This is a genomic window from Paenibacillus sp. Soil766 (assembly GCF_001428105.1).
GTDB lineage: Bacteria > Bacillota > Bacilli > Paenibacillales > NBRC-103111 > Paenibacillus_E.
Map to the genome: position 1 here is coordinate 57,672 of NZ_LMSJ01000024.1, position 57,671 is coordinate 115,342.

Consider the following 57,671-nt stretch of genomic DNA (forward strand, 5'->3'; position numbering starts at 1 on the left):
AACATGCTGACGTAAGCCATCAGATGGTGCGCGAACAAGATCGGCTGCGCACGCTGCAGATGCGTATACCCAGGGATAATCGTATCAAGATTAGCCTTCGCTTTCTCAAGTAGAGCTTCCTGCAGCTTGATCAGCAAGCCCACGAACTCAACCACGCGCTTGCGCAGGTAGAGATGCATGTCTGTTGCCACCTGATCGTTGCGGCTGCGGCCCGTGTGCAGCTTGCCGCCGACAGGACCGATCAGGTCGATCAAGGTTTTCTCGATATTCATATGAATATCTTCATTCTGAATCGTGTATTCTAGCTCGCCGCGGCGAATCATAGCCTGCACTTGCAGCAAGCCGTCTTTGATTTTCTCTACATCTTCAGCAGGGAGAATCCCGCATTTGCCCAGCATCGTCACATGCGCCAGACTGCCTTCGATATCTTCCTCAGCCAGCTCTTTGTCGAATGTAATGGAAGCCGTATATTCCTCAACCAATTGGTCGGTTTGTTTCGTGAAACGTCCACCCCAAAGCTTAGACACCGTGTATGACTCCTCTCAACTTTCCAAATTTCTTACGGCAAGGCACACATCCGCGCCGCTCTGAATAGCCCAAAGGCTTTCCTCGAGGGAAAGCCAGTAGTTAAGCTCTTATTTCTTCGCGTTTTGTTCCACGCCGGAACCAACTTTCAAGCGCAGTGCATTCAAGCGGATAAAGCCTGTTGCATCGCCTTGATCGTAAGCTTTCGTAGGATCCGCTTCCATCGTAGCGATATCCGGATTATATAGGGAAACTGGGCTTTTCACGCCAGCGCCGATTACGTTACCTTTGTATAGTTTCAAGCGAACTGTACCGGATACGTTCTTTTGGCTCTCGGACACAAGCGCTTGAATCGCCAAACGCTCAGGTGCGAACCAGAAGCCGTTATAGACAAGAGATGCATATTTCGAAATTAAGGAATCACGAAGGTGCATAACGTCGCGGTCCATCGTCAAGGATTCCATTTTGCGGTGAGCGGTGAAAAGAATCGTACCCCCCGGTGTCTCGTACACGCCGCGGCTCTTCATACCGACGAAACGGTTCTCAACCATGTCCACACGGCCAATACCGTGTTTGCCGCCAAGTTCGTTCAACGTTTCCATCACTTCAAGCGGGGAAAGCTGAGTGCCATTAATCGCTACGCAATCACCAGCTGCGAACTCAAGCTCGATGTACTCTGCTTGGTCTGGCGCATCCTCTGGGTCTACGCTGAGCACGAACATGTCTTTGTTGGACGTTGCAGACGGATCAAACCATGGATCTTCCAACATGCCGCTCTCGAAGGAGATGTGCAGCAAGTTGCGGTCTGTCGAATAAGGCTTCGCAGCGGATGCCGTTACTGGAATGTTATGCTTCTCTGCGTAAGCTATCATTTCTGCGCGACCCGGGAACTGCTCGCGGAACTCTTCCAAACGCCAAGGCGCGATCACGGAAATCTCAGGCGCAAGCGCCGCTGCCGTTAGCTCGAATCGCACTTGGTCGTTACCTTTACCGGTTGCGCCGTGAGCAATCGCTGTTGCGCCTTCAGCGCGAGCGATTTCAACCATGCGCTTCGCGATCAAAGGACGCGCGATGCTCGTGCCAAGCAGGTATTGCCCTTCATATAGAGCAGCCGCTTGGAACATCGGGTTGATGAAATCTTTCGCGAACTCAGCGCGAAGATCGTCGATGTAGATTTTGGATGCGCCGGTTGCCAATGCTTTTTCTTCCAAACCGTCAAGCTCATCCTTTTGCCCAATATCCGCTGTGAATGCAATGATTTCTGCGTCGTACGTTTCTTTTAACCATTTGAGGATAACTGATGTATCCAACCCGCCTGAATAGGCGAGTACGATTTTTTCCTTAGCCATGTCTACGCTTCGCTCCGTTTCTACACTCTCATTTATAATCTATATCATTGTCGCGGCCATAATGGCCTTTTGCGCATGAAGACGATTCTCTGCTTGGTCAAAAATAATGGAATGCGCGCCGTCGATAACACCCTCGCTCACTTCTTCCCCGCGATGTGCAGGCAAGCAGTGCATGAACAAGTAATCCTGCTTCGCATATTTCACGAGAGCTTCGTTAACTTGGAAGTTTTTGAACGCGATTTCCCGCTCCTGCTGCTCCGCTTCTTGACCCATGCTCGCCCATACATCCGTGTAGATGATGTCTGCATTCTCAATCGCTTCGCGCGGATCGTTCGTCACGAGCAAGCTTCCGCCGGATTGTGCCGCATTTTCCTTGGATTGACGGATCACTTCTTTATCGGACTCATAGCCCTCTGGGGAAGCCACCGCGAAATCCATCCCTAGCTTACTAGCGCCCATCATCAAGGAGTGCACCATGTTGTTGCCATCGCCGATATAGGCGACTTTGATGCCTTTCAAGCGGCCTTTTTTCTCCAAAACGGTCTGATAATCCGCCATAACTTGGCAAGGGTGCGCATGGTCAGTTAATCCGTTAATAACGGGCACTGTCGCCCCGCGCGCCAAATCGATCACCTTGCGGTGCTCGTACGTACGAATCATGATTCCGTCCAAATAACGGGACAAGGTTTGAGCGGTATCCCATACCGTCTCTCCGCGGCCCAGCTGCAAATCATTTTTGCTCAAGAAAAGCGCTTGACCGCCAAGTTGGTACATCCCTACTTCGAAGGAAACACGCGTACGCGTGGAGGATTTCTCAAAAATCATGCCCAGCGTTTTACCAGCTAGTACCGCATGAGGCTCTCCCACCTTCTGCTTGCGTTTCAACTCAATCGCGTATTGAATCAGATACTCCAATTCTTCCGCTGTATAATCAATCAAAGCAAGAAAATCCTTGCCCTTCAACTGGGCAGCCAGTTCCTCTTGGACCGTGCTATTCATGTCATCCAACCTCTCTACAATTAACTTCGGTTAGACACCGCTGATCGTGGATGCCTTCTGGGAGAGGACACCGCACACCACATCTAACGCTTGATCTAAATCTTCTTGCGGTATTGTTAACGCTGGCACCAAACGAATCACGTTAGGTCCTGCTGGGATAACCAACACACCTTGCTTATGAATTTCGCTAATGATTTCGGCACTCGGCTGTGTACATTCAATTCCAATAAGAAGGCCGATACCACGAATGCTTTTCACTAACGGATTGCCCGCCAGCTTGCTCTCTAGCTTCTTCACTGTATACGCGCCTAACTCTGCTGCACGCTCTGGCAATTGATTATCGAGAATGGTACTTAATGTAGCATGAGCCGCTGCCGTTGCAATTGGTGTACCACCGAACGTGGAACCGTGACTGCCTGCGCTGAACGCATCTGCCAAGTACCCTTTAGCCAGCATCGCCCCGATTGGGAAGCCACCGCCAAGACCTTTAGCTAATGAGAAAATGTCCGGCTCTACGCCATAATGCTCATAGGCAAAAAGCTTACCCGTACGCCCTACGCCCGTCTGGATTTCATCTGCGATCAGGAGTAGATTGTGCTCTTTGCATAGTGCAGCCAATTGTTTCACAAACTCTGGATCCGCCGGCAATACGCCGCCTTCCCCTTGCACGAACTCGAGCATAACCGCACAAGTACGGTCGTTCACGAGTCTGCGAACAGACTCAATGTCGTTAAAATCGGCATAGACGAAACCTTCTGGAAGTGGAAGGAAGCCTTCCTTTACTTTGTCCTGGCCTGTCGCTGTTAATGTAGCAATCGTACGCCCATGGAAGGACATGTTGAACGTGATAATCTCGTAGCGACCGTTGTTCAGCACTTTTTGCGAGTAGCGACGTGCGATTTTGATCGCAGCCTCGTTCGCTTCCGCTCCTGTGGAACAGAAAAACACAGCATCCGCACAGCTATTGTCCGTCAATAAGCCAGCCAATTTTTCCTGATTCGGAATATGAAATAGATTACCCACATGCCATAGCTGATCCAGCTGTTCGATCAATTTCTCTTTTACCCCTTGAGGCGCATGCCCGAGAGCCGCAACTGCGATCCCGCTCATCACATCGATGTATTCCTTGCCCGTGTCATCCCACAGTCGGCTGCCTTCACCTTTCACTAGCGTAATTGGATATCTGGCGTAGGTTGGAAATAACGAGCTTTTCCCTTGTTCTGTCATGTACATTCCCTCCTTATAGGGTTAATTAAATTACCGTACAATGCGCGTGCCGATGCCTTCGCCTTTCAGCACTTTACTTAACACGTTCGGTTCGGAACCGTTCACGATAACCACTTCCTGCACTTGCCCTTGTATACAAGCAATCGCTGCACGAACCTTCGGGATCATGCCGCCATAGATGTCGCCACTTGTAATCATTTCTTCAATTTGCGCTACGCTGACGACAGGGAGCACTTGCTTCTCGCCATCCACAACTTTCATGATGCCAGGAACATCGGTCACAACAACCATCTGCTCCACGCCAAGATGAGAAGCCACAGCACCAGCCGCTGTATCAGCGTTAATGTTGTAGCGTTGTCCGCCATCTGCGCCTAGTCCTACCGGTGCGATTACCGGAATGTAACCCATTCCGACGATGCCTTGAATCAGCTCCGCATTCACCTTCGTCACATCGCCTACAAGACCAACTTCATGGCTGTTCGCTACCGGCTTCGCTTCGATTAAATGTCCATCCACACCGGACAATCCAAGCGCCTTCGCGCCTGTTAATTGAATACGGCGTACGATTTCTTTGTTAATCTGACCGGATAGCACCATTTCAACTACATCGAGCACCGCTTCAGAAGTTACCCGCAGCCCGTTTACGAAGCCAGACTCAATGCCTAGCTTTCCTAACGTATCCGAAATCGCAGGACCGCCGCCGTGAACGATGACTGTTACGATACCCTCAGCTTGAAGCCGCTGCATGTCTTCAAAAAAACTTGTTGGCAACGCTGCAAGCGTGCTGCCTCCGCATTTCATCACAAAGCAATTGTTCCCCACTGCTCTTCCCCCTTACGTCCGATATGCCGCATTAATGCGGACATAATCATAGGTCAAATCGCAGCCCCAACCCGTTGCTTTGCCTTCGCCCATATGTAAATTCACATGAATTTGAATCGTATCTGTTTTCAAATAAACCAACGCCGCCTCCTCGTCAAACTTCACCGGACGCGACTGCTCCAGCACTGCGATATCGCCGAGGCGAATATCGACTGTGTTCACGTTCACTGGCTGCCCGGAGTAACCGACGGCCGCAATGATCCGGCCCCAGTTCGCGTCAGCGCCGTATACGGCGGACTTCACGAGGCTCGATCCGATGATCGACTTCACGATCTTACGCGCTGCATCGTCGCTCTCCGCGCCGATAACCGTCGTCTCGATCAGCTTCGTCGCGCCCTCGCCGTCACGTGCAATCGCTTTGGCGAGATATTCGCCAACGTATTGGAACCCTGCCGCGAAAGCTTCCCAATCCGGGTGCCCCGGATGCAGGGAGTCGCCGCCGGCCAAACCGCTTGCCATCACCACGACCATGTCGTTGGTGCTAGTGTCTCCGTCAACGGTAATCATGTTGAACGTGTTATCTGTAATCCTGCTTAGCAACAGCTGCAGGTATTCGCTCTCAATCGCCACGTCGGTTGTCATGAAACCGAGCATTGTCGCCATGTTCGGGTGAATCATCCCCGAACCCTTAGCCGCTCCGGCAATGTGAACCTCTTTGCCGCCAACGACAAGACGGACGCACGTCATCTTCTGCACGAGATCCGTCGTCAGGATCGACTGGCAGAAGTCTTCGCCGCCGTCCAGCTTGATCTTCGCAGGCAATTGCTCGATGCCGCTCAGCACTTTGCCCATCGGCAGAAGCTCGCCGATGACGCCCGTGCTCGTTACGCCAACGTGGTGCTCTGCCACGCCAAGTGCCTTCGCACTTGCCGCGCGCATCGCGCGAGCGTCGTCTTCGCCTTGCTGGCCGGTACACGCGTTCGCGTTGCCGCTGTTCACGATCATCGCCTGCAGCTTGCCGCTGTGAGCGATGCTTTCTTGCGTCACGCGCAGCGGTGCCGCTTGGAACGCGTTCAGCGTGTAAACGCCAGCCGCTGAAGCCGGTACATCACAGAGGATTGCGCCAAGATCATAGCGCTCCGTCTTCTTGAGTCCGCAGTGCAATCCGCCTGCGCGAAAGCCCTTCGGTGTTGTTACAGTGCCCTCTGGCACGACAGTGAAGCTAACTTGGTCCGACATGGTCGTCTACTCACCTATCCTCATCTTCTAGTTATGGATATACCGGTGCGAACAACAACCCTGTCGTTTCGTCCCAGCCTTGCATCATATTTAAGTTCTGAATCGCTTGACCTGCAGCGCCCTTAACAACATTATCGATAACCGATACGATCGTAACACGCCCTGTACGCTCATCCACCGCGAAGCCGATATCACAGTAGTTCGAGCCCATAACTTCCTTCGTTGAAGGATATTTCCCAAGCGGGCGAATCCTTACGAATTTACGGCCTTCATAGTACTGACGATACTTTTCGATAAACTCTTCAGCTGTATGTTCACCTGTGAGTGTCGCATACATCGTCGCCATAATCCCGCGTGTCATTGGCACAAGGTGCGTCGTGAACGTCGTTACAACCGGTTTCCCTGCAATGCGACTCAGCGCTTGCTCAATTTCCGGGATGTGTTGGTGCTTATTTATTTTGTAAGCCGATAAATTCTCATTAACTTCAGAGTAATGTGCGCCTAAGCTCAAACCTCGACCCGCACCGGATACGCCAGATTTCGCATCGATGATTATCGTGGACGGATCAATCCATCCCGCTTCAACCGCAGGAATAAGTCCTAACAGCGTCGCTGTTGGGTAACAGCCTGGGTTAGCAATCAGATCGCTGCCCTTCACTTCGTCCCCGAACACTTCAGATAGACCGTAGATCGAGCGTGCCAAAGCTTCTTCGGAAGCTGCCGGCTTTTTGTACCATTTTTCATAATCGCTAGCGGACTTCAGTCTCAAATCCCCCGAAATATCAATCACCTTCAGGCCCGCTTCGACCAGTTTAGGCGAAAGCCCCGCGCTCACACCTGCCGGCGTAGCTAGAAACACAACGTCTGCTTTGCCAGCAATCAACTCAACATCAAGGACATCGAGGATATCCACGACCACTTCCTGCAAATGTGGAAAATGCTCCGCAAGCGGCGCTCCTGCATTCGAAGTTGAAATAACGGATGTAATCTGTACAAGTGGATGCGCCTGCAAAAGACGAATCAATTCCGCACCACCGTACCCTGTTGCTCCAATAATAGCCGCTCTAATGCTCTGACTCATTCCCATGACCTCCCGATGTTCCGAAAATATATGTATTATTATACATTCGTATACATAATAATTCAATGAATTTTTTTACGCTCTGGCTTTAGCCAAAAATGCTGTTCAGTAAGGATTTTCAAGGCTTTTATTCGGTAAAATCGAATTTATTTTAGTTAACTGAATAGTCTGACTATATCGAGTTATATACACATTATGCATCAATTTTCGCAAGTCGTGCATAAAACAAATCGCACTCACCGCCATGATTTCTTCCGTTGCCTTTCGCCTAACCTTACTCATTATCCCAAAGACTATAGTCAGAAGGCAAATTATGTTAGTTAACTTAGAGTTATACACATTTGTACACAGGCGTTGTGTATAAGTTCGGGGATTACGCACAAATTGCCAACAAGTTATCCACAAAAAAAGACTATCAGGTTTTCAATCTCCTGACAGTCCTCCTGCGTAGATGAAGCAACTTCCGTTGTCTTATTCGTATTCTCTACGCGTGGCGCTTAAACCCTTCCCCCAACACTTCATTCGTTTCACTCAAAATTACAAAAGCTTGAGGATCCACGGATTGCACCAGTGTTTTTAACCGACTGACTTCATTCTGTTTCACGACCACCATCATGACCGTCCGCGATTCACCCGTAAATCCGCCTGATCCGCTGAGTTCGGTTAGCCCGCGATCCAAATCATACAAAATCGCCTTCCGAATAGCATCCGTATGATCTGAAATAATAAAGGCCACTTTGGCATAGTTGAATCCGAGCTGCACGATATCAATCGTTTTGGTCGTCACAAATAAGCCAATCATCCCGTACAACGCATTCTCAGGGGTAAACACCAGCGCTGAGCTGATAATCACTAGACCATCGAATATGGCAACAGAGAAACCGAGGCTTAAGCCGGAGTATTTATGCAGAATTTGAGCAGCCAAGCCAAGTCCACCTGTAGAGCCACGCCCTTTAAATACGATACCCAGACCAAGTCCCACACCGATCCCCCCATACACAGCGGCTAGGAGAGGATTATGTGTAGGTACACCTAAGTGACTCGTTATGAGTACACAGAATGGGAAAATAATCGATCCGACGATCGCCTTAACGCCAAATTTCTTACCAATCAGCCATATCGCTAACACTAAAATGGGAATATTCAGCGCCCACTGCGTGTACGCGGGGTTGATGTTGGTCACTTTCTGCAAAATGGTAGAAATCCCCGAGACGCCGCCTGTTGCGATTTGGTTCGGGTTGAGGAAGCTGTTAAAGCTTGCTGCCATGATCAGTGATCCGAATATGAGTAGTATGTATTCAAAAGCGGTATGGCTCGGACTTCCGATCTGTATGCGTGGTTCTCTTCTGGCCACAAACGCGCCCTCCTTTTATACATGAAAAATCCTACACCCATTAGGTGTAGGATCAACGTTTATGACACAATGCATGCACAGGCACTCCAAATTAGCTGCCGAGGCATGCAAAGAATCCTGTTTAACTGTGATACAACGTTACTCTGGCTTGCGAATTTGATGGCGTAGATACGCATCAATGAAAGTATCGAGATCGCCGTCCATCACGGCACCAACGTTCCCTGTTTCCGCTGAAGTCCGGTGATCCTTCACCATACTGTACGGATGGAAAACATAGGAGCGAATCTGGCTGCCCCACGCAATATCCGACTGCTCGCCGCGAATCTCGGCTAGGTGCTTCAATTGCTCTTCGATCTTCCGCTCATAGAGCTTGGAGCGAAGCATCTTCATCGCTTTCTCGCGGTTCTTGATCTGCGAGCGCTCTTGCTGACAGCTCACCACAACGCCGGTCGGAATGTGCGTAATCCGCACAGCCGAATCCGTGGTGTTGATGTGCTGACCGCCGGCGCCGCTTGCGCGGTACGTATCGATCTTGAGATCCTCGGAGCGGATCTCACCTACGTCGGTGTCGTCTTCGATCTCTGGCATCACGTCACACGATGCGAACGAGGTATGACGACGGCCAGAGGCGTCGAACGGCGAGATGCGGACGAGCCGATGCACGCCCTTCTCTGCCTTCAAGTAGCCGTAGGCGTTGAAGCCTGTAATCTGCAGCGTGACACTCTTCACACCGGCTTCGTCGCCGGGCAAATAGTCGAGCACCTCGACTTTGTAGCCCCGCTTCTCCGCCCAGCGGCGGTACATCCGCAGCAGCATCTCTGCCCAATCCTGCGACTCGGTACCGCCGGCGCCTGGATGCAGCTCTAGGATCGCATTCAGCCGGTCGTACGGCTGATTGAGGAGCAAACCAAGCTCGAAGGACTCGAGCTTCTTGACGAGCGCCGCGATGCCGACTTCGATGTCTTTGACGAGATCAGCATCGCTCTCTTCTTCTTCGAGTTCGACCATGACCTGAATATCCTCGAACGAGTTCGTGAAGCCTTGAAACTCCTCCACGACACTCTTGATCACGTTGAGTTCAGCGATCGTCTTCTGAGCACGTTCATTATCGTCCCAGAAGTCTGGCGCACCCATTTTTTCCTCAAAATCCCCGATGGCTTCTAGCTTATGATCTAAGTCAAAGAGACCCCCGTAATTCGGTTAGTCGCTTCGCTGTTTCTCTTAAGTCTTGTTTCACTTCTGGTTCTAGCATGTTGTACACCTCGTTTATTCTGCTTGCATGTACCTAGACAAGTTGTTTAGTCGCTTACATACCTTGCCCGTGGCACTGCTTGAACTTCTTGCCGCTGCCGCAAGGGCAAGGGTCGTTGCGCCCAATACGCTGCTCTTCATCGCGTACGAGCGGTTTTTTGCCGCCAGCTTCATTCTTCGTGTCAACAGCCTGACCCTCTGCTACTGCTTGGCGCTCCAGGTTGCTCTGTACGTGTGCTTTCATAATGTACATCGCGACTTCTTCGCGAATGTTATCGATCATCTCTTGGAACATTTCGAAGCCTTCGAATTGGTACTCACGAAGTGGATCTGTACCGCCGTATGCACGTAAGTGAATACCTTGACGCAGCTGATCCATCGCATCGATGTGATCCATCCATTTGCTATCTACCGCACGGAGCGCGACTACTTTCTCAAATTCACGCATAAATTCAGCGCCAATTTCCGTTTCACGCTCATCATACCGTTTGCTCACAAGCTCTTTGATCAGCTCAATGATCTCATCTTGCTCTTTACCCCAAATGGTTTGATCAGTAATTTGTGCATCGTCGTGCAGCAAATTGTTATTCACAAAGTTCGCAACTTCTTGCAGTTCCCACTCTTCTGGGATTTGCTCCTCAGGACAGTGTGCTTTCACGATGCGCTCGATGACGGCGCCGATCATACCCTCGATGACTTCGCGGATATTCTCGGACTCCAGCAGCTCGCGGCGCTGTTTATATATAATCTCACGTTGTTGATTCATGACATCGTCATATTGAAGGACGACTTTACGCACGTCGAAGTTGTTACCCTCAACGCGTTTTTGAGCGGATTCCACGGCACGGGAGATCAATTTGCTTTCAATTGGTTGATCTTCTTCCATTCCGAGACGATCCATCATTGCCATAATATTCTCAGCGCCGAATCGTTTCATCAACTCATCTTCAAGAGAAAGGTAGAATTGTGAGGAACCAGGGTCACCTTGACGTCCTGCGCGTCCACGCAGCTGATTATCAATCCGTCTGCTCTCATGACGTTCAGTACCTATGATATGCAAGCCGCCAGCATCATGTACGCCTTCTCCAAGCACAATGTCCGTACCACGGCCTGCCATGTTCGTTGCAATCGTGACGGAACCTGGTTGACCTGCACGTGAAACGATTTCCGCTTCTTCAGCATGGTACTTGGCATTCAATACTTTATGTTGAACACCTTTCTTCTTGAGCATTTCGGAAAGTCTCTCCGAGTTCTCGATCGATACCGTACCGACTAGCACTGGCTGATTCAGCTTATGTCGTTCTAGGATTTGCTCAACGACAGCTCTGAACTTACCGTTCTCTGACTTATACACCACGTCCGGTAAATCCTTACGAATCATTGGACGGTTGGTCGGAACGATAATAACTTCAAGGCCGTAAATTTTCTTCAACTCTTCTTCTTCCGTCTTCGCCGTTCCCGTCATTCCCGCTAGCTTGCGGTACATACGGAAATAGTTCTGGAACGTAATCGTAGCGAGTGTCATGCTCTCATTCTGAACTTTCAGTTGCTCTTTCGCCTCAATGGCTTGGTGCAACCCATCACTATAACGACGACCTGTCATGATACGGCCCGTAAATTCATCAACGATCATAACTTCTTCTTCTTGAACAACATAGTCCACGTCACGTTTCATAATGAAACGAGCTTTGAGCGCTTGCGTGATGTGGTGGTTGATGTTTACATTTTGATGATCAAATAAGTTCTCAATACCAAAAGCTCGCTCACCTTTCGCCACGCCCTCTTCCGTTAACGCGACAGCACGCACTTTGATATCGATTGTGTAGTCTTCTTCTTCTTTCAGCGTCGAAACAAAACGATCCGCCGTAAAGTACATATCTGTCGATTTCGCAGCTTGTCCCGAAATAATCAATGGCGTTCTCGCTTCATCGACTAGAATGGAATCCACCTCATCGATAACCGCATAGTACAGCGGACGTTGAACCATCTGCTCTTTGTACAACACCATGTTGTCACGCAGGTAGTCAAACCCGTATTCGTTATTCGTGCCATACGTAATATCACAAGCATAAGCAGCTTGCTTCTCTTCATGAGACAAATCATGCAAGTTAACCCCAACGGTTAAACCGAGGAACTCGTAAATTTGACCCATTTCGCCGCTATCCCGCTGTGCCAAGTAGTCATTGACGGTAACAACATGTACGCCTTTACCAAGCAAAGCATTCAAATAAACAGGAAGTGTTCCAACTAGCGTTTTCCCTTCCCCAGTTCTCATCTCTGCGATACGGCCTTCGTGCAACACCATACCCCCGATAAGTTGAACGTCATAATGACGTTTCCCTAATACACGGATACCAGCTTCTCTGACTACTGCAAAAGCCTCAGGCAATAGATCATCGAGTTCTTCGCCTTTTTCAAGACGTTCTCTGAATTCGATTGTTTTCCCTCTTAACTCTTCATCAGTCAGCGGTTTAATACTGGCTTCAAGCTCGTTGATGTAGTCAACGGCCTTGAGCATCCGTTTAATCTCCCGATCATTGGAATCACCAAAAATTTTCTTCACTAGTCCTAGCATCGGTGAACCCCTTTCCCTTACATTCGTATCCTTAAATTGTACCACTTATGACAGTCTTGTCGCAACAAACGAGCCTTCTCTTCCTTCTAAAACCTATAGAAATAGGACTTAAAAACCATGCTCTTCGTATTTCTTAGTATGAAATGGAGACGCCGCTAACATGCATAGCCAGGTTTATGACTTTATGCGCCAAAATAAACGGCTACGCCGTCCTTCGAGGACGGGAGCGTTTTATGGAGAAATATAGCCAAATTATTAGGTGAAACTTATAAATTCATATATTTTAAAGGAAAGAGCTTAATCCGATGATATCGAATTAAGCTCACTTGATCATTTTGTATAGGAATGTCGATTAATGTATTAGGCAATTTGTTTATGCATTACATCGCTGGTTCGATTAAACCGTACTTACCGTCGTCCCGTTTGTAGACCACATTGACTGTGTCTGTCTCCATGTTCGAGAATACAAAGAAGTTATGACCCACCATGTTCATCTGGAGAATCGCTTCTTCCACGTCCATCGGCTTCAAAGTGAAGCGTTTGTTACGCACGAGTTCGAAGTCCTCTTCTTCTTCCATATAGGAAGCTGCCGCGACTTCTGCCTTGAACAAATCACGTTTGCCGCCATCTTGGCGAATTTTACGATTCGTCTTGGTCTTATGCTTACGAATTTGACGCTCTAGTTTGTCCACAACCAGATCAATGGATGCGTACATGTCGGTGTTGCGTTCTTCTGCTCTCAGTAGCACGCCGCCTGTTAATGGGATGCTTACCTCGATGGCTTGAAGACCTTTAACCACGCTTAGCTTTACTTGTACATCAGATGTAAGGGGAGCTTCAAAATACCTCTCTAGTCTATTCAACTTCTTGTCAACATAGTCTCCGAGGGCTTCAGTAACTTCAAGGTGTTCTCCGCGAATGCTAATTTCCATAGTTAAACATCTCCCTTCCTTCTCACATTATACTACATTCCACTCCAACTTCATAATTCCTTTAAATTCCGAGCTAATCTTCTAGATAAAATATAAAAAACACCCCAGAGTATATTTCTCCAGGGTGATCTTGTTCATCGTTGTATGCGATGGCACAATATGTGCCAAAAAATTATAATCTGCTTACGTTGGCAGCTTGTGGTCCGCGTGCACCTTCTACGATGTCAAACTCAACAGCTTGACCTTCGTCTAGCGTTTTGAACCCTTCGGACTGAATCGCTGAGAAATGCACGAATACATCCCCACCATCTTCGCGCTCGATGAACCCATAACCTTTTTCTGCGTTAAACCATTTTACTTTACCTTGCATATCGTACACAATCCTTTCGTTTTAAAAAATGTAAATGATAAGAGCAAAAAATGAAAACCCTTACATTTTGACTATACCACCTACCCGCTTGACCTGTCAATTTCTAACTTTTAATAAAAATAAATATTCAGAAAATTCAAGTATTTACATGCCGTGGATAACTGCGTTATTTGTAGAATCCTGTCGTGACGGGCTTTTTTACATTTTATTAACAAAGTTATTCACAGGTTTATGCACATTATCCACAGACCGAATAAAGGGCATTATGGATAACTCGAAGTTCTGGGGGCATTTATTCACATGTTGGGGTCAGAACAGATTGTTTATCCACGGACTGCTGTAGGCGGTTGAGGAAAACAGGGGATAAAAGAAAAAAAACCTTTGCCGCGGCAAAAGGTTTCTGTGGATAGTACTACTTTTTCTTGTCGAAGAAGTAACTTTCCTGGGTATACATATCCGAAGGGTTCGATTCATAAGCATTTCTTTGTGTCGTCGCTTGTTGAAAACTCTTTATTTTGAGAGAGGCTTCGTTTCGCAAAAAGGTTATTTTCCTGACTATTGCAGGATCATGCTGCAATAATCGGTTGACAACAACCTTATGCTTCTCAAGCAGGGGTGTAGTCCGCTCAGCGTCCTTTATTTTAGCGATGATCTCGTCCCTTTGTTCTACGAACTGTTCAACAACTAAGTAATCAGCTTCTTCCATTTCGCTCAAAAAATGTTGCGTACATTCTTCAAGCTGCCTGATCAACTCATCCATGCATAGTTCCCGTTGCTTTCGCACTTACAGCAATTTTATTTGCTTCCATCCATGTGCTCTTGAGCTCTTGCAAATAGCCAAGTACTTCTTCAGCCGACGTCATTGATTTGTGCATGTTAGCTTCAAGCAAACGGAACTCGATATAATCATACATAACAAGAAGGTCCTGGGAGATCGGTGCATTTAGATCAAGAGTAATGATAAACTCCTTAATAATATCTTGCACTTTAATCACATTACGATTGGCTTCCTCATAGTTATTGACCTTCAACGCCTCAATAAATTGTTTGCAAAATCGAATCGCTCCATCGCAAAGAAGAATCAAGAGCTGTGCAGGTGTAGCTGATTGGATGGTGGTTTCGAGATACTTATTCTGCTGAGGCTGAATCATCAAAGATCCTCCTTTAGGTTCATTTTAACTCCCAGCAAACTGCGCTAAAGAAGCGCTCTGAGAATTGTACTTGTTCATCGCAGTTTCCATTGCAGTGAATTGTTTGTAGTACTGATTTTCAATGTCAGTTAGCCGGCTTTGCCAAGTACTGATCTCCTTGTCAAGACGTGTCATTTGCTTACCAATATCATAATTGGATAACAAGCTAGAAGAAGTACCTGCCTTTGTCTTCAACTTACTAAGTACGCGGTCTGCGGCATCTGAAATTCGAACAGCAACGCCATCTCCCCCAGTGCTGCTTGCATTTCCGTCATTACTAGTAAATAAGCGCATCACAGCCTCAGGGTCCTTCGCCAACGCTTCCTTCAGTTTGGACTCATTGATATAGAGTTTCCCTTTCTCTGAATAATCTAGCGTAGTTATCCCTACATCGCTTAACTGCCGATAATCACCACTAGATACCCCTGTAACTGATTGATACCAATCTGATCGGAATTCAGATACAGCGTTGGACAAGATAGAATCGTTGCGCAACATCCCGCTCTTCGCTTTGTTCTCCCAGAGTGTTATCTGAGATTCCTCCATTGCTTCCTTCTGTTCATCCGTCAATGGGGAATAGGCCCTATAGCGCTCTTCGGATATTTCGGCATTCACAGCGCCCAACACTTCATTATACTTATCAACGAAGGATTTAATTGAATTGTAAACCGTGTCAACATCTTGGTAAACCGTTAGGTTGACATCCGTATTCGTGGCCTTCTTCGCCGTAATGTTGATTCCGTTGATCGTGAACGTATTGGATGCAAACTCTACATCCACTTCATTATATTTGAGCATAACGTTTTTACCCTTAGCGCTGACTTGAGTATAATTCAGACGAGTAGGATCTGCTTCACTATCCACAGTATTGGGAAGATCATCAGGGTCGTTAATACCTGCAATCAAACCCAAAGAAGTAAGAATGTTTGTCGAATCACTGGTTTGGTCGGAGAAGCTAAAATGCTTACCTTCATCAATGGCTGGTGTCAAAACGTCGTCGCCTTTTGGCGATGTTAAAATTAATTTACCAGTAGCACTATCCAATTGAGCGTTAACACCACCGATTGTCCCTAAATCCGAAGCGTTGATCTTATTAATTAACGAGCTAATGGTTGTTGTGCTGGAAATTGTAAAATCATAGTTTTTAGATCCATTTCCGTCTACATCGTATGCAATACGAAACGTTTGATCTGCCTTAAGACTACTGTTGATAACTTTATTCGTATCCGTAGCCATTGTCAAAAAGAGAGCGCCTTTGACAGAGGTACCAGTGGGGGTTTTCGTCGGCAATCCAAGTGCACTCACAAGGTCTTTAGAATCGCTTGTTAGATCACTGAAAGTGATTGGTTTGTTACTATCAGGCTTATTAAAAGTGAGGGCTCCTGTTGTACTGTCAAGCCCTGCAACAATACCCGTAGCTTTCAACTCAGTATTCAAATCATCGATTAGGCCGCCTATCGTAGTGTTCTTATCCACACTGAATTCATAGTTAGATCCGTCATACCCAATACGGAGTTTCTGAACTGTCGCTCCCAATGTGGCATCAATCTTTTTAGTGAGATCAGGCACCGGAGATTTGAACTCTGCGGTTCCAGTTACTTGCTCCCCAATTTTAGGGCTCGATCCACTCAGCTTTAACACATTGTTAACAAAATTCGCATTCTCTGAATTCAATTCCACCTTAGAATTCACACCCGTGTTGCTGGATACAAAAAAGAAGCGCTTCATTGTATCATCAAAACTGACTTTTACCCCTGTAAGTGTGGACTTGCTATTCACACTGGATACAAAAGTTCCTATCGTAGCCTCATTGTCAATTTCAATTGTAGCTGTTCCCTTCTCGCCAGCAATCGTAAACTTGAAATCAGCTCCTATACTTGCATCCACAGAATTAATTTTGGAAGCAGCGGTTACAGATGCTCCCACAGAACTTGTTGAAGTAATTGATGCAGACTCGGCTAATTGGGATATGTTAAGCTTATAGATCCCATCTGTCGCGTTGGATGTACCTGTTGCAGTCACAGTCGTTTCGTCACCAGTACTAACCTTTTTCGTCAAATAACTTCCCTGAAGCTTCATGTTGAACGCATTGTTTTTCAAATCCAATATCTTACTATTCATTTCCCTATAGCTGTCCTGTTGCCATTGAAATGTTTGCCTCTTCTGCATAATCTTATCAAGTGGAATTCGGCGAGCTGCCATCAATTGTTTTACCGTTGCATCAATATCCATTCCTGACGAGAATCCATTAATCCTCGTAACCATCTCATATCACCATCTTTCGCAATTCAAATTACTTAACGTCTTTCATCTACAATGATACCTGCTTTTTCCCACAGCTTAGCAACCATATCTAACACTTTTTCCGGTGGAATCTCCCTTACAATCTCGCCAGTATCCTTATCCAAAACCTTAACCATAATTTGCTTCGTAGCTTCATGAATTTTAAATTCAAATGTTGTTGTAATTCCTTGCGCCGCCTTATTTGCTCTTTCAATCGCTTTAATCAATAATTCATCCCCTAAAGCAACTTTCTGTCCTTGAAGCTCGGCGGTCCTAACTTCTTTCGTAGAAGTCATACCCGCAACAGCCGTTGTAGAGGAAGAATCCGGAGAAACTGTCGGTGTTTCTGCCACCCGCTGTGTAGTATTATTTGCATAAGAAAGCTCAGTTGCCGCCGACCTTCCTAAACCACCTAATGACATATCCGAACTCATGACAATCTCCCCCGCTACCAAATTATTCATATAATAATTATATCGGAGTTGAAATACACTTTTGTTAGAACAAAACTGCCCGTAAACAGAATTATTTTTAACGATAAGCTCTCAAGACTTTGTATACAGCATTCACTACGTCCTTAGCATCCTGTTCAGTCATCTTAGGGAACAAAGGGAGTGTAATAAAGCATTCATAGAGCTGCTCAGCAAGTGGGAGTGAACCCTTCTCATACCCAAGCCGCTGATAATACGGTAACAGATGAACAGGAATATAATGTACATTAACACCAATATTCTCTGCTCTTAACGCTTCAAATATTTCTTTGCGTCCAGCTGTTAAATGGTCAAGCTGTAAATGAAGAATATACAAGTGCCATCCAGATATCGCTTCTGCATGAACAAGCGGTCTACGAATAAGTCCCTCATTCTCTAAATCTTCAAAAAGGTTACTGTAGGTTTGCGCAATATTGTTCCGCAGCTGTACAAATTCACCAAGTCTGCCCATCTGACTTAATCCTAGAGCGGCTTGTAGATCGGTTAGACGATAGTTGTATCCTAACTCTTGCATCTCGTAATACCAAGGACCTTCACTTTCGTTAGTGTATGCTTGGTGATCTCGCGTAATCCCATGCGAGCGGAATAGAAGAAGTCTACGATAGTAATCTGGATTATTGGTTACAATAACGCCGCCCTCACCAGTTGTAACAGGTTTCACAGGGTGAAAACTGAACATTGTCATGTCTGCAACCGCTCCGACCGGTTCACCGGCAAACGAGGCGCCTAACGAATGTGCTGCATCTTGAATCATTACTAAACCATTTTTCTCAGCAAAAGCTTTAAACTTACGCATATCTATAGGCTGTCCAGTGAAATCCACAGGAATGATCGCCTTCGTTTTGGAAGTTAGCTTTTTCTTAACTTCGTTTAAATCGAGCAAAAACGTGGTTGGGTCAACATCCGCAAATACCGGAGTTCCTCCCACATAGAGCACACAGTTTGAGCTCGCCGCGAAAGTCAAGGGAGTTGTTATTACTTCGTCTCCCTCTGTAATACCTGCTGCGTAACAAGCACCATGTAGGGCAGCCGTCCCGTTGCAGAAAGCGACCGCATATTCGACTCCTGCAACTGCCGCAACGCTTCGCTCAAATTCAGCAATAGTCGGTCCCTGAGTCAAATAATCACTTTTTAGCACAAGCACTACTTCTTCGATGTCTGCATCCGAGATCCATTGGCTTCCGTAAGCAAGCAACTTCTCTCTAGCAGGTTTGCCTCCGTTTATAGCTAACTGTTCCATCTTAAGCGTCCCCCTATGCTCTTCCTTCATTAATGAGTATGAGCTAAGCCCTCTTGAATCCATGCTTCTGTTCTACGAATGCCTTCCTCTAAGCTTACAAGCGGTTCCCATCCAAGCAGTTCTTTTGCTTTCCCATAGTTACATAGAAGCTTCTGAATCTCGCTTTGCGGGTGAATATGTTCTACGTGCTTAATTCGGGAAGAATCACCTATAATGAGCAGCGCTAAGTCATTCACAGAGATGTCGCGTCCTAATCCTGCATTAACAATTTGACCGTCCACTTTATCGGAGAAACCTGCATCAACTACGAATCTCGCACAATCCTCTACGAACAACAAATCACGAGTTTGCGTACCTTCACCGTATATACTTACATCTTTGCCAGCCAGCTTATTATTGATAAAAATAGCTACTACGCCGCCTTCACCACCTGTTTTCTGAAAAGGGCCATATGTATTGAAAGGACGAATGACGACCGTAGGCAAACCGTAAGCGTAGTAATAGGAGAGAACCATGTTTTCCGCCGCAATTTTTGCCCCAGCATATGGTGAAGCAGGTTTCGTTGGATGCAATTCAGTAATACCTGCTTCATCCGTACATCGGTCATATACCATACAAGTACTCATAAACACGACTTTAACCCAATGCTTGCGGCATTGTTCCATGACAAAAAATGTCCCTACCGTATCGTTATTGAACGTAGTACGAGGATCATCAATCGAATCTTGAACGTTTATGGATGCACCTAGATGGTAGCAAATATCGAACTTAACTTCGTTAAAAAGGTTCTCGAGAAGCGCTTCATCTTTGATATCCCCGTGAATAAAGTCCTTCAAACCTGGGTGTTGCCTAAATTCATTTAAATTACTTTCTTGTCCATTAGAAAGATCGTCGACAATCCAAACTTGATGACCTTCGTTAAGTAAACGTAATGCCACCCATCTGCCGATAAAACCTGCTCCGCCTGTTAATAGAATGTTCATTGATAAAACCTCCGTTTTTACACTTAGAAAATTAAAATAGTAAATCCCAAGTAACAGCTGTACCTTTTTTGACATCCATTTTTACCGGCTTGCCAAGCAACTCTTCAAAATGTTTAGGAGGCAACCCAAATCCAGGACGTATTGCTCTAAGGCTTTCTGAGGTAAACACATCACCTTGCTTCATATCTTGAGCAACGTATAATGAGCGTCTATGCTTTAACGACGCTTGTTCTTTACCTATAGGTCCATACGATATTTGCCCTAGACCTTGCCATCCTCGCTCCGTTTCAATAACGAGTGCTTCCATTTCCTCAGGTTCCAAAGAGAAGGTAGAGTCTACCCCGCCATCAGCGCGACGAAGTGTGAAATGCTTTTCTATAACTGTCGCACCAAGAGCGACGCTCGCCACACTTACACCTACACCCATCGTATGGTCCGATAAGCCTACATGACAGTTAAATAGCTGTTGTAGGTGTGGAATTGTTCTGATGTTACTATATTGTGGTGTTGACGGATAACTGCTAGTACATTTCAACAAAACAATATCCTTGCAACCTGCCTCCCTTGCTGCACGAACGGTTTCATCTAATTCTGCTATCGAGGCCATCCCAGTAGATATGATCATTGGCTTCCCTGTCGAAGCTACTTTACGAATTAATGGTAAGTCTGTATTTTCAAATGATGCTATTTTATACAAAGGAACATCTAAGGTTTCAAGAAAATCTACGGCTGAAGCATCAAACGGAGTACTAAAACCTACGATTCCTAGATCCCGGCAACGATCAAATATTGGTTTATGCCATTCCCATGGTGTGTATGCTTCTTGATATAATTTATAAAGTGAGCTTCCCTTCCATAAATTATTGGGGTCATCGATAAAAAAATCGCCATCATTTATATCAAGTGTCATCGTTTCCGCAGTATAAGTTTGCAGCTTAAGTGCCTGAACCCCAGCTTTAGCCGCAGCGTCTACAATAGTTAATGCTCTCTCCAAAGATTGATTATGATTCCCAGACATTTCAGCGATGATAAATGGCCTTGCCGAATGTCCGATCGTATAGTTACCTACTGTAAACTCCCTCACAGCACTTCAACACCTTTCTATTCCATTAGTGATCGTATTAATAAAAGAATCTGTAAGTTCATCTAAAGACTGAATTTGATAATCAGCCTCATATTCATCACTTTTAACAAGATGCTTATAGTTCCCCTTCATGATTCGAACAGTTATAAAACCCAGTGGCTTAATTCCGACAAAATCTTTAGTAGGGTTATCACCTATATAAATCACTTGACTTGTAGCTACCATTTCCTTCTCACAAATCTTGTTGAAAACGTAAGGAGATGGCTTGGAATTTTTAAGTCCATAACGATAAGTAATATAACAAAATTTAACCCTTTTTTTTAAACCCAGAGCCGTTAATTTTTTATTCTGAACATGCTTATTCCCGTCAGTGACTATATAAATCGGGTAACTACTCTTTTCCGTAAGACATGTATGAGCATCGGGACTAAGTTCAATTTGAGGGTCATGGGCCCGATAGACACTAATACACTTTTTCACATTTGTTTTTGTATAAAAACCAAAGTGCTCTAGAGTACTATTGAATACTTGCCCTCTGCCAGATTTCGTAAGTTCATTGCGCATAAATGCATAGGAAGCTTCAACTGGAATTCCCAAAGATACATTCATGAATTGGGAAACGGCCATAAATCCGCTATGAACGTATGTGATTTCATCGTACAACGTATCATCAAGATCGAATACAAGAACAGCCAAAGAACTTACCTCCACCACTATTTTGCAAACAGTTTCACTTATTCAATTATTATATATGAACATAACGGAGCCAATGGAGTCCTTCTGATCCTGTATTTATCGAGTCCAAATACCTCTTTCAGGGCCAATGTCTCACCAGGAAATAAGTCATAATTTAATTCATCGAAAGCCACAATACTACCTTTAGTCAATCTATCTTTTATCGCTTCAAGACATTTTTTCGTAGGGGTATATATATCAAAATCAAAATATGCCAAGGCTACTATTGTCTCAGGATGCTGCTCCAAATAAGTGTCAATTGTTACAGATGCATCTCCTTTAACAAGCTCAAACTTTTTAATATGTGACAGTGGACTTTCGGCTTCATGATAAGTGAGAACACTATTTAAGTATTCCTCATAATTATCCGTGACTCTATAGTCCCCCTCTTTGACCCTGTTTCCGTCTTTTTCGTGCACATTTGGAAAGCCATCGAATGTATCGAATCCAATAATCTTCCTGTTATAATTATATGGCTCATATATTCCTCTAAAAGATGAAAACAGTGACAGATTTTGTCCCCATCGCACACCGAATTCCATAACAACTCCATGTACGTTTATAATTTGTTGATATATTTCATGCATAAACAACGTTCTCGACAACGCTTGTCTTTTAATATATAAACCCAAATTATCCAATATTTCATTATCTGGAATAGGGGAATTCTTTAACTTTTCGAGAAAAACTGCTCTGCGATTTATTTCTTCCTGTGACGAAAGCAAGTTCACTTTAATATCACCCAAAATTATTACCTCCTTGTAAAAACCAATAATTTGCCTACCAAAATTTAAATCTATCACATTGTCTTTACAACTTCAGACTTTGCATTATCAATTGATTATCCAAAACTTTTATTGATACAGTGCTAAAAATACACATCTGCAGAGTATCTCACTAATTTCTTTTCTACATCTAGTCGTAGGAACGGATAGTCCTTCAAATCATACCCGCTTGACTCTAATATCAACCAGTAAAAACTATCTAGCCCTACTTCTAAGCTTAAGCTCGAAGCTCCACCGAACCGACTATTACATTCGATGATATGGAAAAATCCCTTTGAATCAATTATTACTTGCATAACAACATGCCCGTACAATTGTAATCGCTCTGCTAAATTGCTGCACAGCTCCTCTAACGCTTGGTTTCGGATCGTTTCCGTAATTTGAGACTCTCCATCAACAACATAAGTCCTTTCCCGAGCCACACACCCTTTGACCATTCCAAGCTTATCAATATATAAATCTACGCTTATTTCTCTCCCTTGAACAAATGGCTGAAAAATCGGGCTGGATAACGACTTCGCATGCTTCGTAGCCGATTCACCGTCCAATTGGATTCCAATGGATTTCGATCCTGCTCCGAATCTCTCCTTTACCACATACGAAACAGCATTAATCGAACTTATATCATCAACGGTAGGGATTACTGGAAAGCCCTGTTTGGATAATTCATTGTAAAATTTAAGCTTGTCCAAACAAGCTTCTACAGAGCTTGGTGACGATACCATAACATAGATCTCATTCTCTAACAATAATTGTTGATGCTCGCTGAAATAAGCAAGTTCACCATCGCGAGTAGGAATTACAATATTAATCGAATTCCGCTTGCAATAATCAACAAAATCTTCTATTGAAAGGTTTGACAACCTGGGCATTTCCCAAAACTTATCGACAAAATAGGCTCCGATACAACTCGGATTTACATCCGCCCCAATAATTTTCCGGTTGTCTCCTAATTTGCAAATCGCTTTCTTTAGTGAATTCAACAATGGAATTTTTTTGGATATACTTGTAACTAGAACATTCCGCTCTACCTCAGTTGGCAGTGAACTCTCTGCGGCCTTCCGTTCATGTTCAATAATTTGCGGAATGGCTTCCTCCAACTGAACTTCCGGCTTCCATCCAGTGTGTTCGAAAAATAAGTCCATATTCGCTTGCGATGCCTCGAATGGATCATTAGATTCCATCTCGTCCCATTGCATATCTGGGAAATGTTTTCGTAACACCTTCAATACATCACTAACACGTCTCGCGTTGTCATTACCCAAATTGACAATTCCCTGAGCACCGGACTGCGCAAGCCTAAGTAATCCTTCGGCCACTTGATCTGCAAAAATATAGTCAAACAAACCCTCTTTGTTGTAGACCGTCAGTTTTTCTCCCTTTAGTAAAGAGCGTATCCATCTGGATATTACATCTTTTGAACTTTTACCGTAAACTCTGAAAATTCTGGCACTAACTGTTTCATAACGATTCTTATTAAAATGCTGTAAAAATCTAAGTTCCACTTCATGTAGTAATTTTGCTGCACCACACAAATTTCGGGGATAAATCACATCCGTTTCTTTCAAGCGAAGTGCAGACTCGGCAGACACCGGGAATGTATACAACTCAGGATTATAAATCAAGTAACTGGAAGCAAATACTACCTTTTTAAGATTTGGACTATTTTTCAAGCAATCCATCAAATGATGACTTAATCGCATATTATGCAGATAGTTTTCATCCCAAAAATCATAGGACTCGACAGATCGTTCGAACGTTGCCGCCAAATGAAAAAAATAGTCAGGATTAAAAGTGACTACTTCTTCTGGTGTGATGTAATTTAAATCGCCTTGTCGGTACTTGACATCTAGACCCCAGTGTTCAGGCTTTGCCTTTATATCTCCAACAAAAACGTCTGCACCAAGCGTCAGCAGCTTTTCAACCAATGCCCTTCCAATAACACCAGCTCCACCACTAATAAATACTCGTTTACCAATCATTTTCACCGTACTCCTTCAAGCAACCATGGATTATGGAATCTGTAATAGCGCCTTGCACTTGCACATGCTGCTTCATTCTGCCTTCGTAACGAAAACCTGATTTCTCCAAGGCAGTAATGTGATCTGGTCTAATATCATACGTTTCCGTAAACAACCGATTGAATGCAAGACTTTGAAACGCAACTTTTTTTAACAAAGTTAAAAACATAGAAAAATCGCGTTTATACTGTACTTTGTCGACAATGCGTGTTGTTTCCAGCAAGAATGATACTTCTGCCCGTAGAGAAGACCAATCTATGTTAGTCAACCCGCCGTATCCGATACACACACCGTCCATTAAGTAGCTAAACAATATGAGTCTTGGCTGTTCTTCTGTATATGATGGCTTAATCACCTTGTTATAATAATTTATTTGGTCATCATCAGTAAGCAACTTGTTTTGTCTAAGCACATCAATTTGAGTGTTTCGCCATTCTTTAATATAGAGTAAATCTTGTTCCCTCAAGGGCGTTAGAGCGTATGCCCCTTCCTCAAAATGATCTGCCGGTAAGCAAGCATACATTAGATAAGTCCTTCCTTTATTCGGCAGTCGTTACTGGCCTAATTTTTTTTGCTCCACATGGGCATTTATCATCGGCAGTTCTGGGTATTCTTTCATTAATCCAATAACTTGCCTCCATCCAAACATTGAATTTTTCGCATAAAGTCTGCGATAAATTTCATTAATTAACTCCCAATCTTCTTGCGTATCCAACGTCCACCTATAGCTAGAGTAATCAATTTCATTAGTGTAAGATGCAAGTTTGAAACTATGGGGGTTTTGGTATATATATGGCGTTACGTGTTCCAAGTGCTCTGGACTGACGGCATTCTCAAAGGCCTTTTGTAGGACCGACATTAAGAAAACCTCCGTATCGAGGCCTCTCGGAAACGAACGTTCCAATGAATTGCTAACATAGTCTGCATTTTCTGCATGGAAAAATCTAATCACTGCCGCGGTAACATCAGGATCGATAAGTGGACAGTCGGAAGTGATTCGGATGATAATATCAGCCTCGGCTTTGACTGCAGCTTCGTAATAACGAGACAACACGTTCTGCTCATTTCCACGATATACCTTAATGCCATAAGTATTCATTTTCGACTCGATCACGTCATCCTCAGAATTAGTTGTAGTTGCCACCACTATTTCATCAATGTTATCAACTGCTTGTAATCTATGGACCACATGTCCGAGTACAGTGTCATCTTCCAACCTTTTCAACACTTTGCCGGGCAATCTGGTTGACCCCATCCTAGCTTGAATAATTGCTACTGTCTTCACGCTGAAACCGTCCTTTCAAATTCAGAGCACCATGAGATTGTTCTGAAGCAACAATTCGCGCAGCTCTTCCCTGCTAATTGTTGCTACATTATGAGAACTGTATCCTTCATTGGAAGCAGGCTTGGCATTCTCGTATGTGAGCGGCTTTTTAAGAAATGCATTGGGAATGACGAACATATCCGGAAGCTCTAAGGCATGTACAGCCTCCTCGTCGGTCATCAGTTCCTCATACATTTTCTCTCCAGGGCGAAGGCCGATTTCCTTAATCGCTATTGAAGCTACATCTATATGCAACTGCTCAGCGGCTAGATTGGTAACTACATCAGCAAGGTCGTTTAGACAGATAACGGGCATTTTCAACACAAATATCTCGCCACCTATCGCTAACTTCATCGCTTGTACAGTTAGGTTAGTCGCTTGTGGCAGCGTCATCATAAACCGACTCATATTCAAATCCGTTACGGTAATTTGGCGTTTCTCTTTGATCTGCCACTTAAACAGAGGAATTACTGATCCTCTAGAGCCCATAACATTACCAAAACGAACTGCCGCGAATATAGTCTGTTTGGGTCCGGTTTGACTTTGCGCTGCAGAAATTAACCGCTCAGCCATCAGCTTTGATGCTCCATATGTGTTGGTTGGAGCAATGGCTTTATCCGTGCTAGTAAACACTGTTTTTTTCACACCAGCATTTATTGAAGCTTGGATCACATTTTGAGTGCCTATGATATTCGTCTGTATAGCTTCAAATGGATTGTATTCACAGGAAGGAACATGCTTCATCGCAGCAACATGAAATACGTAATCTATATCCTGCATTGCGCGGTGAACGCGATCATAATCTCTCACATCCCCAATTAAATATCGAATATTGGTATATTCATACATTTCTTGTTGGAGTTCAAATTGTTTATGCTCATCGCGACTTAAAATTCGTACGACCTCTGGATTATCCAATAAAATATGCTTTAGAATACTTTTTCCAATTGTCCCTGTCCCACCAATAATAAGGACCTTTTTTCCTTTATAAAAATGTTCCACTATTTTCCCCCAACCCTCATCTGGCCTTTTTTTGTATAATGTGTCGGTTTGATTCCGAAAGGTGTGGATTACTTTGTAAAAATTTGACAATGTCATATAAACCAAAGAACGGTTTCTGTGGATAAAGCTCGTCATATATCTTTGCAATTAACATATAATCGTCCTGTGTATCGAGCGTTAAACGATATTCTGGATGCCTTAGTATCCAAGGTGCCTCTACGTTTGACAGCCTGTACTGCTCTGGTCGCTCATAAAAATAAAGAGAAACGTGCTCGCGGTCTGCGGGGTCCTTCGTTATTTTTTCTATACGGCTTAACTCCGATGCCCTGAACACTTCAACGCTATATCCTAACGGATACGTTCTCACTAAATGATTTCCCACATAGTCCAAATAAGGGTGCTCTAACATCCGCTGTATAGCACAATCTATGGTTTCTGCATCAATGAGTGGACAATCACTAGTAATTTGTACAATAAAATCTGTATGGAATGCTTCCGCCGCTTTCACTGTCCGCTCAAGGACATCCTCTTCGCTGCCTCTGTAATATTTCACATTATGTATCTGAGCTGTTTCAACGACCACATCATCCTCTTGATTCGTCGTCGTAGCAACAATAATTTCATTCAAATATTTCGACTGCTTTAAACGCTCTATCAGTCTTACTAGTGCTGGAGCACCAGCTAAATCCATCAACACTTTACCAGGAAGTCGCGTTGATGTCATTCTTGTAGCAACTATAGCATTAATGTTCATTGCCAGCTGCCACCCCCTTCAAATATGAATAAACTCTTTCCGTGGACAAGCCATCTAACCAAATGAAATCTTCCATATCTGTATGGTGTACTACTGAACGTGATTCTGTTTGTATAAAACGATGTACTGCTTTTCTAAAATCTTCTTTGGATGTAATTAAAGGAGTCAGTCCTAGTTTGTTCGTAATACATCCATCTTCTTCTTGCAAATTTGGTTGGTAGCTTATAGCAGGAACCCCCAACAAGACAGAATGAAGCAGTCCCATCGTACTCATACCAATTATTAAGTCGTATTGCAGAACAAGTTCCCGAAGATTCCCCTCTACTTGAAACCGTGAGTTATCTATAACCCATTCTTCTTTATCCTTCGGATGAAATTTCACATCCAATTGCCAACCATCCATAGTCTGGAACAGTTCCAAACAATCCAACAACACAAGTTGTTCCGTATAACCTAAACGATCACCGTACAAGCTGGATAACGGCTGTGATAGAAATAATGCTTTGCAAGTATTCAATTCTTTCTTTTTGGATTGACTGCCGCTAAGCACCAACTCATCTAATCCAGGATGGCCCAGCACCATCAAACTCTTTTCCGGTACACCTGCCATTATTGATTCAGCTTTGGCCAGCTCATCCATCACAATGTATGTGTCGGGATAAACATATCCTTTGGACTCAAGTAAAAATCGGCTCGCATAGTTGGACCAATAATCTAATATTGACACCGTTTTTACCTGGTAAGATTTGCAAAGCTCTATTGCTCGCAGTTCGATATCACTATCCCAGCTCGTCCCCGTTACTAGTAAAGCTATTTCGTTACTCTTCAACCGATGTAGGAGATGTTCTAGAAACCGCTCACCCGAGATCAATAGTTTGGCATTCATTTTACCAGCAGGCCCTACACAATGACACTCTGCACTATTATCTTGAAATTCATTGTACACTGGATAAATTACTTCATATCCACCGGGGTCATGTGCTACAAACAGTATTTTTTTCATAGGCCCTTAGCTGATCTCTTTCCGTCCACAACTTATGAATTGCGGATAAAAAGTCCTTAATATCCGTTGATGTAAATGGCGCTCGGCATACATCGGCAAGCAATAGCTCTTCGTCAAACATGTGCTCCGTCACAGGACAAATGCCTTTCTTATATACTTGAATTGGATCTTCGATGAATGCGAATGGGTAATTCGTTTGATTGTACACCTTCTTATGTTGAAACATCGGTATGAGGTAGATCGGTTTGACATAACCTTGATTTAGAGGGAAGCCTTCAGCTTTCATTGCTGATGCAAATGTTGACCTGCTGATGCCCCAAGTTTCCTTATTGTACTGGATCGGATATACATAGTAAGAATGCTCGTAACCTTCCGGAATAACTACTTCCCGAAGTCCTGGCATTTCCCGAAGTCCTTGAGACAATTGATCTGCTAATGCGCGGCGGATTTCCAGAAAGCCGTCTAATTTCTTTAATTGCTCTATGCCGATTGCGGCATGAAGCTCTGTCATTCGGTAGTTGGATCCAAGAACAACCGTCTCGTTATCGTTCAAGTCATCGAGAACTACTTCCCCATGATTTCGAATAAGCTGGCATCGACGGGCAAGCTCCTCATTATCCGTTACAATAATTCCACCTTCGCCGCTGTGTATGATCTTATGGTAGTTCAAACTATAAATCCCTAGGTCGCCGATGGTTCCGGCTTGCTTTCCATTGACTGTAGCACCGGGAGCTTGGGCGTTATCTTCGATTACATATAACCCGTGCTTACGAGCAATGGCTACAATTTCATTCAAATGCGCCGGGAGCCCAAAAATGTTGGCGACAATGATCGCTTTAGTCCGCGGAGTAATCCATCGTTCGATTTCTGTTGGATTCATATTATACGTTTCTGGATGAATGTCAACAAACACTGGAACTCCATTATTCATTAATATCGCACTGGCTGTGGCGACCATTGTAAATGGCGTTACCAAGACCTCATCGCCAGGACCAACTTCACACGCAGCAATGGCAGCATGTAAAGCAGTGGTGGCCGAATTAACGGAAATTGCGAACTTACTTTGAAACTTGTCAGCAAAGTCGCGTTCAATTTCCTTGACCTTAGTCCCACCCAAAAACCCATCCCCTGCTCTACCCAAAAAGGAGGATAAATTGCCGGATCGCATCACATCGTTCACAGCGTCGCACTCTTCTTCCCCCATGGTATTCACCCAAGGAATCGCAACTTGCCTAACCGGTGTTCCACCCAATAGTGCTAGTTTAACCATATGTTTTCACCTTTACTTTCTGCATAGTTTTGCTAACATGAGATTGTTGCAGTGCATCTGCCACGAATAATGGAGAAAGACCGTCATTAATATCACATGCTGGGCGACTATTTCCGTTTAATACCTCTATTATATTTTGTATCGCATTAGCAATGGTGGATTCCTGTAACAAGTTGGTTTCTTCTTTTACCGCATGTAAGCTATGGAACCCGCTAAACAACGGATGTGATCCCTGTTCGAAATATACAACTCGATTGCCGCTCTCCCTAATTTCAACCTTTCCTTTGGCGAAATATAAATCGAGCTCAAACATGTAGTACTGCTCATCATTAAAAGATTCGGCATAACCGGTGGTACCATTTATTGTTTTAAATAGAAAATCATACGATGGATCATTATCTTTGTCCGCGGTTGTGTATACTTGACCAATCACCTGAACAGTATCTATCGCCCCAACAAACCAATGAATCAAATCGAATATATGAGAACCCGTATTAAATATCCCTCTTGTATATTTAACGTGTACTTTTTGCAATTCTCCAAAAATCTTCTGATCAATGGCTTCCTTGATCCGAGTCATTCCTCCGAGCCATCGTCTTGATAAATTCGGAATGACTAAGCAATCTGTCGACCGCACGAATTCGAGAATTTTTTTAGCATCAAAAACATCCAAGGCCACGGGCTTTTCACAGAAGATAATTTTAGGTGATGCTTCTGCAACGATTGTTTTCAGGATTTTCAATCTGTGTTCAGGAGGGGTACATACACTGACCACATCTGGTTTTGTTTCCCGCAGCATCAATACTAGATCATCATAGAATTTGGTTTCTGGTGACAACTTATTCAAATATTGTTCTTGGCTGGTTCTAGAATCCATAGCAGCAATAAGCTGTATGTCGGGGGTTCGCTTATATGCCAAAGTATGACTTGCCGGTGCAACTCTTTTTGGATCAAAGTCATACATTAAACCGATCTGTCCCAATCCTGCTATAGCCGCCTTGTACATTAACTTTCTCCTCTACTGTTCAAAGAAAATCCCTATTGAGTTCGTCTTTCAACATTGCCATCATGATAACGTCTACGAACTCTCCGTTTTTATAAACCTTGTTCCTTTTTATTCCTTCATTTTTAAATCCGATGGCCTCATAGCTCCTTATTGCACTACGATGAGTAGCCAGCACCCCTAGTTCGATCCGCTGCATATTCAACTGTTGGAAACCGTGATGGCATATCAAAGCAATTGCCTCTTTAGCCATCCCTTTTCCCCAATATCGCTTTTCCCCTAGACAAATTCCCATTTCCGCATTTTGATGCAAAAAATTAATTTCATGTAACCCAATATTACCGATATGCTCATCATTCTCTTTTTCGATAACGGCTAATATGAGATTTTTCTGGGACAATATGACCTGATCGTAATAACGCCGCAAATCATTTATTGTTGTAGGATAAGTACCTTTAATCATATGCTCTGTCACATCGGAATCATTGAACCATCTTAGGTAATTTCCAGTTAAATCCGATTCTGAAATCGATCGCAAATATATTTTTTTACCATTGATAAAAGCACTTTCCAAATTGGCCACCGTACTCTTCTCCCTATTATTTCTTTTCTAGAAGAAACATCTGATCGACATTCGATGTTTTTTGATACGGGAACTTTTGATCCTTTACCACTTTCAAATCAGGAAAACGCTCTAAAAACAACTGCGCAAAGTTCCCTTTCCACATTTTATCATTATTTTCTCGGTAAACGATCTCTTCATAACGATCTGAATAATACTCAAAGCCCCATATATACTTCGAACTAACACGATACATCTCGTCCATAATTACATGAATATCGTTAGGAGATATATGAATTAACACCCCGCTAGTGTATACCAGATCGAAATAGCCATCCTTAAAGGGCAAATCAAATGCCGAACCCTGAACAATATTGATCTCCTTCGTCAAGCGCTTCGCTTTCTCAACTGCATACCACTGCAATTCTAGCCCATACAGCTTCTGAAAGCCAATTTCCTGCAATACATTCAACTGGTTTCCAACGTTACATCCCACTTCCAAAGTCCTGGAATCTTCTAATCCTTTTAAAAACTCTCGGTTCATGTCTGAACGGGAATATCCAAACTGCTCTAAATAAACTTGATCTAGTTCTTGTGGGGAATAAGTATTCCTTGCTGTATACTCGGCACCAAATTCACCTTGCCAGAATTCCATTTGTTTCGTTTTCATTGTGACATCCCTACCTTAGCTGAATTTCGTTGCTCTTCAAAGCACGACTCTGACTTCTGTTTAAACTCATGCCACAAAGCCATACAAAGCTTGTGAACTTCCGTACAATGAAGTAAATAGGTTCCGAAGTGCTCGACAACCTTTTTCCCTTTAACGAAAATATTAGTTTCTCTCAAAATAGAAGGAGAAGTTTTTCCGAGCAATTCGAATTGTACTCTCAACATTGGCTTTATAAAGACACAGAAAAAATCATTTCTAATTAGTTCATTAAACAATTTATCAAATTTAGTGAAGCAATTTTCTAACACATGTGCCTCACGTCGCTGTGTATGATCTTCCATTTTCTTTATCAGCTTTGCCAATTTACTGATTAGCTTATTCATCTCTTCGTGAGCATCTTCCATTCGATCCACTCGCTTCGCAAAGTAAGATTGCGAATATTCCGTAGGCTCTGATTTATACCAATCTGGATTTACCATTCGCGAATTAGAAAGGTGTTTTTCCATAACCTCTTGGAAAGGAACATACTTGGCTCCTTCGATTTTCGCTCCACCCCTCGTTGTATTGAGAACCTTACCTTCCAACCCGAGAGAGGCAATTGTACTTTGCATTTGTAGTCTCGAACTGTTATGACTGTTCGTTGTGAGTATCATACCGCCCTCTACACTTTCAGTTTCGACGGTCTGATTGATCTCAGCCTGGGACAATTGGTTAGGTCTCTGCTGATATTGAATCCCCTCAGAATAATACTGATTATTTCTGAATCCAAAGTTTTGCCCAACTAATATAATCGGACTCGCCTTCATCTTACTCAACAATTGCAAAGTCAGAACAGCAATAGACGGAGCATCGGCAATAATTTCACTTCTATCTAATGGGTCAAGAAAATACGAGGAGACTGTATCTTGCGACGTAATCATATGAAGTTGCGGACCCGGATACTGTGCCACTGTCTCATAACCGACACTACTCCCAAATATCAAGGGAATATCTTGACGTCCCTCTTGAATGACATCCTCGAAAACTTTAATATTCCACGGATTCGGGTCATACGTTGTCATGGCATCGGGAACGATTCCTTTGGCCAACAGTGCCTTATTGGCTGAACCAACCGTGAAGATATACGCAGTGCCCTGATCTTTGATTAAGCGAATATTTTCGATTTCATCCTGTAGTGACGGACCTGCTGCAACTAACAATACGGGCTTATCTTGAAAAACCACCCTCTTGTCTTTCACAATATTCGAGGTGCTCATCACTTTAGGAGCATTTTTAATACTATTAAACACCCAGAGCTTCTCATAACCCTTGTTGACAGCTAGAGAGTTTTTGTAATCTGTAATTCGCTTCTTAAACTTGTCATAAAAGAGCTTCGTTTCTTGCGCAAATACTCTTTCGTATGCCGGCGGCACGACAAGTAATACATGCTCCAGCAAGTTATCCATAAAGCCAGCCAGAAAAGCATCTATATTCTCGATATTGACACCAAGTCCTCTTAGATGCTTCACTGTGAAATCATTCAAAGATCGTTCTTCTAGAAAGCGATAAAATATGCCTGGATTGGGTTCAAACATAAAATAGCTCATATTCGAATATTTCTTTAGAAAAACCTCGATATGATAACCCAAGCCCACTCCGAAGAATAATACATGCTTATAGTTCGATATATTCCCTAACCCCTCAACGAATCTTTCCGCTTCTTGCGTCGGGTTGTATTGACTGTGCAAAAATTGAGTCTTGCCCTCGTTAACAACCGATAAGTTCGTTTCCTGATTTCTTGCTTCAACACAGGTTACATGAGAGAAATCTGCACTCTCAGCATATGCGTTCATATAATCCAAAACCGAGGAGTGCTGTTTTTTCAGTAATTTGACGTTATCAATTAAGATCATAAGTTCTTACCTCTTGGTCAATGACCGTCTGCACTGCTTTAGTGATATCCTTAATAAACGGCAATATTTCATAAAGCAGCATATCTACAATCAGTGAAATATCTTGATTCTCTACCGATTCCTGTATAACCGGCATCATACCTTCTAGGCGTACCTTTAAAGATGTAAAGGGCTCCTCGTTGAGCTTACCCAGCACTTCATCCATCCACCCTATCGCATCCAGCAGATTAGCCAAGGAGCGCCAAGTCTCTTCGATCGGATTGCGGTCAAATTGTCTAGCTAAATACTCAATTTCTGGTTCAGCACGCTCTGTATATTTGTTCAGGTCCACCAGAACTTCCTCGCGCAGTTGCTCTTTAGTCAATAGGTGTACCTGTACTGTCTGAATTTGGCTGCAATTGTTTTCGAAGTATTCCTCGAATTCTCCATAAAGCACAGTTTCATCAGCTGTTAAATGGCTGAAATATAGCCCGGAATCCGCTAAGCATTCATTAATTAATTGTTCTATTTCCTTTAATGTATTTCGAGTATTCAACAATTTAAATTGACGATCAAGCATCAGAAGCTTCATGGACCCTCCACCTTCAAATAGATATATAATATATATCGGGAAATCTTATTGTCAAATTTAGCGTTAATTGTTGGAAGATGTCACATTTTTCACTCTACTTGCAATAATCATACCTGATGAACAGTCAAAATTATAGTGATAACCAGGTGTTACTATGCTGTGTGACGACAGGACAACACCGGATTTATTTATTTTCTCTGCTTTAAAGTTATGAAGAACGTAATCAATTAACTTCGTACTATCTTGTTTGTAAGTCTCTTCGATATGTGACGCTGGTTCGTACTGCATGGATAAAAGAATCGAATTACTAAATTGAGCTTTGGAAAAATTACTCTCACTGCTTTGCTGAACACTTTGGCACGATACAATATTGCAATAGTTTTGAAACTTTCTATACAAGTTTGGAAGACGAAGGAGCTCAAGGTCGACATCGATTTGATTTACCAAATATGAGAATTCTACATCTAAACGCATCTGCCCTATCGTGCTGCTCAAATAACGGGGTTGAGCTAAATATGGAGAGACGAGATATCCAGAATAGTCTATAAGTTGATGAAACAGTCTTGGTGCGACTGCATTGCATACATATGCTAAGTAAGCTCCGTGTCCAGCCCCAGAGATCACTATTTTCTCATGGTTGAATGCAAATTGATTATCTTTGAGAATAGCCATTACCCCAAGGACAGCACTTACAAGATCTACTGCTTGCATCAGTCCCATATCGTTGAAATTGGACTTCGTCTCATTAAGAACTTCCTTGCCTCTCAGATGAAAAGGATAATGCCTGCCCACTTCAAGTAAACGGTTTAAGTTTATTGAATTATCTTGATTAACATAATCAAAGTGATTTTTGGAAAGCGTTCGTGATAGCTCGTCTACTCCGATTTCAAGCACAGGATTTTGAATTCCCTGCATAAATTCCAATCCAAAATAATCACATTGTATCGTAATCATATTCATGTCATCTGCAATACGACCTCTCGCTTCCAAGAACATCGATGAATCGCTTGTTTGGCCATAATTAGGAATAAGCATAAGTATTCCTGTCTGTTCATTCGTCCCATGCTCCGGGTAGCTGAACGAGACTTTGAGCTCTCTCTCTGCATATTCATAAATACTTGGGTGTGCAGACATTTGAAATCGATGCGTGACCGCCATGATTATCCACCATTTCTAATTTAAATTAGTTTTATAGAAGAAAAGACTCTAGCATAGCTAGAGTCTTTTCTATGTTTATGCAAATTAACGAAGTAATTGTAGAACACCTTGTGGCTGTTGGTTCGCTTGAGCCAACATCGATTGAGCAGCTTGCGTAAGGATGTTGTTCTTCGTGAACGTCATCATCTCGCGAGCCATGTCCGCATCGCGGATACGTGACTCTGCAGCTGTCAAGTTCTCGGAGGAAGTTCCCAAGTTGTTGATTGTATGCTCTAAACGGTTTTGAACAGCACCCAGCTTGGAACGCTCCGAAGATACGCTCTCGATAGCTTTTTGAATTACTGTAATCGCGTTGGATGCATTAGATGAAGTAGAAACATCCAAGCTACGCTCCACGTTAGTAGCATTTGTACCGTTTGTTACGTTTGCCTCAGAAGCAAATCCTGTTTTGTTGCTGTTGGAAGTAATACCAAGTGCGTTAGCTCTCATATCACCAACAGCAAGTGCCATTGCTTGGTTCTGGTTAGCACCAATTTGGAAGGACAAGGAGTTGTCTGTTCCTGTTGTTGAAGCATTTTTAACTGTAAATTCTAGAGTAGCACTTCCGCTCGCGCCGGATGCAAAACCACCCGAGAAGTCGAAGGAGAAACTAATTCCATTTCCTGAGAAGGAAACCGCTGAGGTAGTTACACCAGAAACGAAAGTACCCGATGCAAGTACATTCAATGCACCGCTTCTTGTTCCGCCATCATGCGTAATTGTGAAACTTCCGCTTTTATCGCCATTATGAGTGAATGTAATGGTATACTTACCTGCGGCAATACCGCTTGCAATATCCAGGGATTTCAATCCATCAGCAATATCAGCGCGATTAGCTCCAGAACGAGTCACAGAAGTCCACAGCTTGCTCTCTGTCGCAATATCAGTATCAATTACTGTATCTTTAGCATGAGAAATCGATACTTGGTTAGTAGATCCGGACTCCCAGCCTGCAATTGATGTAATTGTGAAAGAAACGCCTAGCGAATCAAAGTTGAATTTACCACTTGCATCAGCAGAAACAATGTATTGACCTGATATTTTACCACCACTAGCACCAGAAGTTGCAATGTTTACAACTACTTTACCACCACTGCTATGAATTTTAATTGTTCCTGAAGTACCCGAAGTAGAGAATGCATTACCAGCTCCACTCGCAATAGTGATGTTTCCAGAGAACTTCGGACCGTTAGTGCTAGCAGTACCCGAGTAAGTCAATTCAGATGCCTTAGCCAAAGCTGCTAGATCCGTTGCAGTGTTATATTGACCAGCAACAGCCTTTACAGTGTTGTCTTTCGTACCATCCAACAATTTCATTGTATTGAACTCTGTTGTGTTACCGATACGATTGATCTCGGAAGTCAACTGGTTGATTTCCTTTTGGATCTCGCCACGGTCAACGTCTACGTTCGTATCATTGGACGCTTGAACAGCAAGTTCACGCATACGTTGTAGAATGGATTGTGTTTCGTTCAATGCACCTTCTGCTGTTTGAATCAAGGAGATCGCATCTTGCGAGTTACGGGACGCTTGGTCCAAACCGCGTACTTGCGCTCTCATTTTCTCGGAGATTGCTAGACCTGCTGCATCATCACCTGCGCGATTGATACGAAGACCGGAAGACAATTTCTCAAGGGACTTGCTTGTGTTTACGTTGTTTGCGGACAATTGACGGTACGTGTTCAAAGCCGCGATATTTTGATTAATTCTCATTGCTATTTCCTCCCTGAATTTAAGTTTCCCACATCCATGTGGTTATGAACTGTTGCTAGGTCGATCGCCCTAAAACAGTGTCTATGTTATATATCGGGAGGACATGACTAAAATGTAATAGCTGACAGACAAATTTTCGACAGAATTTTAGTTTTTATTCATTTTTATTTCTTAAACAGCTTTTCTTTCAATTGGTTAATTCTCAGCACGTTTTTGGATGCTTCCTGATTTGACTGTTGAATCGACAGATATAGTTCCTTTCGATAAACTTCAACTTCCTTAGGCGCAATGATGCCTAACTTCACCGTATCACCTTCAACGCCAATTACTGTGAGTTCAATGTTTCCGCCAATGATAATGGACTCACCTTTTTTCCGAGAAAGAACTAGCATGAGAAGTCCTCCCCAACTGTGATTTGTTCAGCTTTGTGGGGCTCTTCTTGAAGACTCAGATTAATAATATGTTTGGTACTATACTTGGAATTATGCAGAATTACTTGCTTGCCTAGTCTTTCATTACTATTTATTACGATAGGTGCAAGCAAATTTAAGGAGAACTCATCCTTCTCGTTTATTGAAACTGTGCATATGACTGTGACATCTTCTTCGTTGGAAATATTCAGCTCATTACGTACCGACACAGGAAGTTCAAAGCCATAATCAGGGAAATAAACAAAAGGATTAGCGACAATGAATGATAAATCTCCATCTTCCATAGACTGCAAAAAGGAGAATGGCATATCCTCATCGGGAGTCAATATGGCAAATGCTCGCTTTTCCTCGAATCCTGGCACTCCCTCTGGGAATAAAACCAGTTTTTCTTCGTCAATTTCTACTTCCCCGAGCCTTATTGTATTCAGTAGCATCTGTGCACTCTCCAATTAATTATAGTAAAGTAGCCCACGCTAAAGAGATTACTCTCTTGCATGGGCTAATTATATCGCACTTATGCGAACATTGCTGTCTTAGGCGCTATACCTTCAGATCCAGCTGAGGTGGTATCATCTCAATCGAATTTTTTTGCGCTAAGTAGATATCTAGTTTGCCTGGTGTGTAACTAATTTCGGGAGAATTGGTCTTCGATTGAATATCAACCGAACCCGGTTCATAGTTAACCTCAGGACGATTGGCTCTATATTGGATGTCCACACTATCCGTTGAGAATGGACCTTCATAATTAAATTTAAAGTCTTCAAAGAAATTATCCGCTGCCATATCTGCAATCGGGTTACCTCCATTGTGAATCGCTGCCAGTCGGTTACCGATTTCAACCCGCTTAGCAATTCCCTGTAAAGCCAAACTTTTAGCCTCATTGGCTACAAGCGCCGTGAACTGAAATACATTTCCTTTACCAAGCGCTTCCCAAGATCGGCTCTGATCAATGGTCAGATCGCCTTTCCGATAGGTTGCGTCCAATTGTGCCATTCGAGTCGTAATTTGAAAGTCCGGACGCGGCTGACGGATAGATTGCTGACCAAGATCTGCATCAATGCCTAATCTGGCATAGGTCTGTCTAAGCTGCACGACTGGCATAGAAGCTATCTCGTCCACCACCTTTCATATACACTCATCACAGACTATCTAAGGAAATCAACCAAAGTAGGTGATATGACTTTAGCCCCTACAGACAACGAAGCTTGATAGACATTCTCGTATGTCTTGAGTGTTGTAATAAGTTCAGCCATATCTGCATCTTCTGTCTTGGACTGAAGCGATTTCAGGTTAATATTAATGTCCTTCAATCGTTCTTCCGAAAGTTGTACCCTGCTCGACTTAGCACCAAGTTCCGCACGTGTTTCTAAAAAAGAATTCATACGTGTATCTAATTTACCGAGAAGATTCGATACACCAGCTGAATTTTCCTGGTCAAGCGCATTTGTGATCTGATTCAATACTTTAAATAAGTTGTCATCGTCGCTAGGATTACCAAAAGCTGCGTTGCCAATCACGTTGACCGGCATGCGGATACCAGTTGCAATATCAAAATAAATTTCTTTATTATCTGTCCGTGAGTATTGGGCTTCTAGATGATACATCGTATCTGTCGAAGCAGAATTAGTCGTCTTCACTAAATCCGATAAGTCTTGCTTGGCGCTCAACCATTGTGTCGCCAACGTGCCCCCAGTAATTTCAACGCTACCAGTAGCGCCTGAATTATTCGTTTGTATTGACAACTCCTGGCCTGACCCCACAGATACTAACACACTACTACCTTGAGGTAGTGCATCATTAATGGCCTTCTGCAGATCAGTCGCAAATTCGGACGCGCCTCCGACACTATAATCTTTGGGCGGCAGGGTCACTGTTACTTCTTGACCACGATCGATAACTAACTGAAGTTGATTATTCGCAGTGGTAACATTAGCCGTATTCACGTTAACGGTTCCTTGTATGCTGCTACTAAATGGAACTTGAGTTACCTTATTGCTATAAGGAGCTTTATCCGTCATTTGACCGTTAAATACATACTTACCATTAAAACTGCTGTTGCCAATCGTAATTAATTGATCCGTAAGCTGCATCACCTCTGCTTTAATTGCGTCCATGGCCGTTTTTGGATTACTTCCATTGGAAGCCTCGACAGATAACTCTCGAATTCGATGCAACGCATCTCCAGCTTGGCCCATCAATGTGTCCGTGAAATCCAACCAAGATGTCGCGGTATCTACATTCTCCAAATACTGCTCATTAGCCGTAACGTCTGATCTATACCTCATTGCATAACTTAACCCTACTGGATCATCAGATGGTTTATTAATTTTGCGGCCTGTGGCCGTCTGATCTTGGTAATGGCTCATTTGCCCTAGATTATAATTCAAATTTCGCAAGAGCTGTGTATTCATCATCCCTTGCGTGATTCTATTCATCATCGGCTGTCATGCCCCCTTATTATCGACCGACTACGCCCATCGAGTTAATAATTTTATCTAACATTTCATCATAAGTGGTCATTGCACGTGCAGCAGCATTATAAGCATGCTGGAACTTAATCATGTTGGCCATTTCCTCATCCGTTGAAACACCACTTACCGATTGCCGACGTGAATCAACTTGTTCTGCCAGTATTTTCTGATTGGTTGCTTGGCGATCCGCTTCCTGAGACTGAACACCCAATTGACCAACAATCGCACGGAAAAATTCATCAAAGGTACCGTTCGTTAGAATAGGAATACCTGTAGACAAGGGATCAAAATCTACCTTCATATTCCTCAAGTCAGATGCAAGCAGTGCAATTGTGTTATTCCCCTTCACCAAGGTTTCCTTACCGTCGCTATCCTTGACAATATTGCCCGCGCTATCCGTCATCACACGCGAGGATGCCACCAACTTCGAAACGTTGGAAATAATATCTGGATTCAAGGTTAAACTTGCTGCGGTAAACTCTGTTGCTCCGGCCTTCATCGTGAAGAATGGAATTCCCGCTGTTGGCGGGTTCTCCATGCTATATCCCAACCCGTGAATACCGTTCAAGCCCTTAACTGACAATTCAGTATCAGCTTTGAGTACACGCTGGCTATCTGTTAAAACTTCCGTTCCGGTATAAGTTACACCATTAAGAACTGTCCCCGCAGGCAACTTACTAGGCAGCACAGAACCTGCCGGCATTGTAATTTTAACAGTGCCCTCAGCTAGCGCTTTCACCATGGAATCCATTTGGAACTGATAGCTGGCTAGATACGTTTCCCGGGATTCGATCATCCCGAATACTTCTCCACTCTTCAGATCGCCGTTCTTATAAGCATCGTCAAATGTTAATCCAGTCGTGCCTGTCGAAGAACCTGACCCGCTCGCTGGCGGTGTTTCTGCAAAATTGGTAGCTACTTCATTCCCCTCAACAAGCATAACGCTGCCCATTTTCACATTATAGCCGCCAGCACTTTTCTCAACTGTCACATTCACAATACTCGACAATTGATCCACCAATAGGTCGCGCTGATCACTAAGATCATTCGCATCATTCCCAAGTCCCTCTACGCGAAAAATCTCACCATTTAGTCGTGCTATTTGCGTCAGAATCGTGTTCGATTCTTTCACTTTTACACGTATATTTTCTGTTATATCGTTCCTCAATTCATTCAGCTGAGTCGCCGTATGATTAAATGAATCGGTCATAGCCAACGCACTTTCTTTTAGCGCCGCTCTAGCTGTAGTATTCTCGGGCTCTTTGCTGAACACTTGCCACGAGTTCCAAAAATTCTCAATTACTTGGCGAATCCCTGTATCAGAAGGCTCGTTGGTGATGGCTTCTAATTTCTCAAGCGCGTCCTTGCGAACAGACCAGTTCCCGAGTTCCTTGTTTTCGTTATAGAATTGATGATCAAGAAATGCCTCGCGAACCCGCTTAATGGAATCGAACTCTACCCCTTGACCAAGCTGTCCTGGCGTTGTGCTTCGTGTAAAACTTGGTGCTTCAAGCGGAGCTGCAGCAGTAAAGTTCACCACTTGCCTGCTGTAGCCTTTGGTATTCGCATTAGCAATGTTATGCCCCGTAGTCGACAATGCCGTTTGCTGCGAGAACAAAGCACGCTTGGCAATCTCAATTCCGCCAAATGTTGATCCCATTGGTAATCCCTCAATTCTGAAGTGTACTATCTATTAGTTACTCAGGCTCTTGTATCAAAAAGCCCTGGTCGTTTAATTCCGTGAGAAGGCTGCCCCGGATTATGATACACAACATCATCGTCAGGAGATCCTGCAACTATATCTAATGAGTAATCTATAAAGAGTAGAGACTGTTGTAACAGATCCTTGTTTAGCGCCAGAGCCACTCGCAGTTCTTCAAGCACTATAGACAGTCTCTTCTGAGCAAATGCCAACGCCTGCTTCTCTTCAGCCTTGAAAATAATTTTAATTAAATCACTGATCGTAATCTTAGGATTTGGGTTATACCCTCTAGATATCAAGTAAGAACCAATGAACTGGATTCTTTCCTGATTGACATCTGCAATGGCTCTAACCCATTTGGTTTCACGATTTACAATCATATTCAGTTGGTCGATATCGTTACTAACAAGAACCTGCGTCTTCACCTTGGCAAGTTCAAGGAGCGCCTCATGCGCTTCTTGAAGCTTATCCATCGTTTCCAGCAAAGGTTGTATCGACATGTTCGTCACCTGCTTCTATCTGATGTAATACACGACTGTGCTATTGTAAGTATGGCAGGAGCTTCTCAGCTATCTTCCTAGCATCTACACGGTAAGTACCCGCATTCACTGAATCCCTAAGTTCCTCTAAACGGCTCAAATGCTCAGGCGTCTTTGTTATTCCCGACGTACTCAGAAGCTCCTTAGCTTCTGATGAAATCTCTATTTGATCCTTAGGCTTATCCTTTTTGCCGACTTGACCAGCGGAACGATTTTCATTCGCCTTATTATATGGATTCATTGCACCGATTCGTTTGTTATCATTAATCTTCATCTTGCTTCACCCCTATGACTTCGCATATAAAATAAAAAGCCGATAATCTTTAGAACTATTATCGGCATCTTCTATATGAAACTTTATATCTCTACAGACCTAATTCGAATTATCTCTTATCTTTCAAACGATCTTGAATATTAAAGGTAACTCTATTCTCCTGCTGTCTCCGCTCTTCTTCCCGCCGGTCATCTTCCGAAATATTCCTTACATCCTTCACAAGCTTCGCACGACATGGCTCACAAATCGTGTTCTCACGTATTGCTGTTCCACATACTTCGCATGAATAGGACATATTCGGTGCATGCATGATCGAAATTCGTCCATCCTTAATAAATTTAGTGATTTGCTTAACAGAAACACCTGTTTCTTCGCTTAATTCGTGTATGTTGACTCCTCTATTTTTACGCAGATAGTTCAAGCATTTCTCATATTGCTGCTCTAGATCTTTCATGCAGTTCGGGCAAAACTCTGCGAAGCCTTTCACAAATATTTTCCCACAACGCGGACAATTCGCCACATTCATACCCATCGTATGTCCCCCTTTTCAGCATTCCCAGTTTCCCACTTTTTAACCTTCAAACTCCAAGAAGTCCGCTTCCTCTTAGGAGGGTGATGTATTGCAGGCTTCTCAGTAAATCATACAAACAAACGTTCCCATCTATGTTATAATAAGGACAGGAGGTGAAAGGATGCGAAGAGCATACAAGTATCGACTGTATCCCACTAGAGATCAAAAAAAGAAGATCGAATTTATTCTAGAACGCTGCCGGTTGCTCTATAACCGGTTACTAGAAGAACGCTTATTAGCGTATAAGCAAAATGGAAAATCCTTGAGTTACTTGGACCAGCAAAATTCCTTAGTAGACCGTAAGAATCATATCCCGATATTAAAGCACGTTTATTCTCAGGTCTTACAGGATGTAGCCAAAAGGCTAGACAAGGCCTACCAAGCTTTTTACCGACGTGTGAAGCAAGGTGAGAGAGCAGGCTTTCCACGGTTCAAGCAAAAGCAACGGTATGACAGTTTCACGTACCCGCAAGGCGGATATACCATTCAGGGGAATAAGCTGAAACTCTCCAAGATTGGGGAAATTAAATTCAAGCTACACCGGCCGGTAGAGGGTAGCATCAAAACATGTACAATCATCGTCAAGAACGGTTGCTATTACGCTTGCTTCTCATGTGAAGTGGAAGCGGTCTTGCTAGAACCCACAGGTAGACAAGTCGGCATCGACCTTGGCATTAAGCATCTAGCCATCCCCTCCGAAGGTAAGCCGTTTGAGTCGCCTACCTATCTTCGTAAAAGTGAAAGAAAACTCAAACAACTGCAACGAGCGGTGTCAAGAAAAAAGAAAGGCTCAAATCGACGAAAGAAGGCCGTTTTGCTCCTTGCTAAGCAACATGAGAAAGTTGCAAATAAGAGAAAAGATCATGCACACAAAATTAGCAACTCCCTAGTTCAGAGCTATGACCTGATTGCCTTCGAGAAACTACATATACAGGGGATGATTAAGAACCAACACCTTGCCAAAAGCATTTCGGATGCAGGATGGCATCAGCTTGTTCAATTCACGTCCTACAAGGCTGAAAGCGCCGGTAGAGCGGTTGTTCAGGTTGATCCACGTTACACCAGTCAGCTCTGCTCAAATTGTGGTAACCTCGTAAAGAAAACCTTAGCAGAACGCATACACCGATGTCCTTGTGGCACTACCTTGGATCGGGACATCAACGCGGCAAAGAACATTCTTCAGCGAGCGCTGCAAGTATCGTAACCAACAAAAATCATTGGTTCGGACGGAGCCATCAAGGAGAGCTGAGGTTACGAAGCTCAATGATCTGAGAAGCCCCCACCTCTACGCCTTAGCGAAGATGGTGGGAGTATGTCACTTCCAGTTTACCGCAATTCGACGGCATTTGCCTATCCCTATTTTTAATGAACCGCGTGAGCATTACCATTTACGGTGAAGGTGATTAGCTGAATCCAGATATGGTGTCTTGCGTTAGTATAGAGGTCGATCAGATCTTTGAGACGGCGAAACGATTTGAAAATAAGTGACTAATCGACCAGTTACGATTCATACTATTGAAATTATTGTATAAACAGCCTCCCGGCTATAACGGAGAGGCTATTTATTTCTTTCTCCCCCGCTTTCACCTTGCCCACGTTAGCCCATAAATTTCGACAGGTATCGACATTTCTTCTTTTAAAACCATCGCACATTGATTCATCGTACTCCCCGTTGTGTACACATCGTCCACGATATAAATGATGACGGGTTCCCCGGACACGATTATTTCCCTCAGTTCTGTGGTATCGAACTCAAAAACGTGGGCAAGATCGTCGATCCGTTCGCTTCGCTTTTTAAAACTCTGCTTCGCCGTATGCTTGGAACGATTGAGTAATCGTACGACTGGGAGGTCCATTCGCCAACCTAGCTCTTTTGCCATTTGCTCCGCCTGGTTAAATCCACGCTCTTGCATACGACGCTCACTTACAGGCACGTAGGTGATCAACTCTCGAACCTGCCTCTCTGACGAAGATAGCTTATCTAACCTTAGTTGCTGGAACGCATGAACTAGCATATGACCGAAAACAGCCTTCAGACGCTCGTCTCCGCGATACTTATATCTAGCCAGCAGCTCTTTCATCGTATCATCATATCGGACGGCACTTCGGCTTTTAGCGAAATAGCTATGCGGCCTCCGACGACAATCCGGACAATACTCACCTCGTCCACAAGATAAACAAATCACCTTACGAATCCACGGAATTCGGGTGTAGCATGTGTGACAAAGCCCTAACTGCCCTCTCTCCAGACGGGTCACCTGTTTGCACAATAAACACGCTTCCCGTTTAGGACTTAATAGCGAAAATAACGATTTCCCCATCTGCCTCCACCACCTGCTCATACTTTGCCCCCTTGTAGAAACCCCTGTTTACGTGCAATCCGATTCATCGTGCGGATCTGTCTCACAGCTTCTTTTTGTGATTTCGTTATTTCAGCAGCAGCCAAGTATACTTTCCCATGCGGATCATCCTTGGATCTTCCAGCACGTCCTGCCATTTGGACTATTGCGGCTTCGTCGAATAACTTTGAGTCTGCATCCAAAATGAAAACATCCGACTGGGGCACGGTTACCCCACGTTCAAGGATAGTCGTCGTGACAAGCACACGAATTTCCCGATTTCGGAAAAGCTGGACCTTCTCCGTACGCGAAAGGTCCTTAGAGGAGGTTCCTTCTATGCGTACTACTGTGCTTTTAAGGGCTCTGCTCAACTTCTCTCTCAGCAGCATGACAATCGGCTCTACAAGCTGGATATTTGGAACGAACACAAAAACTTGTGCCCCTCGTTCAATGGACACTTCTAAGCGGGATTGGATCGACTGTGGGATGGATTGAGCAGCGATGGACTTTCGTAATGTAGGCGTAGATATCAACTGAGGTACTGGTAGAGGATGTTTATGAAATCGTACTGGCACGCGAACGTGTGACAGCCGTCCGCGCTCGGCGGCTTGTCTAACGCGTGTAGGCGGTGTCGCTGACAGCAGGATATTCGTACCGCTTGGCTTACACACGTTCTCTGCTGCATAGCTAAGCATGGGGTTGTTGTGGTACGGGAAGGCATCGATTTCATCGATGATGACGAGGTCAAAAGCTTGATGAAACCGCAACAACTGATGCGTTGTTGCGATGGTGATTTGCCCTTGCTCCCAGCGCTGCTCGCTCCCGCCATACAGCGTGACCACGCTGTATGCAGTGAACGCCCGCTGGATGCGCGGTTGCAGCTCTAGCACCACGTCCTTGCGTGGTGTAGCGATGAGGACACGCCCGCCACGGGCGGCGGTGTAGTGAATGAACGGGAAGATCATTTCTGTCTTCCCGGCGCCCGTGACAGCCCAGATAAGGAACTTACCTGGGCCGCCAGGTTGCTTCCCTTGGATGAAGCGCAACCCCTCAAGGGAAGCATGGGTTTGAGCATCACTGAGCCCCCAGGGCTCTATGTAAGCTTGTAATGAGTCAGCAGCCTCTGCATTAGCGGTGGACAGCGCATTACCCGAACCTCCAAGCATGAGCAAGGAGCAGGATCGGACCCTGCCCATGGTGAGACACTCCTCACAATAGGGGCAGTCTTGTCCGCAATGTAAGCATGGCGACCAGAACATCCGCTCTTCTCCGCTCCCGCAGCGTTTACATGTGTAATGCGAAGACTTCCTGAGCCATCGCCGCCAATCACGTCTCACCTGCATCTGTAAGCCGCTTGTGAGCGATACATCGCCATTGAGGTAGGTGAGTTGCAGGTAAGCAGGCCATGAGGCTTCCAACTCTGCCGTCATAACCCCAGTGGCTTCTATTAGCTGATGCAGCTCGTCTACCAACAGCGAACGCCCTCTGCAAGCTTCAACGAGACTAATATATGTGGATGCGTGTAGTTGAAAGCTGCGACCATGCTTGTCACACCAAAGTGTGTAGTCTATTACTTGCGCATCTATCTCTTTCACATTCATGATTCCAAGCGTCGTGGCTTCCCGTTTCACCATCGCAAGTAAAAGACTCTCACTAATATCCTTAGAAGTCACATCACTTTTTCTTAACTTCTCAAGCAGTTCCATGCACTGCCCTAACGAAACAAAAGGTTCGAACAATACGAGGCCGGCGTCGGCTGCGTAGTGCTCGAACCAATATTGGATATCTGTCTGGGCATGTATCGTGAATTGCCATTCCCACACATGTCCCTTGCGAACAGCATAGATCTGAACCTTCATTCCTCACCGTTCTCTCTTCATCAAATAATGTAGCGTTCATCGTGGTGAAAGATGTGTGTAGCACATGTTGAAAGCGTTTACTATCAGACAACAGGAATCTTCACGAGCTCTTCTCTATTACTGAGGTGAACAAGTACGACAGGATCTTCATCATGCTGACTTAGAAAACGATCAACGGCATCATAGTCAGACTGTAAACGCAGCTCTAAGGCATACGTTTGGGATAAACGCTCAATGATCTCTCTTGTATCGTCAGACGAACCCTCGTCAATAATCGTTGCCTTGACCTGGTTGCCTCTTACACGCGAAAAGAAAAATAATGAGCGAATAACCCACTCAATTTGATTTTGATTATTTTTGGTAACAAGTAGTACAGTAGCAGGTTTCTTCTTCGTTCCCTTACGTAGTAAGAGATGCAGCACGGTAACACTCAAGCCATAGCAACCGAAGATACAAAGCAATCCAATCCACATAACGGGTCCCTCCCTTACCTGCAGTGTATGCGGCAGTGCAAAGGGGGGTTCCTATAGCATGGAAATGCGGTATCGCGAAGCGAATTACAGCGTTACCCAACCATTTTTGATTGCAATAATTACCGCTTGCGTACGGTCATCAACTTCCATTTTTTGAAGAATACTACTCACGTGGTTTTTCACTGTTTTCTCACTGATGTACAAGAACTCGCCAATCAGCTTATTGCTTTTGCCTTCGGCCATAAGTCGAAGCACTTCTGCTTCCCTCTTGGTTAATGGGCTATTCGCATTATGTATGTACTTCAATCCAGAATCCTTCACGCCTGTGCCAGTACCAACCACACCAACGTCATCTAGATATGTCATACGTCTTAGTTGATTGATTAGCTTACCTGTAACCTTCGGATGAATGTAGGCATGTCCTGCAACGACAGAACGAATGGCATTAATCAGCGACTCTGCTTCCATATCCTTCAGCAAGTAACCTGAAGCCCCTTTGCGAAGTGTCTCAAACACATAGCTTTCATCATCATGAATGGATAGAATGATGACTTTAATATCTGGAAAGATAAGTTTCAGACGTTCTGTTGCAATTACACCGTTCTCCAGGGGCATATTGATGTCCATGAGCACGATATCGGGGGTGATTTGATTACATAATTCAATGACTTGGATGCCATCGCCACACTCACCGATAACTTCCATATCATCTTCCATATTAATGATCCGTTTAACACCTTCACGAAAAAGCTGATGGTCGTCTGCAATGACAATATGTACATTGCGTTTGTGACTCGCCGTGTTGTCCATTCTAGTTTTCCTCCTTGTTCTCTCCAACGCCGCCGATAGGGATGAGCATCGTAATTTTTGTTCCAGAATCTTTCTCGGACTCTAGAACCATGGTACCTTCTAGCAGCTCCACACGCTCTCTCATTCCCAGTAAACCAAAGTTATTCCCCTTGGCTATTCTTAGTTCTGTTAGCGGAACATCAAAGCCGATTCCGTTATCTACAACGTAAATCTGTACTTGATCTGGTTCTAGCGTGAGTTCTACAGACAAGAAGGTTGCTTTAGCATGCTTGTTTATATTCGATAAAGCTTCCTGCACCAATCGGAAAATAGCAATTTCCAACCCGGACGGTATGCGCGTTTCTTTCCCGACCAAGTTAAACTGAGTGTGGATTCGATATTTATCTTCGAAATCCTGCACATATTTCCGTAATGTAGGTACAATCCCTAAATCATCGAGCGCCATTGGTCGGAGGTTGAAAATAATTTTACGAACCTCTTCAAGACCATTTCTGACTTGTCCCTTTAAATCAACTAACTCATCCTTCACCGCCGAAATATCTTCCTTGACGAGCATCCGATGGGCAATTTCAGTCCGAAGCACAACGTTCGCCAAGGTTTGAGCCATCCCATCATGAATTTCGCGTGCGATTCGTTTGCGTTCTTCCTCTTGGGCCAAAATAATTTTCAGCCCCAGCAGTTGTCGATTCTTAGCCGACTCAATAATACGTGTTAACTGATTGAGATCTCCTGATAAATATTCAAGTGCAACATTCATCTGAGAGACGATCGTTTCGGCGCGTTCTACCTGCTTGTCCACATTCTTCATGCGAACCTGCAGGTCATTGCGGCGGATCTTGAGGTTATTCTCTTTTTCACGCGCAACGGTTAGCTGTAATTGAAAAGCGATAGCGGCTTCATAAGCAATCTTGATATCTTCTTCTCGATACTTGTTGAAATCTCGACTGACTTCCGTGAGTCGGATCCGCGACCTCTTGTATTCTTTCTCTAACATATCCACGAGATCAATCGTGACACCCGTCTCATGCTTAATGTCACCCAGCTCCCGAGTAAGCGACTCCTTCTCTAAGCGTGATGACTCAGCAATCTCAAACAATTGATATTTGCTGCTCTCCATGACGTTAATGGCGTTGGTTATGACCTTGTCTATAGCGTCTGGTTGCACATGAAACGAGCTCCTTTTAATAAAACCTTATAATAGTAAGTTGTCTACCCCATATTGTAGCATAGTTCTTCCCGTTTGCCGTGTACTTCTAGTACTATTTATTCAATAGAAATTCCGTAATTCTGGGGATCCCAGCCTACTTTGAAGCCTAATCTCTCAGAAATGAGTCGTAATGGGACCATTGTCACATTATTCATGATCGCTGGAGCTACTTCTGCCGTGACGCGACCGCCATTTACAAGCAGATCCGCTTGATCAATCCATAGGTCAATTAGTTTATCCCCTCGAAGAACGGTTACCTTACGTTCCTTATCGTCCCACTTCACAGTTCCACCTAATGCTTCAGTGACGAAACGAATCGGAACCAAGGTGTTATCCTTCACGATCGTCGGTGCTTGCTCCAACGTCATCGGCTTGCTATTTAAGGTTGCTTGCTTCTTATTTACAGTAAGTTTAATTGCATTTTTCGGAAGCGCGGGTAATTGCCCCTTATAAATAAATGAAATATCGTCAATATTAATTTTCCCTTTAGCGGCTCTTTCATCCTGCCCGTTGGCTGGATTTGCGACATAAATGCTTTTCACCAGCAAAGGTGCCTTCAGATCCGACACGTCCGCTGTCACCTTGCGCCAGCCTGTCCAGTTCATACTTTCTGTAAAACTTACTAAATTCACCTTACCGTCCGCATCAATGACCTCTGCTCGCACCCAATTGAAGCTGCCGTCTCCCATGACTTTAGCCGTTATAAATTCAGGCGCTCCCTCAATCGGTGCACCATTCCCATTATTAAATCTTGCATAAGCTGCTTTGGTTCCTAGTCCTTTGGAGAAATCATAGGCGATTTCCAAGTTCTTGTTGCCATTGTTAGGAACAATATTAACGCTGGAAACAACCTCTGCAGGATATTTGTCCCCTGTTGTCATGACAGCAAATTTATCTAAATCGTACCACACTTTCTCCTGTCCTACAGGCAAGGTTACCATAGTGCTATACCCATCATAGTGTGCAATAACCTGAGCCGTCTGCGCTCCCGCTGTGCTGTCTACGTGCAGAACACCGTTCGTAATCGTCCCCTTAACCCCGCTGAGCTCCCAAGTCGCTGATGCCGCGGGTAATTCTCTCGTTGCTCCACTGCGTGTTGTAACGGTAATAGGGAGCTTGAAATCGCCGCCCTCTGTTAATGAGAAGGACCCCGAGCTAAAAGCCATCGACGTAATCTGATCACGCCCGACAACTTCGACATCCATCGTTGCGGATCCTTTACCTGACTTGGCCACAATCTGCGTTTTTCCAGGCATTGTTGGTGTATAAACGTTATCCTTGAAAGAGCCATTGGCCATCGTGCTGCTCCATTGTGGAACAATTCCTGTTACGGCGATAGGATTATAATAGTCGTCATATGCTTTGAATTGATAAGTGCTGGATTCATTTACGAATAATAAGGATTGTCCTTTTAAAATAAGACCTAACAACTCACCCTTCGGCGCTGTCGAATATACGCCCAAACCATTTGCTACCGCACGTTGATTGCCATTCTGTGTTTTGTTCACTAGCTTCGGATCTACATCACCAAGTGGCCTAGACACCATCTGTGTCGAACCGCCGCCATCGAGGACCATTCCTCTCCAAACACCGGCATCAATCATGAATTGTTGCAACTCTGGCAGCGTCATCCCGGCACTAGGACCATTGCGATCCGATGTTATGATATAAGCCTTCTTCAGATCCTTGGAGTAACCCACAGCTGTCCTAGAAACGGGACTATATCCATTGAAATCATTAATATTCCGCGTAAAATAGCTCGGCTTCGCCTCATCTACTAGCAGTGTGCTACCGCCGATGAGCATTTTGAAGTTTTTCCAATCATACGTCTTGGAGGCGTCATGTGGAATCATGTCATATTTTGTCGTGACTTTATCCCCTACCTTGAGATGCTTAACAATAAACTCTCTAGCCAAACCGGATCCCCGAAGAATGTATCCATCTGCTGGTGCAACCATTTTCACATTCGTATCAACCTGGATCTCCTTAACAATATCATTCTGGATGAGTGCCTCTGTAGGTACGTGTGTACCGTCCACAGCGCGCTGTGTCATCGCCCAAGCACTTGTATAAAGGAATAGCCCGTCAGCAATCAGCGGAACATCGTTATCGTCCCAGTAGAACGTTTTGTTCACACCACCTAGCTCGAACTGTGTGCCATCCTTTGCCGTAACCGTACCCTGAAAGTCAAAAATATCAATAATCGGCTGATTCGTCTTCGTAATTGCAAATGAGTACAGGCCAGAGATCTTCGCGGGCGTCGCCATCACCTGCCCATTCGTGATCTGCGCACCCTCCGGTACTCCTTCAGCCTGCGTATTGTAGAAATCCCCATTCACCCCTGCTACAGCACCTGTATCCTTCACCATGCCGAGCACACTCTGGTTCTTCGTGAACTGATTATTCGTTCCTGCCATTGCGTCTATCTTCACGTTCGGGTTCGTCAGATCCACTTCGATCACATTGGCGTTCACCGATACTTCCTTATTGCTTCGTGTTGTCGACCATACGTAGTTCTTCATAATTGCACCTGATGTGATCGTCTCCTGCGAGCTCAAAGTTAGCTTCGTCCCCGCCGCGTTCACTGTTACTCCCGACACCAACTGCCACACCATAGCGCAAGCCAGCGCAGCTACTCCTACTTGCCTCTGTACCTTCACGTTGCCGTTCCACTCCTCTTTTTCATCTAATTCTAGTATCTATCATTTAAGCGATAACTATATAGACTCTTAAACTATGGAAAAAGTTACGATATTCCCCATGTTGTATTCATATGTCATAAATAAATGGTAAAAATAGAAAAAGAGCACAACCCTCCGGGTCTGCTCTCTACTTGAGATGCTTATATAATGATTAAATTATTTTCTTTAATTTAGCTTCTTGTTCAATCGATCGCGCTGAGAGCAGTTCAATAATCCTGTGTTGTTGCTCTTGCACATTCTCTAAACGCTTCACGATTTCATTCGTTTCCAGCACAGCTTGCTTGATTTGGGATTGTTCGATTTCTAGTTTGTCTAATCTTGTGTTCATTCCAACTAACTGTTCAAAAACTGGAGATAATTCTGCTCTTAGCAACGTAGTAAGTGATTCCTTCATTTCATTGTCCATTATATCGCTCCCTTCGTATACCAACGCAAAACTTATCTTCTACTTATCATAACATAATCCCCTATGAATTAGCATCAGATGACATATACATATAGTACCATATTTATTAGCAAAAGAAAACAATGATATTTACTATAGTGAATTATGTATATAACAAAATAAACAAACAAAAGCCGCCCCAAAGGACGGCCTCTCTATATTAATGCTTAAGCTCTAACGCTTGTGCTTTCAACGTCTCAGCTTTATCTGTACGCTCCCAAGGAACATCCAGATCGTTACGGCCAAAGTGACCATAAGCCGCTGTTTGACGGTAGATCGGACGACGAAGATCAAGTTCTTTAATGATACCCGCTGGGCGAAGGTCAAAGTTGGAGTGAATGAGCTCAACAAGCTTCTCTTCACTTACTTTAGCTGTACCGAACGTATCCACAGCAATGGAAACTGGACGAGCAACTCCAATTGCGTAAGCTAGTTGCACTTCACATTTCTCAGCCAGACCAGCTGCTACGATGTTTTTCGCAACGTAACGCGCTGCGTAGGCACCAGAACGGTCAACTTTTGTCGGATCCTTACCGGAGAACGCGCCGCCGCCATGACGAGCATAACCACCGTACGTATCAACGATAATTTTACGACCAGTCAAACCAGCATCCCCTTGAGGTCCACCAATAACGAAACGTCCTGTTGGGTTAATGAAGTAATTCGTCTTCTCATCCAACAAGTGTGCTGGAACGATTGGAAGAATAACATGCTCTTTAATATCTTTTTGGATTTGCTCCAAAGTTGTATTCTCATCATGCTGTGTGGATACAACAATTGCATCTACACGAACAGGTTTATCATCGATGTACTCAACTGTTACTTGAGTTTTACCATCTGGACGTAGGTATGGAAGAGTGCCGTTCTTACGAACTTCTGTCAAACGACGAGCCAATTGGTGAGAAATAGAAATCGGAAGCGGCATAAGCTCAGGCGTCTCGTTGACTGCGAAACCGAACATCAAACCTTGGTCACCGGCACCAATTGCTTCGATTTCTTCGTCGGACATGTTACCTTCTCTTGCTTCAAGAGCTCTGTCTACACCTTGTGCAATATCAGGAGATTGCTCATTCAACGAAACAAGAACTGCACACGTTTGGGAGTCGAAACCGTACTTCGCGCGCGTGTAACCAATTTCTTTAATTGTTTGTCTAGCGATAGCTTGAATATCTACATATTCAGACTTCGACGTGATTTCACCAATTACCAAAACCAAACCAGTTGCTACAGATACCTCACATGCTACACGAGCATTCGGATCATTAGCTAGAAATGCATCCAAAACCGAGTCAGAAATTTGGTCACAAATTTTATCTGGATGACCTTCTGTTACGGATTCGGATGTAAATAAACGACGTCCACGAACTTGAGCCATATTATTCATCCTCCTACATTACATTTAGTATGTTTGAAAAGCTTCTACTCGATGCCTCTATGATAAAAAAAATTGGGCCCGGCTTTAGCGGTAGCTTTTCTCGCCAAACGGAATCCCTCTTTTGCGCTCATGCGCTGACAAGATCTTTGAATTCCGCACTCTGGAACAATAAATAAACCATGAATAAGACAATATTAAAATGACCCTTCCCCAGACGGAAAAGGTTAAATTGAATATTGACCTTCAATAAATCATCTTACTTTATTTGTCGGGTATTGTCAATTTATAAATTTTCAATAGCGTTTTATAAAAAAATAAAAGGTCAGCATTAGCCGACCTCCTTCTTAAACGATGCACATACAATAAATTATGATTACAAAGTAAACAAAGTTTCTTCTGCCCGTTGGATTAATCTCTGAGTAATACGACCGCCTACTGCACCTGCATCTCGGGAAGTAATATGTCCCCAGTCGTCTTTTTTCTTAGAAGTTGAAGGAATAGAACCAAGCTCACCCGCAAATTCGGTATCCGCATTGAGCGACATTGAGTTGCCCACCGGTAGACCTAACTCAGCAGCAATTTCGTATTTTAAGATATCCAACGCTTTTTTCGATTCCGGAACCACTTTACTTCTAGCCATAACCAAACGCCTCCTTAGAGTTTTAGTTCAGATCATGCACTCGATAAGCAGCTACCCGATCAATGGGGTACGATAATAGTATGGCTAGAATCATCTTGATGAACCGAATAAGAAGTTGTCATTTTGGGTAAAATTATGGAGTAGACATTTATTTATTGCGGAACTTTACTACCATCTGCATTTAAAATCAAAAATCCACCACGTACCATGACATATATGGGCGTGTCGTTCTTTGGCGAAGGCTTAATACCGCGGCCTTCTGTCGGGAAAATCAAAAGATGATTCAGCGCGACTTCCGTCCCTGCTGGCAGATCCTTGCCTCCCGTTACATCCGGGATGCCGTTCTCATCGTTGCTTACGGCTAGTACCTTGCCGCTTCGCACAATAAATTCCGCGCCAGCGCCAGCGTGCAAGGTTTGTCCATTTTGCAATTGCACAACTTTCATGTTCGCCGCTGCCGTAGGTGTAGTGCTCGTGCCTCCGTTGCTCCCGCCAGCATTCGCTGCGATCGCGGAGGCCACAATCTCCTTCACCTTGGCTTCGCTTAAAGTGTTCTGCTCGAAATAACTTTGCGTGATTAATGGGTCGGTTGTGCCTGGTGTTGGAGCATCGGCTTGGGAGGTTGTGTGAACTAGTAAAACCAAAGTAACTAACAATATAATAAAGTTTATATTAATTTTTTTCATTGTTGTCTACAACTCCTGTTAAATTGACTAAAATCATTTTAACAGAAAAAGACCCCGAAGGGTCTCATTCTATTAAAAACTATTTTATTCTTATGGAGTGACTACAACTGTAGTTGTTGCAGTTTTACCATTAGGAGCAACAGCTGTTACTACGAACGAACCAGAAGTTGCACCAACTAGGGAAACTTGATTTGTTCCATTTAATGTAACAGAAGTGAATCCAGTTAAATCAGTGATAGTGTAACGAACTTGCAGGTAGTTGTCATACAGAGCAACTACATCTGAACCTGCACCAAATGATCCTTCACTTTTGAACTCATTACCATATTGGTTTTTCACAGTAAGTTTGTTCATCAAGTGGTAAATGTTTTCACCATTAGCTTGTGCAAATGTGTAAGTTTTAGAAGCAGATCCAACTGAGATAGACTCTACACGGTTAGCTTCATTCTTAACAACCACTTGACCACTAACAGATTTAGCTTCACCGTTTGCAGCTTTGAAGTATGCTGTAATATTCGCAGTACCTACTTTATATCCAATTACGTATGCTTTGTCATCAACTACACCAGTAAGAGCATCTACTGCGCTAGTAGCTTTATCAACTTGTGCGAAGTTATACACATCTGAAGTTACTGCAGTAATAGTCTTAGGTATAGCTACAGAGTTGCCTGCTGCGTCTTTAGCTGACACTACAACTTCTTTTGCAAGTTTACTTGTAGTAGCGTCTACTTCTGTAGCATGCGATGCGATATAAGTTGCATCATCACGAGTATTGAACAGGTCTCCAAGAGCGTTCAAGCTATAAGTTAGGTTTTTAGCTTCTTCAGCTGTAAGAATTGTTACTTTTCTAGCAAGGTTAGCAACGCTTTGATCAATCAAAGTACCAGCTGCTTGACCAGTGTGTGTTGCTTCACTTTTACGAAGTTGGAATTTAAAATCAAAAGTACTTCCTACAACAGCGGTACCATCTGTTGCAATAGTGATTTCTTTATCACTGAAAGCACTGATTGGAAGAATAGCATTATCTGCAATGACGCCAGTACCATCAACACTTACTTTAAAGCCTGCAGTTGCAGATAGGTCAGCATAAACATCGTATGTTACAACTTTGTTGTTTGATAGAATGTCAATTGTTGTTCCAGCTGAATCAGTAGAGAAACCAGTAATTTTCTCACTGTATTGGTCGAACACTTGATATTTTGGTTTAGTTTTTGCAGTCGCTACTGCTTTCGCTGCAACTTCTGTTACAACTCTGATGCTGTCTGGGTAACGAACATCTGCAAGTGGAATGTTGATTTGAGCATTACTGTTTACACCATTTCCATAGATAGCAACAAAGACGTTACCTTGACCTTTGGCATCAACTTTCTTAATGTGTAATTTCCCTTTATTAGGTCCAGTAAGTACAATTTTATTGTCTTGAGTAGCATCAGCTGAACCGTTAACAAGCATCGCTGCAGGAACGTCAGTTGAACCACCAAGCACTAAATTGCTAGAAGTAGTAATCTTAAATCTACCTGCTTTTGCATTATCAACGATATCATCAGCAGTTAGTTTATTTCCAGCTTCGTCGTAAGCAACGATTTCAACATACTTATCTTTGTCACCATAAGCAAAAGTAGTAGATGGTTGTAGAACTTCTACTTTAGA

55 protein-coding genes (2 of these 55 cut by a window edge) are annotated in these 57,671 nt (G+C 43.8%); 1 reads left to right on the forward strand and 54 read right to left on the reverse strand.

The features are described 5' to 3' along the window. From argH to ASG89_RS19865, 43 genes are all read right to left on the reverse strand, one after another. Nucleotides 1–527, reverse strand: the beginning of a protein-coding gene (argH, locus tag ASG89_RS19655) for an argininosuccinate lyase (protein WP_057312755.1). 889 nt of this gene lie to the left of the window's left edge; only the first 527 of its 1,416 coding nucleotides appear in the window; the start codon lies at nt 525–527; its stop codon lies beyond the left edge, outside the window. Nucleotides 528–635: 108 nt separating this feature from the next. Then, nucleotides 636–1,874, reverse strand: a complete 1,239-nt coding sequence (locus ASG89_RS19660; RefSeq protein ID WP_057312757.1) for an argininosuccinate synthase — start codon at nt 1,872–1,874, stop codon at nt 636–638. Nucleotides 1,875–1,913: 39 nt separating this feature from the next. Then, on the reverse strand, nt 1,914–2,873 hold the full coding sequence (gene argF / locus ASG89_RS19665; protein WP_057312759.1) for an ornithine carbamoyltransferase: 960 nt from the start codon (nt 2,871–2,873) through the stop codon (nt 1,914–1,916). A 30-nt stretch (nt 2,874–2,903) separates the two neighbouring features. After that, nucleotides 2,904–4,100 carry an acetylornithine transaminase gene (locus ASG89_RS19670; RefSeq protein WP_057312761.1) on the reverse strand — a complete coding sequence of 399 codons (1,197 nt, stop codon included), beginning with the start codon at nt 4,098–4,100 and terminating at the stop codon, nt 2,904–2,906. A gap of 30 nt (nt 4,101–4,130) precedes the next feature. Further along, nucleotides 4,131–4,901 (reverse strand): acetylglutamate kinase, encoded by a 771-nt coding sequence (argB, locus tag ASG89_RS19675; RefSeq protein ID WP_057312827.1) that lies wholly within the window; start codon nt 4,899–4,901, stop codon nt 4,131–4,133. Nucleotides 4,902–4,934: 33 nt separating this feature from the next. Further along, a complete protein-coding gene (gene argJ, locus ASG89_RS19680; protein WP_057312763.1) occupies nt 4,935–6,161 on the reverse strand; it encodes a bifunctional glutamate N-acetyltransferase/amino-acid acetyltransferase ArgJ in 1,227 nt (408 codons plus the stop codon). A gap of 31 nt (nt 6,162–6,192) precedes the next feature. Continuing rightward, the gene (argC, locus tag ASG89_RS19685; RefSeq protein ID WP_057312765.1) at nt 6,193–7,242 is read right to left on the reverse strand and encodes an N-acetyl-gamma-glutamyl-phosphate reductase; all 1,050 of its coding nucleotides are present in this window, start codon (nt 7,240–7,242) and stop codon (nt 6,193–6,195) included. A 484-nt stretch (nt 7,243–7,726) separates the two neighbouring features. Beyond that, nucleotides 7,727–8,596, reverse strand: coding sequence for a YitT family protein (locus ASG89_RS19690; protein WP_057312766.1), 870 nt, complete (start codon nt 8,594–8,596; stop codon nt 7,727–7,729). 138 nt (nt 8,597–8,734) lie between these two features. Next, nucleotides 8,735–9,848 (reverse strand): peptide chain release factor 2 gene (gene prfB / locus ASG89_RS19695; RefSeq protein WP_157276726.1). Its coding sequence is split into 2 segments (ribosomal slippage): nt 8,735–9,775 and nt 9,777–9,848, totalling 1,113 coding nucleotides; the frame shifts between segments, so codons are not numbered across the junction. 54 nt (nt 9,849–9,902) lie between these two features. Then, complete coding sequence (gene secA / locus ASG89_RS19700) at nt 9,903–12,422, reverse strand: preprotein translocase subunit SecA (protein WP_057312769.1); 2,520 nt, start codon at nt 12,420–12,422, stop codon at nt 9,903–9,905. 380 nt (nt 12,423–12,802) lie between these two features. After that, nucleotides 12,803–13,354, reverse strand: a complete 552-nt coding sequence (hpf, locus tag ASG89_RS19705) for a ribosome hibernation-promoting factor, HPF/YfiA family (RefSeq protein ID WP_057312770.1) — start codon at nt 13,352–13,354, stop codon at nt 12,803–12,805. Nucleotides 13,355–13,526: 172 nt separating this feature from the next. Next, complete coding sequence (locus ASG89_RS19710) at nt 13,527–13,724, reverse strand: cold shock domain-containing protein (protein ID WP_028556842.1); 198 nt, start codon at nt 13,722–13,724, stop codon at nt 13,527–13,529. Nucleotides 13,725–14,136: 412 nt separating this feature from the next. Beyond that, a complete protein-coding gene (locus ASG89_RS19715; protein ID WP_057312771.1) occupies nt 14,137–14,484 on the reverse strand; it encodes a flagellar protein FliT in 348 nt (115 codons plus the stop codon). Next, the gene (fliS, locus tag ASG89_RS19720; RefSeq protein WP_057312773.1) at nt 14,477–14,875 is read right to left on the reverse strand and encodes a flagellar export chaperone FliS; all 399 of its coding nucleotides are present in this window, start codon (nt 14,873–14,875) and stop codon (nt 14,477–14,479) included. The genes ASG89_RS19715 and fliS overlap by 8 nt, the downstream gene beginning before the upstream one ends. A gap of 24 nt (nt 14,876–14,899) precedes the next feature. Continuing rightward, complete coding sequence (gene fliD, locus ASG89_RS19725) at nt 14,900–17,179, reverse strand: flagellar filament capping protein FliD (RefSeq protein WP_057312775.1); 2,280 nt, start codon at nt 17,177–17,179, stop codon at nt 14,900–14,902. Between the two features lie 32 nt (nt 17,180–17,211). Further along, nucleotides 17,212–17,631 carry a flagellar protein FlaG gene (locus tag ASG89_RS19730; RefSeq protein ID WP_063868024.1) on the reverse strand — a complete coding sequence of 140 codons (420 nt, stop codon included), beginning with the start codon at nt 17,629–17,631 and terminating at the stop codon, nt 17,212–17,214. A gap of 97 nt (nt 17,632–17,728) precedes the next feature. Then, complete coding sequence (pseC, locus tag ASG89_RS19735) at nt 17,729–18,928, reverse strand: UDP-4-amino-4,6-dideoxy-N-acetyl-beta-L-altrosamine transaminase (protein ID WP_082593449.1); 1,200 nt, start codon at nt 18,926–18,928, stop codon at nt 17,729–17,731. Nucleotides 18,929–18,957: 29 nt separating this feature from the next. Beyond that, nucleotides 18,958–19,911 (reverse strand): dTDP-glucose 4,6-dehydratase, encoded by a 954-nt coding sequence (locus tag ASG89_RS19740; RefSeq protein WP_057312778.1) that lies wholly within the window; start codon nt 19,909–19,911, stop codon nt 18,958–18,960. A gap of 31 nt (nt 19,912–19,942) precedes the next feature. Further along, the gene (pseI, locus tag ASG89_RS19745) at nt 19,943–20,995 is read right to left on the reverse strand and encodes a pseudaminic acid synthase (protein WP_057312780.1); all 1,053 of its coding nucleotides are present in this window, start codon (nt 20,993–20,995) and stop codon (nt 19,943–19,945) included. Nucleotides 20,996–21,001: 6 nt separating this feature from the next. Then, complete coding sequence (locus ASG89_RS19750) at nt 21,002–21,691, reverse strand: HAD family hydrolase (RefSeq protein WP_057312782.1); 690 nt, start codon at nt 21,689–21,691, stop codon at nt 21,002–21,004. 38 nt (nt 21,692–21,729) lie between these two features. Continuing rightward, entirely contained in the window at nt 21,730–22,476 is a 747-nt protein-coding gene (locus ASG89_RS19755) for a TylF/MycF/NovP-related O-methyltransferase (RefSeq protein WP_057312784.1), read from the reverse strand. A gap of 122 nt (nt 22,477–22,598) precedes the next feature. Beyond that, on the reverse strand, nt 22,599–24,497 hold the full coding sequence (locus tag ASG89_RS35720) for an NAD-dependent epimerase/dehydratase family protein (RefSeq protein ID WP_082593450.1): 1,899 nt from the start codon (nt 24,495–24,497) through the stop codon (nt 22,599–22,601). Further along, nucleotides 24,487–25,059, reverse strand: coding sequence for a GNAT family N-acetyltransferase (locus ASG89_RS19765; RefSeq protein ID WP_057312786.1), 573 nt, complete (start codon nt 25,057–25,059; stop codon nt 24,487–24,489). Before ASG89_RS19765 ends, ASG89_RS35720 begins: the two co-directional genes overlap by 11 nt. A gap of 30 nt (nt 25,060–25,089) precedes the next feature. Further along, on the reverse strand, nt 25,090–25,821 hold the full coding sequence (locus ASG89_RS19770; protein WP_057312791.1) for a cytidylyltransferase domain-containing protein: 732 nt from the start codon (nt 25,819–25,821) through the stop codon (nt 25,090–25,092). Between the two features lie 21 nt (nt 25,822–25,842). Continuing rightward, nucleotides 25,843–26,862 carry a UDP-N-acetylglucosamine 4,6-dehydratase family protein gene (locus ASG89_RS19775; protein WP_057312793.1) on the reverse strand — a complete coding sequence of 340 codons (1,020 nt, stop codon included), beginning with the start codon at nt 26,860–26,862 and terminating at the stop codon, nt 25,843–25,845. A 16-nt stretch (nt 26,863–26,878) separates the two neighbouring features. After that, nucleotides 26,879–27,616, reverse strand: a complete 738-nt coding sequence (locus ASG89_RS19780; RefSeq protein ID WP_057312795.1) for a cytidylyltransferase domain-containing protein — start codon at nt 27,614–27,616, stop codon at nt 26,879–26,881. After that, entirely contained in the window at nt 27,606–28,619 is a 1,014-nt protein-coding gene (locus tag ASG89_RS19785) for a hypothetical protein (protein ID WP_057312797.1), read from the reverse strand. The genes ASG89_RS19780 and ASG89_RS19785 overlap by 11 nt, the downstream gene beginning before the upstream one ends. Next, nucleotides 28,591–29,889 (reverse strand): DegT/DnrJ/EryC1/StrS family aminotransferase, encoded by a 1,299-nt coding sequence (locus ASG89_RS19790; RefSeq protein ID WP_057312799.1) that lies wholly within the window; start codon nt 29,887–29,889, stop codon nt 28,591–28,593. Before ASG89_RS19790 ends, ASG89_RS19785 begins: the two co-directional genes overlap by 29 nt. Continuing rightward, a complete protein-coding gene (locus tag ASG89_RS19795) occupies nt 29,882–30,895 on the reverse strand; it encodes a Gfo/Idh/MocA family protein (RefSeq protein WP_057312800.1) in 1,014 nt (337 codons plus the stop codon). Before ASG89_RS19795 ends, ASG89_RS19790 begins: the two co-directional genes overlap by 8 nt. A 19-nt stretch (nt 30,896–30,914) precedes the next feature. Further along, the gene (locus ASG89_RS19800; protein WP_057312801.1) at nt 30,915–31,475 is read right to left on the reverse strand and encodes a GNAT family N-acetyltransferase; all 561 of its coding nucleotides are present in this window, start codon (nt 31,473–31,475) and stop codon (nt 30,915–30,917) included. A 16-nt stretch (nt 31,476–31,491) separates the two neighbouring features. Further along, complete coding sequence (locus ASG89_RS19805; protein WP_057312802.1) at nt 31,492–32,124, reverse strand: pseudaminic acid biosynthesis-associated methylase; 633 nt, start codon at nt 32,122–32,124, stop codon at nt 31,492–31,494. Beyond that, a complete protein-coding gene (locus tag ASG89_RS19810; protein ID WP_057312803.1) occupies nt 32,121–34,016 on the reverse strand; it encodes a motility associated factor glycosyltransferase family protein in 1,896 nt (631 codons plus the stop codon). The genes ASG89_RS19805 and ASG89_RS19810 overlap by 4 nt, the downstream gene beginning before the upstream one ends. Continuing rightward, complete coding sequence (locus tag ASG89_RS19815; protein ID WP_057312804.1) at nt 34,003–34,587, reverse strand: hypothetical protein; 585 nt, start codon at nt 34,585–34,587, stop codon at nt 34,003–34,005. Before ASG89_RS19815 ends, ASG89_RS19810 begins: the two co-directional genes overlap by 14 nt. Before the next feature lie 63 nt (nt 34,588–34,650). Next, nucleotides 34,651–35,745 (reverse strand): DUF2920 family protein, encoded by a 1,095-nt coding sequence (locus ASG89_RS19820; protein WP_057312805.1) that lies wholly within the window; start codon nt 35,743–35,745, stop codon nt 34,651–34,653. An 84-nt stretch (nt 35,746–35,829) separates the two neighbouring features. Further along, nucleotides 35,830–37,497 (reverse strand): flagellin, encoded by a 1,668-nt coding sequence (locus tag ASG89_RS19825; RefSeq protein WP_057312806.1) that lies wholly within the window; start codon nt 37,495–37,497, stop codon nt 35,830–35,832. Nucleotides 37,498–37,661: 164 nt separating this feature from the next. After that, entirely contained in the window at nt 37,662–37,889 is a 228-nt protein-coding gene (gene csrA / locus ASG89_RS19830) for a carbon storage regulator CsrA (protein ID WP_057312807.1), read from the reverse strand. Beyond that, a complete protein-coding gene (gene fliW / locus ASG89_RS19835) occupies nt 37,883–38,362 on the reverse strand; it encodes a flagellar assembly protein FliW (protein ID WP_057312808.1) in 480 nt (159 codons plus the stop codon). Before fliW ends, csrA begins: the two co-directional genes overlap by 7 nt. 106 nt (nt 38,363–38,468) lie before the next feature. Next, on the reverse strand, nt 38,469–39,029 hold the full coding sequence (locus ASG89_RS19840; protein ID WP_057312809.1) for a DUF6470 family protein: 561 nt from the start codon (nt 39,027–39,029) through the stop codon (nt 38,469–38,471). 44 nt (nt 39,030–39,073) lie between these two features. Further along, complete coding sequence (gene flgL, locus ASG89_RS19845) at nt 39,074–40,366, reverse strand: flagellar hook-associated protein FlgL (protein ID WP_057312810.1); 1,293 nt, start codon at nt 40,364–40,366, stop codon at nt 39,074–39,076. 19 nt (nt 40,367–40,385) lie between these two features. Next, nucleotides 40,386–42,059, reverse strand: coding sequence for a flagellar hook-associated protein FlgK (flgK, locus tag ASG89_RS19850; protein ID WP_057312811.1), 1,674 nt, complete (start codon nt 42,057–42,059; stop codon nt 40,386–40,388). Nucleotides 42,060–42,100: 41 nt separating this feature from the next. Further along, complete coding sequence (locus ASG89_RS19855; protein ID WP_057312812.1) at nt 42,101–42,601, reverse strand: flagellar protein FlgN; 501 nt, start codon at nt 42,599–42,601, stop codon at nt 42,101–42,103. Nucleotides 42,602–42,641: 40 nt separating this feature from the next. Continuing rightward, entirely contained in the window at nt 42,642–42,914 is a 273-nt protein-coding gene (gene flgM, locus ASG89_RS19860; protein ID WP_057312813.1) for a flagellar biosynthesis anti-sigma factor FlgM, read from the reverse strand. Nucleotides 42,915–43,023: 109 nt separating this feature from the next. Then, nucleotides 43,024–43,446 carry a TIGR03826 family flagellar region protein gene (locus tag ASG89_RS19865; protein ID WP_057312814.1) on the reverse strand — a complete coding sequence of 141 codons (423 nt, stop codon included), beginning with the start codon at nt 43,444–43,446 and terminating at the stop codon, nt 43,024–43,026. A gap of 160 nt (nt 43,447–43,606) precedes the next feature. Here ASG89_RS19865 and ASG89_RS19870 point away from each other — a divergent pair, with 160 nt between their 5' ends. Beyond that, the gene (locus ASG89_RS19870) at nt 43,607–44,689 is read left to right on the forward strand and encodes an RNA-guided endonuclease InsQ/TnpB family protein (protein ID WP_057312815.1); all 1,083 of its coding nucleotides are present in this window, start codon (nt 43,607–43,609) and stop codon (nt 44,687–44,689) included. Between the two features lie 379 nt (nt 44,690–45,068). On the opposite strand, the gene ASG89_RS19875 is transcribed toward ASG89_RS19870, so the two are convergent. The 11 genes from ASG89_RS19875 to ASG89_RS19925 all read right to left on the reverse strand — a co-directional run. Next, entirely contained in the window at nt 45,069–45,827 is a 759-nt protein-coding gene (locus tag ASG89_RS19875; protein WP_057312816.1) for a ComF family protein, read from the reverse strand. Beyond that, nucleotides 45,824–47,683, reverse strand: a complete 1,860-nt coding sequence (locus ASG89_RS19880; RefSeq protein WP_063868026.1) for a DEAD/DEAH box helicase — start codon at nt 47,681–47,683, stop codon at nt 45,824–45,826. The genes ASG89_RS19875 and ASG89_RS19880 overlap by 4 nt, the downstream gene beginning before the upstream one ends. Nucleotides 47,684–47,766: 83 nt before the next feature. Continuing rightward, a complete protein-coding gene (locus ASG89_RS19885; RefSeq protein WP_057312817.1) occupies nt 47,767–48,156 on the reverse strand; it encodes a hypothetical protein in 390 nt (129 codons plus the stop codon). Between the two features lie 84 nt (nt 48,157–48,240). Next, nucleotides 48,241–48,966, reverse strand: coding sequence for a response regulator (locus ASG89_RS19890; protein WP_056611570.1), 726 nt, complete (start codon nt 48,964–48,966; stop codon nt 48,241–48,243). Between the two features lies 1 nt (nt 48,967). Further along, nucleotides 48,968–50,131 carry a sensor histidine kinase gene (locus ASG89_RS19895; RefSeq protein WP_082593453.1) on the reverse strand — a complete coding sequence of 388 codons (1,164 nt, stop codon included), beginning with the start codon at nt 50,129–50,131 and terminating at the stop codon, nt 48,968–48,970. 98 nt (nt 50,132–50,229) lie between these two features. Continuing rightward, nucleotides 50,230–52,833, reverse strand: coding sequence for a stalk domain-containing protein (locus ASG89_RS19900; RefSeq protein WP_057312818.1), 2,604 nt, complete (start codon nt 52,831–52,833; stop codon nt 50,230–50,232). A 193-nt stretch (nt 52,834–53,026) separates the two neighbouring features. Beyond that, nucleotides 53,027–53,281, reverse strand: a complete 255-nt coding sequence (locus tag ASG89_RS19905; RefSeq protein ID WP_057312819.1) for a hypothetical protein — start codon at nt 53,279–53,281, stop codon at nt 53,027–53,029. 199 nt (nt 53,282–53,480) lie between these two features. After that, nucleotides 53,481–54,695 (reverse strand): methionine adenosyltransferase, encoded by a 1,215-nt coding sequence (gene metK, locus ASG89_RS19910; RefSeq protein ID WP_057312820.1) that lies wholly within the window; start codon nt 54,693–54,695, stop codon nt 53,481–53,483. A 373-nt stretch (nt 54,696–55,068) separates the two neighbouring features. Beyond that, a complete protein-coding gene (locus tag ASG89_RS19915; RefSeq protein WP_057312821.1) occupies nt 55,069–55,335 on the reverse strand; it encodes an alpha/beta-type small acid-soluble spore protein in 267 nt (88 codons plus the stop codon). A 152-nt stretch (nt 55,336–55,487) separates the two neighbouring features. Next, nucleotides 55,488–56,021, reverse strand: a complete 534-nt coding sequence (locus ASG89_RS19920; RefSeq protein ID WP_057312822.1) for a hypothetical protein — start codon at nt 56,019–56,021, stop codon at nt 55,488–55,490. 90 nt (nt 56,022–56,111) lie between these two features. Then, nucleotides 56,112–57,671, reverse strand: partial view of an S-layer homology domain-containing protein gene (locus tag ASG89_RS19925; RefSeq protein WP_057312823.1) — the 3' end only. Its footprint extends 1,668 nt past the window's final position; only the last 1,560 of its 3,228 coding nucleotides appear in the window; the start codon falls outside the window, past its right edge — the gene reads right to left on this strand; its stop codon occupies nt 56,112–56,114.

Excerpts from the sequence above, each read along its gene's own strand:
- ASG89_RS19765 (WP_057312786.1), bottom strand. The coding sequence starts at position 25,059 with ATGTATGCTTGCTTACCGGCAGATCATTTTGAGGAAGGGGCATACGCT.
- ASG89_RS19905 (WP_057312819.1), bottom strand. The coding sequence starts at position 53,281 with ATGGACAATGAAATGAAGGAATCACTTACTACGTTGCTAAGAGCAGAA.
- ASG89_RS19790 (WP_057312799.1), bottom strand. The coding sequence starts at position 29,889 with ATGGTTAAACTAGCACTATTGGGTGGAACACCGGTTAGGCAAGTTGCG.
- ASG89_RS19880 (WP_063868026.1), bottom strand. The coding sequence starts at position 47,683 with ATGAAGGTTCAGATCTATGCTGTTCGCAAGGGACATGTGTGGGAATGG.
- fliD (WP_057312775.1), bottom strand. The coding sequence starts at position 17,179 with ATGGTTACGAGGATTAATGGATTCTCGTCAGGAATGGATATTGATGCA.
- ASG89_RS19915 (WP_057312821.1), bottom strand. The coding sequence starts at position 55,335 with ATGGCTAGAAGTAAAGTGGTTCCGGAATCGAAAAAAGCGTTGGATATC.
- ASG89_RS35720 (WP_082593450.1), bottom strand. The coding sequence starts at position 24,497 with ATGATTGGTAAACGAGTATTTATTAGTGGTGGAGCTGGTGTTATTGGA.
- secA (WP_057312769.1), bottom strand. The coding sequence starts at position 12,422 with ATGCTAGGACTAGTGAAGAAAATTTTTGGTGATTCCAATGATCGGGAG.
- hpf (WP_057312770.1), bottom strand. The coding sequence starts at position 13,354 with ATGGAAATTAGCATTCGCGGAGAACACCTTGAAGTTACTGAAGCCCTC.
- argB (WP_057312827.1), bottom strand. The coding sequence starts at position 4,901 with ATGAAATGCGGAGGCAGCACGCTTGCAGCGTTGCCAACAAGTTTTTTT.
- metK (WP_057312820.1), bottom strand. The coding sequence starts at position 54,695 with ATGGCTCAAGTTCGTGGACGTCGTTTATTTACATCCGAATCCGTAACA.
- ASG89_RS19885 (WP_057312817.1), bottom strand. The coding sequence starts at position 48,156 with ATGTGGATTGGATTGCTTTGTATCTTCGGTTGCTATGGCTTGAGTGTT.
- ASG89_RS19890 (WP_056611570.1), bottom strand. The coding sequence starts at position 48,966 with ATGGACAACACGGCGAGTCACAAACGCAATGTACATATTGTCATTGCA.
- fliW (WP_057312808.1), bottom strand. The coding sequence starts at position 38,362 with ATGCTACTGAATACAATAAGGCTCGGGGAAGTAGAAATTGACGAAGAA.
- argJ (WP_057312763.1), bottom strand. The coding sequence starts at position 6,161 with ATGTCGGACCAAGTTAGCTTCACTGTCGTGCCAGAGGGCACTGTAACA.
- ASG89_RS19715 (WP_057312771.1), bottom strand. The coding sequence starts at position 14,484 with ATGGATGAGTTGATCAGGCAGCTTGAAGAATGTACGCAACATTTTTTG.
- ASG89_RS19875 (WP_057312816.1), bottom strand. The coding sequence starts at position 45,827 with ATGAGCAGGTGGTGGAGGCAGATGGGGAAATCGTTATTTTCGCTATTA.
- ASG89_RS19865 (WP_057312814.1), bottom strand. The coding sequence starts at position 43,446 with ATGGGTATGAATGTGGCGAATTGTCCGCGTTGTGGGAAAATATTTGTG.
- argF (WP_057312759.1), bottom strand. The coding sequence starts at position 2,873 with ATGAATAGCACGGTCCAAGAGGAACTGGCTGCCCAGTTGAAGGGCAAG.
- argC (WP_057312765.1), bottom strand. The coding sequence starts at position 7,242 with ATGAGTCAGAGCATTAGAGCGGCTATTATTGGAGCAACAGGGTACGGT.
- csrA (WP_057312807.1), bottom strand. The coding sequence starts at position 37,889 with ATGCTAGTTCTTTCTCGGAAAAAAGGTGAGTCCATTATCATTGGCGGA.
- pseC (WP_082593449.1), bottom strand. The coding sequence starts at position 18,928 with ATGGAACAGTTAGCTATAAACGGAGGCAAACCTGCTAGAGAGAAGTTG.
- ASG89_RS19780 (WP_057312795.1), bottom strand. The coding sequence starts at position 27,616 with ATGAACATTAATGCTATAGTTGCTACAAGAATGACATCAACGCGACTT.
- ASG89_RS19825 (WP_057312806.1), bottom strand. The coding sequence starts at position 37,497 with ATGAGAATTAATCAAAATATCGCGGCTTTGAACACGTACCGTCAATTG.
- ASG89_RS19670 (WP_057312761.1), bottom strand. The coding sequence starts at position 4,100 with ATGACAGAACAAGGGAAAAGCTCGTTATTTCCAACCTACGCCAGATAT.
- ASG89_RS19660 (WP_057312757.1), bottom strand. The coding sequence starts at position 1,874 with ATGGCTAAGGAAAAAATCGTACTCGCCTATTCAGGCGGGTTGGATACA.
- ASG89_RS19855 (WP_057312812.1), bottom strand. The coding sequence starts at position 42,601 with ATGTCGATACAACCTTTGCTGGAAACGATGGATAAGCTTCAAGAAGCG.
- ASG89_RS19740 (WP_057312778.1), bottom strand. The coding sequence starts at position 19,911 with ATGAACATTCTATTAACAGGCGGAGCAGGTTTTATCGGCAGATGGGTG.
- flgL (WP_057312810.1), bottom strand. The coding sequence starts at position 40,366 with ATGATGAATAGAATCACGCAAGGGATGATGAATACACAGCTCTTGCGA.
- ASG89_RS19805 (WP_057312802.1), bottom strand. The coding sequence starts at position 32,124 with ATGAAAACGAAACAAATGGAATTCTGGCAAGGTGAATTTGGTGCCGAG.
- ASG89_RS19710 (WP_028556842.1), bottom strand. The coding sequence starts at position 13,724 with ATGCAAGGTAAAGTAAAATGGTTTAACGCAGAAAAAGGTTATGGGTTC.
- flgM (WP_057312813.1), bottom strand. The coding sequence starts at position 42,914 with ATGAAGATTAATGATAACAAACGAATCGGTGCAATGAATCCATATAAT.
- ASG89_RS19810 (WP_057312803.1), bottom strand. The coding sequence starts at position 34,016 with ATGATCTTAATTGATAACGTCAAATTACTGAAAAAACAGCACTCCTCG.
- ASG89_RS19920 (WP_057312822.1), bottom strand. The coding sequence starts at position 56,021 with ATGAAAAAAATTAATATAAACTTTATTATATTGTTAGTTACTTTGGTT.
- ASG89_RS19795 (WP_057312800.1), bottom strand. The coding sequence starts at position 30,895 with ATGTACAAGGCGGCTATAGCAGGATTGGGACAGATCGGTTTAATGTAT.
- ASG89_RS19820 (WP_057312805.1), bottom strand. The coding sequence starts at position 35,745 with ATGGCGGTCACGCATCGATTTCAAATGTCTGCACACCCAAGTATTTAT.
- ASG89_RS19870 (WP_057312815.1), top strand. The coding sequence starts at position 43,607 with ATGCGAAGAGCATACAAGTATCGACTGTATCCCACTAGAGATCAAAAA.
- flgK (WP_057312811.1), bottom strand. The coding sequence starts at position 42,059 with ATGGGATCAACATTTGGCGGAATTGAGATTGCCAAGCGTGCTTTGTTC.
- ASG89_RS19840 (WP_057312809.1), bottom strand. The coding sequence starts at position 39,029 with ATGCCAGTCGTGCAGCTTAGACAGACCTATGCCAGATTAGGCATTGAT.
- ASG89_RS19730 (WP_063868024.1), bottom strand. The coding sequence starts at position 17,631 with ATGAGTTCGGATATGTCATTAGGTGGTTTAGGAAGGTCGGCGGCAACT.
- fliS (WP_057312773.1), bottom strand. The coding sequence starts at position 14,875 with ATGATTCAGCCTCAGCAGAATAAGTATCTCGAAACCACCATCCAATCA.
- ASG89_RS19785 (WP_057312797.1), bottom strand. The coding sequence starts at position 28,619 with ATGAAAAAAATACTGTTTGTAGCACATGACCCCGGTGGATATGAAGTA.
- ASG89_RS19815 (WP_057312804.1), bottom strand. The coding sequence starts at position 34,587 with ATGAAGCTTCTGATGCTTGATCGTCAATTTAAATTGTTGAATACTCGA.